Annotated in this window: 57 protein-coding genes and 1 tRNA gene (2 of these 58 cut by a window edge); 32 read left to right on the top strand and 26 right to left on the bottom strand. The window is 65.0% G+C overall.

What is annotated here, in order from left to right; translation table 11 throughout:
* The 6 genes in view from HZS63_RS02645 to HZS63_RS02620 are tightly spaced (at most 48 nt apart) and all read right to left on the bottom strand, a layout consistent with a single transcriptional unit that may run on beyond the window.
* Positions 1–1,111: the 5' portion of an AMP-dependent synthetase/ligase gene (locus HZS63_RS02645; RefSeq protein ID WP_180682455.1), read on the bottom strand. 707 nt of this gene lie to the left of the window's left edge; only the first 1,111 of its 1,818 coding nucleotides appear in the window; the start codon lies at positions 1,109–1,111; its stop codon lies off the left edge, out of view.
* 24 nt (positions 1,112–1,135) lie between these two features.
* On the bottom strand, positions 1,136–1,957 hold the full coding sequence (locus HZS63_RS02640; protein WP_180682454.1) for an ABC transporter ATP-binding protein: 822 nt from the start codon (positions 1,955–1,957) through the stop codon (positions 1,136–1,138).
* A gap of 14 nt (positions 1,958–1,971) precedes the next feature.
* Entirely contained in the window at positions 1,972–3,159 is a 1,188-nt protein-coding gene (locus HZS63_RS02635; protein WP_180682453.1) for an ABC transporter substrate-binding protein, read from the bottom strand.
* Positions 3,160–3,207: 48 nt separating this feature from the next.
* The gene (locus HZS63_RS02630; RefSeq protein ID WP_180682452.1) at positions 3,208–4,245 is read right to left on the bottom strand and encodes a branched-chain amino acid ABC transporter permease; all 1,038 of its coding nucleotides are present in this window, start codon (positions 4,243–4,245) and stop codon (positions 3,208–3,210) included.
* Positions 4,246–4,254: 9 nt separating this feature from the next.
* On the bottom strand, positions 4,255–5,133 hold the full coding sequence (locus HZS63_RS02625; protein WP_180682451.1) for a branched-chain amino acid ABC transporter permease: 879 nt from the start codon (positions 5,131–5,133) through the stop codon (positions 4,255–4,257).
* Complete coding sequence (locus tag HZS63_RS02620) at positions 5,133–5,996, bottom strand: ABC transporter ATP-binding protein (protein WP_180682450.1); 864 nt, start codon at positions 5,994–5,996, stop codon at positions 5,133–5,135. The genes HZS63_RS02625 and HZS63_RS02620 overlap by 1 nt, the downstream gene beginning before the upstream one ends.
* A gap of 237 nt (positions 5,997–6,233) precedes the next feature.
* Here HZS63_RS02620 and HZS63_RS02615 point away from each other — a divergent pair, with 237 nt between their 5' ends.
* A complete protein-coding gene (locus tag HZS63_RS02615) occupies positions 6,234–6,809 on the top strand; it encodes a TetR/AcrR family transcriptional regulator (protein WP_180682541.1) in 576 nt (191 codons plus the stop codon).
* Between the two features lie 95 nt (positions 6,810–6,904).
* Here the strand turns inward: HZS63_RS02615 and HZS63_RS02610 are convergent.
* The 5 genes from HZS63_RS02610 to HZS63_RS02590 form a co-directional block, all read right to left on the bottom strand.
* Positions 6,905–6,996: transfer RNA gene (locus HZS63_RS02610), tRNA-Ser, on the bottom strand.
* A gap of 24 nt (positions 6,997–7,020) precedes the next feature.
* Positions 7,021–8,316, bottom strand: coding sequence for a tryptophan--tRNA ligase (locus tag HZS63_RS02605; RefSeq protein ID WP_180682449.1), 1,296 nt, complete (start codon positions 8,314–8,316; stop codon positions 7,021–7,023).
* Positions 8,317–8,335: 19 nt separating this feature from the next.
* Entirely contained in the window at positions 8,336–9,004 is a 669-nt protein-coding gene (locus HZS63_RS02600; RefSeq protein ID WP_180682448.1) for a site-2 protease family protein, read from the bottom strand.
* 23 nt (positions 9,005–9,027) lie between these two features.
* Positions 9,028–9,663 (bottom strand): L-threonylcarbamoyladenylate synthase, encoded by a 636-nt coding sequence (locus HZS63_RS02595; protein ID WP_180682447.1) that lies wholly within the window; start codon positions 9,661–9,663, stop codon positions 9,028–9,030.
* Between the two features lie 155 nt (positions 9,664–9,818).
* Positions 9,819–10,916 (bottom strand): porin, encoded by a 1,098-nt coding sequence (locus tag HZS63_RS02590; protein ID WP_180682446.1) that lies wholly within the window; start codon positions 10,914–10,916, stop codon positions 9,819–9,821.
* Positions 10,917–11,228: 312 nt separating this feature from the next.
* On the opposite strand from HZS63_RS02590, the gene HZS63_RS02585 reads away from it, so the two are divergent.
* Together HZS63_RS02585 and HZS63_RS02580 are read left to right on the top strand one after the other, a co-directional pair.
* Positions 11,229–12,215 carry a porin gene (locus HZS63_RS02585; RefSeq protein WP_180682445.1) on the top strand — a complete coding sequence of 329 codons (987 nt, stop codon included), beginning with the start codon at positions 11,229–11,231 and terminating at the stop codon, positions 12,213–12,215.
* A gap of 257 nt (positions 12,216–12,472) precedes the next feature.
* A complete protein-coding gene (locus HZS63_RS02580; protein WP_180682444.1) occupies positions 12,473–13,609 on the top strand; it encodes a porin in 1,137 nt (378 codons plus the stop codon).
* A 92-nt stretch (positions 13,610–13,701) separates the two neighbouring features.
* On the opposite strand, the gene HZS63_RS02575 is transcribed toward HZS63_RS02580, so the two are convergent.
* Positions 13,702–14,553, bottom strand: coding sequence for a 3',5'-nucleoside bisphosphate phosphatase (locus HZS63_RS02575; RefSeq protein WP_180682443.1), 852 nt, complete (start codon positions 14,551–14,553; stop codon positions 13,702–13,704).
* Positions 14,554–14,633: 80 nt separating this feature from the next.
* On the opposite strand from HZS63_RS02575, the gene murJ reads away from it, so the two are divergent.
* Together murJ and HZS63_RS02565 are read left to right on the top strand one after the other, a co-directional pair.
* On the top strand, positions 14,634–16,196 hold the full coding sequence (gene murJ, locus HZS63_RS02570; protein WP_180682442.1) for a murein biosynthesis integral membrane protein MurJ: 1,563 nt from the start codon (positions 14,634–14,636) through the stop codon (positions 16,194–16,196).
* Positions 16,197–16,200: 4 nt separating this feature from the next.
* Entirely contained in the window at positions 16,201–17,052 is an 852-nt protein-coding gene (locus HZS63_RS02565; protein ID WP_180682441.1) for a SirB1 family protein, read from the top strand.
* Between the two features lie 2 nt (positions 17,053–17,054).
* On the opposite strand, the gene purM is transcribed toward HZS63_RS02565, so the two are convergent.
* Positions 17,055–18,116 carry a phosphoribosylformylglycinamidine cyclo-ligase gene (gene purM / locus HZS63_RS02560; RefSeq protein ID WP_180682440.1) on the bottom strand — a complete coding sequence of 354 codons (1,062 nt, stop codon included), beginning with the start codon at positions 18,114–18,116 and terminating at the stop codon, positions 17,055–17,057.
* 60 nt (positions 18,117–18,176) lie between these two features.
* On the opposite strand from purM, the gene HZS63_RS02555 reads away from it, so the two are divergent.
* From HZS63_RS02555 to folK, 5 genes are read left to right on the top strand one after another with little or no spacing between them, the layout of a single operon-like run.
* Positions 18,177–19,295: an AI-2E family transporter gene (locus HZS63_RS02555; RefSeq protein ID WP_180682439.1), complete on the top strand. Its 1,119-nt coding sequence runs from the start codon at positions 18,177–18,179 to the stop codon at positions 19,293–19,295.
* Positions 19,295–19,981 carry a DnaA regulatory inactivator Hda gene (gene hda, locus HZS63_RS02550; protein WP_180682438.1) on the top strand — a complete coding sequence of 229 codons (687 nt, stop codon included), beginning with the start codon at positions 19,295–19,297 and terminating at the stop codon, positions 19,979–19,981. The genes HZS63_RS02555 and hda overlap by 1 nt, the downstream gene beginning before the upstream one ends.
* Positions 19,982–20,007: 26 nt before the next feature.
* Positions 20,008–20,682, top strand: a complete 675-nt coding sequence (locus tag HZS63_RS02545) for a histidinol-phosphatase (RefSeq protein WP_180682437.1) — start codon at positions 20,008–20,010, stop codon at positions 20,680–20,682.
* Positions 20,679–22,262, top strand: coding sequence for a polynucleotide adenylyltransferase PcnB (pcnB, locus tag HZS63_RS02540; protein ID WP_180682436.1), 1,584 nt, complete (start codon positions 20,679–20,681; stop codon positions 22,260–22,262). The genes HZS63_RS02545 and pcnB overlap by 4 nt, the downstream gene beginning before the upstream one ends.
* Positions 22,259–22,732 (top strand): 2-amino-4-hydroxy-6-hydroxymethyldihydropteridine diphosphokinase, encoded by a 474-nt coding sequence (gene folK / locus HZS63_RS02535; protein WP_180682435.1) that lies wholly within the window; start codon positions 22,259–22,261, stop codon positions 22,730–22,732. Before pcnB ends, folK begins: the two co-directional genes overlap by 4 nt.
* 27 nt (positions 22,733–22,759) lie before the next feature.
* Here folK and pdxH read toward each other — a convergent pair whose 3' ends face one another.
* Both pdxH and HZS63_RS02525 read right to left on the bottom strand, forming a co-directional pair.
* Positions 22,760–23,392, bottom strand: a complete 633-nt coding sequence (pdxH, locus tag HZS63_RS02530) for a pyridoxamine 5'-phosphate oxidase (protein WP_180682434.1) — start codon at positions 23,390–23,392, stop codon at positions 22,760–22,762.
* Between the two features lie 43 nt (positions 23,393–23,435).
* Positions 23,436–24,053, bottom strand: coding sequence for a gamma-glutamylcyclotransferase (locus tag HZS63_RS02525; RefSeq protein ID WP_343039938.1), 618 nt, complete (start codon positions 24,051–24,053; stop codon positions 23,436–23,438).
* Positions 24,054–24,092: 39 nt separating this feature from the next.
* On the opposite strand from HZS63_RS02525, the gene HZS63_RS02520 reads away from it, so the two are divergent.
* From HZS63_RS02520 to nagZ, 22 genes are all read left to right on the top strand, one after another.
* Positions 24,093–24,686, top strand: a complete 594-nt coding sequence (locus HZS63_RS02520) for a YceD family protein (RefSeq protein ID WP_180682433.1) — start codon at positions 24,093–24,095, stop codon at positions 24,684–24,686.
* Between the two features lie 150 nt (positions 24,687–24,836).
* Complete coding sequence (rpmF, locus tag HZS63_RS02515) at positions 24,837–25,019, top strand: 50S ribosomal protein L32 (RefSeq protein WP_180682432.1); 183 nt, start codon at positions 24,837–24,839, stop codon at positions 25,017–25,019.
* Positions 25,020–25,143: 124 nt separating this feature from the next.
* Entirely contained in the window at positions 25,144–26,196 is a 1,053-nt protein-coding gene (gene plsX / locus HZS63_RS02510) for a phosphate acyltransferase PlsX (RefSeq protein WP_180682431.1), read from the top strand.
* A 36-nt stretch (positions 26,197–26,232) separates the two neighbouring features.
* Positions 26,233–27,252 carry a beta-ketoacyl-ACP synthase III gene (locus tag HZS63_RS02505; protein ID WP_180682430.1) on the top strand — a complete coding sequence of 340 codons (1,020 nt, stop codon included), beginning with the start codon at positions 26,233–26,235 and terminating at the stop codon, positions 27,250–27,252.
* A 32-nt stretch (positions 27,253–27,284) separates the two neighbouring features.
* Positions 27,285–28,256: an ACP S-malonyltransferase gene (gene fabD, locus HZS63_RS02500; protein ID WP_180682429.1), complete on the top strand. Its 972-nt coding sequence runs from the start codon at positions 27,285–27,287 to the stop codon at positions 28,254–28,256.
* Positions 28,249–28,998 carry a 3-oxoacyl-ACP reductase FabG gene (gene fabG, locus HZS63_RS02495; protein ID WP_180682428.1) on the top strand — a complete coding sequence of 250 codons (750 nt, stop codon included), beginning with the start codon at positions 28,249–28,251 and terminating at the stop codon, positions 28,996–28,998. The genes fabD and fabG overlap by 8 nt, the downstream gene beginning before the upstream one ends.
* Positions 28,999–29,085: 87 nt before the next feature.
* A complete protein-coding gene (gene acpP / locus HZS63_RS02490) occupies positions 29,086–29,325 on the top strand; it encodes an acyl carrier protein (RefSeq protein WP_180682427.1) in 240 nt (79 codons plus the stop codon).
* A gap of 7 nt (positions 29,326–29,332) precedes the next feature.
* Complete coding sequence (gene fabF, locus HZS63_RS02485; protein WP_180682426.1) at positions 29,333–30,577, top strand: beta-ketoacyl-ACP synthase II; 1,245 nt, start codon at positions 29,333–29,335, stop codon at positions 30,575–30,577.
* Between the two features lie 30 nt (positions 30,578–30,607).
* Positions 30,608–31,066 (top strand): hypothetical protein, encoded by a 459-nt coding sequence (locus HZS63_RS02480; RefSeq protein ID WP_180682425.1) that lies wholly within the window; start codon positions 30,608–30,610, stop codon positions 31,064–31,066.
* A 60-nt stretch (positions 31,067–31,126) separates the two neighbouring features.
* Positions 31,127–31,759 carry an RNA polymerase sigma factor RpoE gene (rpoE, locus tag HZS63_RS02475; protein ID WP_180682424.1) on the top strand — a complete coding sequence of 211 codons (633 nt, stop codon included), beginning with the start codon at positions 31,127–31,129 and terminating at the stop codon, positions 31,757–31,759.
* Between the two features lie 32 nt (positions 31,760–31,791).
* Positions 31,792–32,439, top strand: coding sequence for a sigma-E factor negative regulatory protein (locus tag HZS63_RS02470; RefSeq protein ID WP_219339051.1), 648 nt, complete (start codon positions 31,792–31,794; stop codon positions 32,437–32,439).
* A gap of 6 nt (positions 32,440–32,445) precedes the next feature.
* Positions 32,446–33,477, top strand: coding sequence for a MucB/RseB C-terminal domain-containing protein (locus tag HZS63_RS02465; protein WP_180682423.1), 1,032 nt, complete (start codon positions 32,446–32,448; stop codon positions 33,475–33,477).
* Positions 33,478–33,538: 61 nt separating this feature from the next.
* The gene (locus tag HZS63_RS02460; protein WP_180682422.1) at positions 33,539–35,077 is read left to right on the top strand and encodes a DegQ family serine endoprotease; all 1,539 of its coding nucleotides are present in this window, start codon (positions 33,539–33,541) and stop codon (positions 35,075–35,077) included.
* A gap of 116 nt (positions 35,078–35,193) precedes the next feature.
* Positions 35,194–37,005 carry a translation elongation factor 4 gene (gene lepA / locus HZS63_RS02455; RefSeq protein ID WP_180682421.1) on the top strand — a complete coding sequence of 604 codons (1,812 nt, stop codon included), beginning with the start codon at positions 35,194–35,196 and terminating at the stop codon, positions 37,003–37,005.
* 14 nt (positions 37,006–37,019) lie between these two features.
* Entirely contained in the window at positions 37,020–37,985 is a 966-nt protein-coding gene (gene lepB, locus HZS63_RS02450) for a signal peptidase I (protein WP_180682538.1), read from the top strand.
* Positions 37,986–38,042: 57 nt separating this feature from the next.
* Positions 38,043–38,387 carry a DUF4845 domain-containing protein gene (locus HZS63_RS02445; RefSeq protein WP_180682420.1) on the top strand — a complete coding sequence of 115 codons (345 nt, stop codon included), beginning with the start codon at positions 38,043–38,045 and terminating at the stop codon, positions 38,385–38,387.
* Between the two features lie 17 nt (positions 38,388–38,404).
* Entirely contained in the window at positions 38,405–39,088 is a 684-nt protein-coding gene (rnc, locus tag HZS63_RS02440; protein ID WP_180682419.1) for a ribonuclease III, read from the top strand.
* The gene (era, locus tag HZS63_RS02435; RefSeq protein ID WP_180682418.1) at positions 39,085–40,116 is read left to right on the top strand and encodes a GTPase Era; all 1,032 of its coding nucleotides are present in this window, start codon (positions 39,085–39,087) and stop codon (positions 40,114–40,116) included. Before rnc ends, era begins: the two co-directional genes overlap by 4 nt.
* A 15-nt stretch (positions 40,117–40,131) precedes the next feature.
* Positions 40,132–40,899, top strand: coding sequence for a DNA repair protein RecO (gene recO / locus HZS63_RS02430; protein ID WP_180682417.1), 768 nt, complete (start codon positions 40,132–40,134; stop codon positions 40,897–40,899).
* 38 nt (positions 40,900–40,937) lie between these two features.
* Positions 40,938–41,720, top strand: a complete 783-nt coding sequence (locus tag HZS63_RS02425) for a pyridoxine 5'-phosphate synthase (RefSeq protein ID WP_180682416.1) — start codon at positions 40,938–40,940, stop codon at positions 41,718–41,720.
* A gap of 7 nt (positions 41,721–41,727) precedes the next feature.
* Complete coding sequence (gene acpS / locus HZS63_RS02420) at positions 41,728–42,138, top strand: holo-ACP synthase (RefSeq protein ID WP_180682415.1); 411 nt, start codon at positions 41,728–41,730, stop codon at positions 42,136–42,138.
* Positions 42,135–43,220 (top strand): beta-N-acetylhexosaminidase, encoded by a 1,086-nt coding sequence (gene nagZ, locus HZS63_RS02415; protein ID WP_180682414.1) that lies wholly within the window; start codon positions 42,135–42,137, stop codon positions 43,218–43,220. The genes acpS and nagZ overlap by 4 nt, the downstream gene beginning before the upstream one ends.
* A gap of 186 nt (positions 43,221–43,406) precedes the next feature.
* Here nagZ and accD read toward each other — a convergent pair whose 3' ends face one another.
* From accD to leuC, 11 genes are all read right to left on the bottom strand, one after another.
* Positions 43,407–44,279, bottom strand: coding sequence for an acetyl-CoA carboxylase, carboxyltransferase subunit beta (accD, locus tag HZS63_RS02410; protein WP_180682413.1), 873 nt, complete (start codon positions 44,277–44,279; stop codon positions 43,407–43,409).
* Positions 44,280–44,307: 28 nt separating this feature from the next.
* Positions 44,308–45,126: a tryptophan synthase subunit alpha gene (gene trpA, locus HZS63_RS02405; RefSeq protein WP_180682412.1), complete on the bottom strand. Its 819-nt coding sequence runs from the start codon at positions 45,124–45,126 to the stop codon at positions 44,308–44,310.
* Positions 45,123–46,430 carry a tryptophan synthase subunit beta gene (trpB, locus tag HZS63_RS02400; RefSeq protein WP_180682411.1) on the bottom strand — a complete coding sequence of 436 codons (1,308 nt, stop codon included), beginning with the start codon at positions 46,428–46,430 and terminating at the stop codon, positions 45,123–45,125. The genes trpA and trpB overlap by 4 nt, the downstream gene beginning before the upstream one ends.
* Before the next feature lie 82 nt (positions 46,431–46,512).
* Entirely contained in the window at positions 46,513–47,169 is a 657-nt protein-coding gene (locus tag HZS63_RS02395) for a phosphoribosylanthranilate isomerase (protein WP_180682410.1), read from the bottom strand.
* A gap of 21 nt (positions 47,170–47,190) precedes the next feature.
* Positions 47,191–47,976, bottom strand: a complete 786-nt coding sequence (gene truA / locus HZS63_RS02390; RefSeq protein WP_180682409.1) for a tRNA pseudouridine(38-40) synthase TruA — start codon at positions 47,974–47,976, stop codon at positions 47,191–47,193.
* 26 nt (positions 47,977–48,002) lie between these two features.
* Complete coding sequence (locus HZS63_RS02385; protein WP_180682408.1) at positions 48,003–50,417, bottom strand: FimV/HubP family polar landmark protein; 2,415 nt, start codon at positions 50,415–50,417, stop codon at positions 48,003–48,005.
* A 152-nt stretch (positions 50,418–50,569) separates the two neighbouring features.
* Entirely contained in the window at positions 50,570–51,679 is a 1,110-nt protein-coding gene (gene asd, locus HZS63_RS02380; protein ID WP_180682407.1) for an aspartate-semialdehyde dehydrogenase, read from the bottom strand.
* A gap of 256 nt (positions 51,680–51,935) precedes the next feature.
* Positions 51,936–53,006, bottom strand: a complete 1,071-nt coding sequence (leuB, locus tag HZS63_RS02375; RefSeq protein ID WP_180682406.1) for a 3-isopropylmalate dehydrogenase — start codon at positions 53,004–53,006, stop codon at positions 51,936–51,938.
* A 66-nt stretch (positions 53,007–53,072) separates the two neighbouring features.
* On the bottom strand, positions 53,073–53,726 hold the full coding sequence (gene leuD / locus HZS63_RS02370; RefSeq protein ID WP_180682405.1) for a 3-isopropylmalate dehydratase small subunit: 654 nt from the start codon (positions 53,724–53,726) through the stop codon (positions 53,073–53,075).
* Between the two features lie 3 nt (positions 53,727–53,729).
* Positions 53,730–53,861, bottom strand: coding sequence for an entericidin A/B family lipoprotein (locus tag HZS63_RS02365; RefSeq protein WP_180682404.1), 132 nt, complete (start codon positions 53,859–53,861; stop codon positions 53,730–53,732).
* Between the two features lie 24 nt (positions 53,862–53,885).
* Positions 53,886–54,992, bottom strand: partial view of a 3-isopropylmalate dehydratase large subunit gene (gene leuC, locus HZS63_RS02360; protein WP_180682403.1) — the 3' portion only. The gene runs 315 nt beyond the window's last position; only the last 1,107 of its 1,422 coding nucleotides appear in the window; its start codon lies beyond the right edge, outside the window; its stop codon occupies positions 53,886–53,888.

Below are 54,992 nucleotides of genomic sequence, written 5' to 3'. Positions count from 1 at the left end.
CGATGGTCCGGAAAAACCGCACCACATCGGGGGGAATCGGGGCTGCACCGGTGAGGGCCACTTTGGCATTGCGCAAACCTATGAAATTCTGAAGGGCGCGAAAGATCAGCCAGTAACTGATGGCAAATCGCAGCCGCTCACCCACGCTCCAGCTGGAGCGGGCCTTCTCTGCCAAGGGTTGGCAGGCGGAAAAGGCCTTGCGAAAGAGGAGTCGGCGCAGAGCACCCGTTTCCTGCAGCTTGATGTTGATGGCCGCGTGCATCTTCTCCCAAATACGAGGCACGCCGAGAAACATCGAAGGCGCCACCTCACGCAGGTCTTCCTGCACGGTGCGAATGGATTCACCAAAGTTGACCTGGGAGCCGATGTACAGCGGTACGAAGGTCGTGAGCATCTGCTCGGCCACGTGACACAGCGGCAGATAGGACAGATGGCTGGTTGCGGACGTGAGCTGTAAGCGGTTGATGATGCCTGGTACCACACCGCGAATATTTCGGTATGAAATCATCGCGCCCTTGGGCTTGCCGGTGGAGCCTGACGTATAGATGATCAAGCCGATATCATCCAGCGTCTGGCGGTCAAGAGCCGACTCAACCTCGCTGATCCTGCCACTCTGAGCCCCCAATTGCTCCACTTCCTCAAAAGTGGCAATCAGTTTGCGGACATCGGGCGTGAAACTGCGCAGCCCCTTCCTTTCCGTGACCACGATCTTCTTGAGGCGCGGCAGTTGCGGCAAGGCCTCCAGCACCTTGTCCGTCTGCTCCTGGTCTTCGCAGACCATGATCTCGATGTCCGCATGCCCGACGACGTAGGCCACCTCAGAAGCCGGGCTGGTGGGGTACACCCCCACCGTGACGCCGCCCACCAGGCCTGTACCCATCTGGGCAAGCACCCATTCAATGCGGTTTTCCGCAATGACGCCCACGTGGCCACGATCGGACAGCCCCAGCGCCCGCAAGCCCAGGCCAAAGTGGCAGGCCCGTTGGTGGTACTGCGCCCAGGTGAAAGGCTTCCAGATGCCGAAGTCCTTTTGCCGGATCGCGACGCGCTGCGCATCGGAGCGCGCACGTTCGCGCAGCATCTGGGGCATGGTGAGTTCGGGAAGATTCATATCTTCTTTGGTTTATGCGCCGGCTCAGGATAACCAGCGTTTTCTGCGCTTGTAATGTTTGATGTTCTTGAAGCTCTTGGCTTCGCCGCCACCACCCATACCCAGGTAGAACTCGCGCACATCGGCATCGCTGGCCAGGCGGTCGGCCGAGCCGTCAATCACGATCTTGCCGTTTTCCATGATGTAGCCGCTGTGTGCGACGGCCAGCGCCACCGTGGCATTTTGTTCAACCAACAGCATGGAGGTGCCACGCTCGGCATTGATCCGGGCGATGATGGTGAAAATGTCTTCAACCAGCTTGGGCGACAGGCCCAGCGAGGGCTCGTCGAGCAGCATCAGGAGGGGTTGCGCGATCAGTGCCCGCCCGATGGCCAACATCTGCTGCTCACCGCCTGACAAGTAACCGGCCAATCCCTTGCGTCGCTCATACAAACGCGGAAAATAGGTGTAAACCAGATCGAAATCGGGCTTGGCATGGTGTTCCCGTCCGGTCAGCGCGTAGGTGGCAGCGATCAGATTCTCCTCGACCGTCAGGTCTTCGAACACCCGCCGCCCTTCCATCACATGGAACAGACCGCTGCGGACCAACTGCTGTGGTGCCATCGCAGCGGTATCACGACCATCGAACCAGATGCTGCCGCTCTCGACCTGGCCATCCTCCAGAGCAAGCAGGCCCGACACCGCCTTCAGGGTGGTCGATTTGCCAGCGCCGTTGCTTCCCAGCAGGGCGACGATATGGCCTTGCGGAACGACCAATGACAGGCCCCGCAGGGCCTGTACGACCTTGTTGTAAACGACCTCGATGTTGTTGACTTCGAGGACGTTGGCTCTGGCGATCTCGGTCATGCTGCGTCAACACATCAAAGGGTGATCCAGTCAGAGGCGGCGACCATCCGTTGTGCTTTCATGTCTGCTCGGTAGATGCGGCCCACGGGAATCGAATTGCCGCGGATGGTGATGGGCACGCCGATCAGCCCCCCGGTATCAAAGTCTTTGATGCTGTTGAGTGCGGCCTTCAAATTGGGGCCATTGAGCGGCTTGTTGGCGTCCAGACAGCGCTTGGCCGATTCCAGAAACAGCATGGTTGACACAAAGCCCTGGATGTACGCGGTACTCTGGTACTCAGGGCGCATCGAGCGGATTTTCTCGAGCATGGGCGCCTTTTCGGTATCGTAGTAGTAACGGAAGGGCATGACGCCCATGAACCCTTCCCCGGCTTCCCCCATGCGCATCACGGTGGAGCTGTCCATGGTCCAGAAGGTGCCCATCCACTTGCTGGTCATGCCCTGCTGTTTGCCCTGGGTGATGAACTCGGGGATCGGCGCCAGGATGTAACCATGGAAGATCGTGTAGTCGGGGGCTGCACGGCGCAGCTTGATCACTTCACCCGAAACATCCACACTGCCAGGGGGTGTCATGATCTTGATGACCACGTTGAGCCCCAGATTTTTCGCCACGGTCTCGCTTGCGTTGATGGGGTCGCGGCCGAATTCGGAATCTGAATAGACAAAAGCCACCTTGGCGCCCGGCTTTTCCTTGGCAATGTGCCGCAGCAAAATGCCGAACATCTCGGTATAGTCAGGGCCAACCATGAATTGATTGGGGTATTTCTGAGGATCGTTGAGCTCGGTCGCAAACGACGCCCCCGTCATGAGAATGTTGCCGTTGCGATCCAGTTCAGGGTTGATGGTCTTGGCGAAACCGGTGGAATCACCGTAGTACAGGTTGACCCGGTTCTGGCTGGTGATCTTTTTGAAAGCGGCCACCGAGGCATCCACTCTGTACCCGGTGTCCTCGGGCACGTAGCGTATCCGGCGGCCATGGATGCCGCCAGCGTCGTTCACGATCTTCACGTAATCCTGAATACCGGCGTTGATGCCCACACCCGCAAAGGCAAAAACCCCCGTCATGGGGATGGAGCCCCCGATCACGATTTCTTCCGCCCCCTGCGCCAACAAAGATAGCGGGTGGGACAGCGCTGCCGCACCTGTGGCGGCGGCACCCAGGATGAGGTGGCGCCGCCGGCTGGAAATGGGTTGCTCATTCATGAGTGTCTCCTTGTGTGGGTTGGGGGGAACCTGAAAAGCTGCAGCCACTCAGTTGCGGAATGGCCACAAGTGGAAAAACCGTCGAATACGTCGCCAAACTTCGGCCAGGCCATGAGGCTCGAACACCAGAAAACCGATGATCAGCAAACCGAAGATGATGGTGCGAACGGGCGAGAGGAACACCATGTAAGTCGCACTGTTGGGCAGCAGGTCAAATACCAGCTTCAGCAGCTCGGGCACCATGGTCATGAAGGCGGCACCTAGGATGCTGCCCAGAATCGTGCCCATGCCACCGACAATGATCGCGGCGAGGAAAAAGATCGACATGAGCAGCGGAAAGCTCTCGGGCGTCACCACACGGAAGAAGTAGGCCCACATGCCGCCAGCCACACCGGCGTAGAAAGACGACAAGCCGAATGACAGGAGCTTGTAGCGAAGCAGCGGTATGCCCAAGACCTCCGCCGAAATGTCGCGATCGCGTATGGCAATGAAGGCACGCCCGATGCGGGTGCGGAACAGGTTGGCCGCTCCGAGCAGCATCAGCACCGTGATGGGTACGATGATCCAGTACAGCCGGAATGAGGTATCGAGCGGTATGCCCCAAAAGTGCGCCGGGGGGATGCTCATGCCACTGGTGCCACCGGTGAACTCGAAGTTGGCGAGCAGGAAGTGGACAATGAAGGAAGCCGCGATCGTGGCAATGGCCAGGTAGAGCCCCTTGACCCGCAAGGATGGAATACCCACGATGATGCCGCCCAACATGGCCACCACACCGCCGGCCAGGAGGTTGAACAGGAACGGCGAGCCCACCTTGGCTTCCAGCACCGCCACCGTGTAAGCTCCCAAGCCCATGAAGGCTGCCTGCCCAAGGCTGACGAGGCCGGTGTACCCAGTGAGGATATTGAGTCCGGTGGCGCTGGCCACGTTGATGCTCACCAGACAGGCGAGGTAGAGCCAGTAGTCGCTGGCGACAAACGGAAAGAGCAGCAAAAGAGCGGCCCCCACAGCCAGCCACGTTTTCTGCGTGCGCGAGTCGAACAGCGCCGCGTCGGCAATGTAGGTTTCCTTGAAGGTCCCGATGCGCATGAAGTTGCCTTAAAGACGTTCGATCTCGTGCGTGCCGAACAGCCCGTAAGGCCGCAGCAGCAAGACACCAACCAGCACGATGAATGTGGCCAGCAGTTTGTATTCACCCCCCAGGTAGGCGCCTGCCAATGCCTCCACCAGGCCAATGAACAGCCCGCCAATGAGCGCGCCCAGGACGCTGTCCAGCCCACCCACGATGACCACCACCAGCACCGACAGGCCAAAGATGCCCATACTCGAAGAAATGCCCCCGATGGAGCCGACGATGATGCCGGAGATGGCCGCCAGCATCGCCGAGGCCACCCACGATAGAGAAAACACCCGAGGGACGTTGATGCCTACCGAGTACGCGGCTGCCTGATCAGACGCGGTTGCACGCAGGGCGACCCCCCCTCGCCAGAAGCGGAACACCAGCAGTACGGCGGCAATGAACACCACCGCAATCATGGCCCCCCAGAACACCTTCGGTGCCAGGAAGGCGTCACCCACCATGATGGGCTGCGTCGGCATGAACTCTGGGAGCCGGCGCTGATCGGCACTCCAGATCACCTCAACCATGCCCACCAACACGGAGGCCAGACCCACCGTGACCATGAAAATCGAGATGGGCGGCTCACCCAGCATCGGCCGGATGATGGTGCGCTCGATCACCGCGCCCAGCAGGCCCGAGCCCAACACCGCAGCCGGAATCGCCAGCCAGAGTGGCAGCGTGAACATGGCCGCAAACGTGAAAAACAGGTACGCCCCTACCATCAGCATCTCACCGATGGCGATATTCACCACCCGAGTCGCCTTGTAGACCATCACGAATGCCAGCGCCGCCAGCGCATAAAGCCCCCCGCTGGCAATGCCCGTCAGGCTGACTTCGAACAGGTAGGACCAATCCATCACTCGGCTCCTTGCATCTGGCCGACACGAGCAGAGGCATGCAGCCTGCGACGCAGATCGCCCACGTCACCCGATCCCAGGTACGCGCGATTGACTTCCGGGTCAGACTGCACCACGGCCGGTGTGCCCTGGGCGATCACCTGGCCGAAGTTCAGCACCACCACGTGATCCGAGAGGTCCATCACCATGCCCATATCGTGTTCGACCATCAGCACGGTCACGCCCCATTCGCTGCGCACATCGAGAATGAAGCGCGCCATGTCTTCCGTTTCTTCGCGGTTCATCCCGGCCACCGGTTCATCCAGCATGAGAATTTCTGGTTGCATGGCCAGAGCGCGCGCCATTTCAACCCGCTTTTGCAGGCCATAGGGCAACGCGGCGACGCTGGCATGGCGTATGTGGTCGATCTCCAGGAAATCGATGATGCGTTCCTCGATATCGCGCCGAAGCTGTGCCTCCTCGCGCCGTGCGCGACCCAGATAGAACAGGGCATCAAGCACGTTGGTCTTGAGGTGGGCATGCCGACCGAGCTTGATGTTGTCGAGTACGGTCATCCCACGAAACAGCGCAATGTTCTGAAAACTTCGTCCGAGCCCCATGCGGGCGCGCTGGGGGGCCGGAATGCGGGTGATGTCTTGGCCCTTGAAACGGATCGTGCCTTCCGACGGGCGGTAAAAGCCCGAAATCGTATTGAACAGTGAAGTCTTACCGGCTCCGTTCGGGCCGATCACAGCCGTGATGCTGCCAGCCTGAACGTCGAAGCCCACCCCCGTCAGCGCCTTGACGCCGCCGAATGCCAGTGTGACACCGTCGACCTGCAGAAGGGGGGCAGCCTTCTGGCTGCCGGAGAATGGAGTCACCATGGCGTTGGTATTCGGGTTTGTGCGGACCTGAAAATGCCTACTTTTCCGTAGACTTTCTACCCATGAGTAGATTCTGAATGCTCGAGCCTCGTCCCCGCACTGGTGGTTTCCCTAGTTCGAAAGTGTTTCGTGAATAATCCGGTCGTCAAGAAGGTTCGTAAAACCCGCTCCAGCATCGTGGTCGATTCTCCCTGGGCCATCGAGCCGGTCCGGGAGCAGCAGCGCGAAGCCAAACGCATGGCCGTGCTGCAGACAGCCGCCCAGTTGTTCAACGAACGGGGGTTCCACTCCACCTCGCTGGACGACATTGCAGCCCAGCTCCACGTCAGCAAACCGACGCTGTACTACTACGTCAAGAACAAGGACGAAATCCTGTTGCAGTGCGTCAGCAAGGGGCTTGAAATGACGCTGGAGGGCATCGAGGCCTCGCGTGCGGCCGGTGGCAATGCGGTCGAGCAACTGCGAGCGTGCATGCGGGTGTATGCCGACATCGTCATGCAACCCTTTGGCATGTGCCTGATACGCGTCGGTGACCAGGAGGTTCCTGAGCCCAGTCGCACAAAGTTGCGGCAGATGAAAGCCGAAATCGACCTCAGCTTTCGGCGCTTGGTGGAGCAAGGTGTCCAGGAAGGTCTGCTGCAGGCCAGCGACACCAAAATGGCCGCCTTCGTCATCGAGGGGGCCCTGAGCTGGATTGGTCGCTGGTACCAACCTGGCGGTGAATACACACCGCAGCAAATTGCTGATCGGTGCATCGCCATCCTGTGCGACGGGGTATTGCGGCGGCCCAAACGGCCTGCAAAATCCCAATAGAGACGGGTCTCTTGGTGCTCGCCGGGTGCGAGAGCCACGGAGGTCTGTTTGCCCGCTTCGCCGTGGCAAACGAAAAAGCCCCTGACGGGGCCTTGTGGCGGAAGAGGAGGGATTCGAACCCTCGATACGGTAGAAACCGTATACCGGATTTCGAGTCCGGCGCATTCGACCACTCTGCCACCCTTCCGCGTGTCGAAACTCGCATTCTAGCCTATTCGGCGTCGCGCAACACCTGCAAGGCGGCATCCAGGTCGGCGGGGGAGGTGCCGTCGGCCACGGCCACCTGGGCGTGAAGGTCGGCGCAGGCCGTCCAGCCCTGGGCCTTGAGGCGGGCGATGGTCTGGCCGGCGTCCTGGGGAGAGGCGTAGCCGGCGCTTTGCAGCAGCACGCGGCCCTTGGCGTCGGTCAGCTTGAAGTAGAACAGGCCATCCTGTTCGCGGTATTGCTTGAAGGCGGGCCGCGCCGCCTTGTCGGTTTTGGCCGTCTGCGATTGGCTGTTCGTCTGCAAGGGGCGCAGGCCCACGGCATGGCGCAAACGCGCGGTGAAGGGCGTGGCCACGGCGCGGGCCTTCAACGCACCTGCCTGCAGAATGGCTTCCACCTGTTCCGGGTGGGCCATCAGCTCGTCGTAGGTGGCGCGCATGGGGGCGACTTCGCGGTCGATGCGCTCGAACAGCATCTGCTTGGCATCGCCCCAGGCAATGCCGTCCGCGTAGGCCTGAGCCAGTGTCGCGGTTTCCTGCGGGGTGGCGAAGGCTTGGTAGATCTGGAACAGCGCCGAGCCTTCGGTCTGCTTGGGCTCGCCAGGGGACTTGGAGTCGGTGACGATGCCCATGATGAGCTTGCGCAATTGTTCGGGCGGGGCGAACAGCGGGATCACGTTGTCGTAGCTCTTGCTCATTTTGCGGCCGTCCAGGCCGGGCAGGGTGGCCACCTGCTCGTCGATCACCGCTTCGGGCAGGGTGAAATGCTCGCCGTAGAGGTGGTTGAAGCTGGAGGCCATGTCGCGCGCCATTTCGATGTGCTGTACCTGGTCGCGCCCCACCGGCACCTGGTGGGCGTTGAACATGAGGATGTCGGCCGCCATGAGCACCGGGTAGATGAACAGCCCGGTGCTCACGCCTTCGTCGGGCTCGGCGCGGGCGGCGGCGTTTTTGTCCAGCATGGCCTTGTAGGCGTGGGCGCGGTTGAGCAGGCCCTTGCCGCAGACGCAGGCCAGAAACCAGGTGAGTTCCGGAATTTCAGGAATGTCCGACTGGCGGTAGAACGTCACGCGCTGCGGGTCCAGGCCACAGGCGATCCAGGTCGCCGCAATCTCCAGCGTGGAGCGTTGCAGGCGGGCGGGATCCTGGGTGGAGATCATGGCGTGGTAGTCGGCCAGGAACAGAAAGCTGTCCACCCCAGGTTGGCGGCTGGCGCGCACGGTGGGGCGGATGGCCCCCACGTAGTTGCCAAGGTGGGGGGTGCCGGAAGGTTTGATGCCGGTCAGTACGCGAACGGGTGTCATGGGCAAAGCAGAAGGGAGGTCAGAACAGCACCCAGCGGATGGGGCTCAGCAGCAGCTCGATCACCCCAGCCGTGAGGTTCATCAGCGGGCGCAGCCAGTAGGTGCCGAGGATGCCGGTGAGCACCAGGGCCAGGACGATGAAGAAACCGAAGGGTTCGATGCGCGAAACCGTCATGGCCTGACGCAGGGGCAGCAAGCCGACGAGGATGCGCCCGCCGTCCAGCGGGGGCAGGGGAAACATGTTGAGGGCGAACAGCACCAGGTTCACCAGCAGACCGGCGCGCGCCATTTCCAGGAAGAAGCGCTCCTCCACGCCCAAGGCCACCAGGAAGTAGCCGAACAGCACCCAGCACACGGCCATGACCAGGTTGGCACCCGGGCCGGCGAGCGCGACCCAGATCATGTCGCGCTTGGGGTGGCGCAACTGCCCGAAGTTCACCGGCACCGGTTTGGCGTAGCCGAACAGGAAGGCCCCGCTGGTGGCGAACAGCAGCAACAGCGGCATGGCAATGGTGCCCAGCGGGTCGATGTGCTTGAGCGGGTTGAGCGTGATGCGGCCCAGCATCCAGGCCGTGTGGTCGCCGAAATGGCGCGCGGCATAGCCGTGCGCGGCCTCGTGCACGGTGATGGCGAACAGCACCGGGATGGCGTAGATCGCCACGGTTTGCATGATGGAAGCGAAGTCCATGGGCGTATTGTCTCAGGTGGCCGTCACAGGCCGAGCGCCGCCAGGGGGCCGGCTCCCTGGCGCAGCACCACGGGGGCGCCGCCGGTGCCCATGGGGGTGAGGTCCAGCACCGTGGTGGGTTCCAGCGGGCAGGCACCGGCGTCGATCACGGCGGCCAGGTCGTGCTCGAAGCGCTCGCGGATGTCGTGCGCGTCGTTGAGCGGTTCGGTGGCACCCGGCGGAATGAGCGTGGTGGCCAGCAGCGGGGCGCCGTGCAGGGCCAGCAGGTCCTGCAGCGCCTGGTGCTTGGGCACCCGCAGGCCGATGGTTTTGCGCGAGGGGTGGCTGACGCGGCGCGGCACCTCCTTGCTGGCCTCCAGGACGAAGGTGTAGGCGCCCGGGGTGCCCAGCTTGAGCAGCCGGTACTGCCGGTTGTCCACCCGGGCGTACTGGGAGAGTTCGCTCAGGTCGCGGCACAGCAGCGTCATGTGGTGCTTGTCGTCCACGCCGCGGATGCGGCGCAGCCGGTCGGCGGCGGCCTTGTCGTCCAGGTGGCAGACCAGCGCGTAGCTGGAATCGGTGGGCACGGCCAGCACGCCGCCCTGGTGGAGCAATTGCACCGCTTGCTTGAGCAGGCGCGGTTGGGGGTTGTGCGGGTGGATTTCGAAAAATTGCGACATGGGGCGATTGTCCCATTCCGCCGAGCAGCGGTGGCGTGCGCGCCGGTGCCTCCAGTTGCGCGATGGGCGTTCTGGGTGAAACAAAAAGCCCAGCGCGGCTGCGCTGGGCTTTTGCTGATGCCGGTCAGGTTGCCAAGGTGCTTGGCAGCCCAGAATCAGAAGGTGTGGGTGATACCGAAGTCCACACCAGACACTGAGCGACCAGGCTGGGCACCAGTGGTGCCGTTGGTGATCAAGTTCGCGCCGTTCTTGTTGCTCACCCGTGCATAGGTGGTGTACAGCGAGGTGCGCTTGGACATCGGGTACACGTAGCCAATGGCGTACTTGTCGGCCTTGGGGTCTGAGCCGGTCAGCGCATCGAACTTGACGTTGCCGTAGGCGGCGCGGAAGTTGCCGGGGCCAAAGGGCACGATCACACCAATCTCGTAGCCGGTCAGCTTGTCTATGGTTTTGGAAGCGAATGTGAACCCGCCGTCCTTGACGTCTTCCTGGTACCAGGAGCCCATCAGTTTCGCGACGCCAAAGTCATACGACGCGCCCAGGTTGGTGGAATTCACTTTGTTGCCTACCCTGGTAGGATCTTTGTCCTTCAGGGTGCCGTAAGCCAGGGCAACGTCCAGCGGGCCTGCCTTGTAACCCAAGCGGAAGGCAGCGGTCTCGCCCTGCACACGTGTTGGTGTTGTACTGTTTGACTTCTCGTCCACAGCGTACTGGAAGGAGCCGTACACGCCCCCCAGGTTGCTGGGCAGGATGTAGTTGATCGTATTGCTGTTCCAGACGTAGGGGTCGCTGCCAACCGTTCCACCTCTGTATCCAGCTTGACCAAACACAATGGGTCGTGTGCTGTGTGCCAGCGTCCGGCCCGAGCCGTTGGTGGCGAAGGGAGAAAAAGAAATCGGGTTCCAGAAGGTGGGGTTGTAGTCACGGCCCAGGCGGATCTCGCCCCAGGCATCGCCGGCAATCGCCACCCACGCTCCGCGGTCACCGATCTTGGTGTCGGTGGGTTCGTCAGCGTTCAGGCTGGTTTCAATCTGGAACTTGGCTTTGAGGCCGCCGCCCAGGTCTTCCGTGCCGCGGAAGCCGAGGCGGTTGGTCACGTTGCCGCTGCTCACCATTTCGTTCTTGTTGGTGCCGCCGCTGATGTTGGTGCGGGTAAAGGCCTGGTCAATCACACCATAAATGGTCACGGCTGACTGGGCCATGGCGGCGCCAGTGGCGGCCAAAGCGGCCAAGGCAATCAGGGTCTTTTTCATTCAAGCATCTCCAGTTGGTAGGGGAGGAACGGGGGGGGAGCGGTGGCAGCGGGTGCTGCCACACGATCCCTTGGCTTCTTTGCAGAAGTGTCCTGATTAAAACAGACCATCTTGTGGAGTTCATGTCCTGCCCAGGGGGTTAGGGGAAAACCCGGTCGTTTTCGTTGCGCAGATACAACGCTGCGGCTGGAAATGAGCAACGTGCGCGGGCGTGTCATGGGTCGGTCACAACGGCTTAGAACAATCGGCTCCAACTCCTCGCGTGGTGTGAGGAGGGTGACTCGATTCCAACTCAACTCTGAAAGCTCAACGATGAAAGCCAAGCTTGTTGCACTGGCCGTTCTGGCCGCTTGCGGTACCGCCTATGCGCAATCCCATGTATCGGTGTATGGCCGTCTGGATCTGGGGGTCGGTAGTGAAAAGGACAAGATAACCAATCAAAGCAAATCGGTGGTGTCCAGTGGTCTGCTCACCACCAGCCGCCTCGGTTTCCGTGGAACTGAGGATCTGGGTGGTGGTTTGAAGGCCATCTTCCAAATCGAGACGGCTCTTGCGCCTGACGAGCCAGTTGAGACGAAATTGGGTGACCGCACGGCCATTGTGGGGCTGACGGGCGGTTTCGGTACCCTCAAGCTGGGCCGTACCGACACGACTTTTGACGACATTCGCGACCTGGCCGTCAGCAGCAGCCTCTGGGATTCTGAGTTCACACCCACGAAGAACGTGTACGGCGTTGGGGTTGGCGACTATTCGAGCCGCGCCAACAACCAGATCCGTTACGAATCGCCATCTTTCAGTGGCTTTACCTTCGGCGCGAGCTTCAGCCTGGACGAGAATGCCGCACAGAAGCGTGACATCAACGCCTTCAACATTCGCTACAGAGCGGGCGCACTCGATGTCGGTCTGGGCTACCAGGAGCAGAAACACGAATCTGCACCTGCCAGCGATCGGGAGTACACCGCCCTGTCGGGTGCGTACAACTTTGGCGTGGCCCGCGTGTCGGCCGGCTACCAGCGGGCCAAAGACGGCAACAGCGCCAAAGACAACGAGTACTCCCTCGGCGTGAATGTGCCGGTGGACAAGTTCGACTTCTCATTCGGTTACGCCAACAGCAAGGCCGAGAATGCCGCAGGTGCCACCATCGGGAAAGCATCTGGCTTTGCTTTGGGTGCAACCTACTCATTGTCGAAGCGCACCCGGCTCTATGCCGGCTGGCGTGACACCAGCCGCAAAAACGCGGCTGGCGTGAAAACTTTCGACGAGCGCCTGTACGCGGCAGGCATCCGGCACGACTTCTGACACACCCATGGCTGACAGGCCGGTTACCGGTGACCGGTTGTCATGGTCATGCAAGGGGGCGCTGCCCCCTTTTGCTTTGCCCCTGAAGGGCTGAGGGTGCGGGGTGTCGTAAAAATGAAACATTTCGGTGGCCCAAGAGCGGTTTTTGGGGGTTTTCCCTAGATGAGGGCCGCCGGTGCGGTTAGGATTTGACTCGTGGGTCCGCTTCCGGGTCCTCCCCCGGTCAACCGGGTTCCATTTTTCAAGGAAGGTTACTCATGAAAAAGTCTCTGATCGCTCTGGCCGTGATGGCCGCATCGGGCGCCGCCATGGCGCAATCCAGCGTCTCCGTGTATGGCATCGCCGACATTTGGGTGGGCTCTGTCAAGCAAGAGTTCAACGGTGAAAGCGAGCGCAACAGCAAGGTTGACAGCGGTGGCGCCAACACCAGCCGCATCGGGTTCAAGGGCACCGAAGATCTGGGTGGTGGCCTGAAGGCCAACTTCCTCATCGAGACCAGCATCGGTATGGATGAGCCTGGAGGAACCAAGCTGGGCGATCGCAATGCCTACGTGGGCTTGTCTGGCGGCTTTGGTGAAGTGCAGCTTGGCCGTACATGGTCGTCTTACGACGATATTCGCTCGTCGGCCAACGACAACTTCAATGCCAACGTTGCAGCTTCCTTCCAGACTTGGGTTGGCTACAACGACAAAGTTTCCAACAGCATCAAATACATCAGCCCTGAGTTCGCGGGTTTCAGTGGTAGCCTGACCTACGGCTTCGGGGAAGACAAGGCTAATAACACCAACGGCAAGGCCAGCAGCCTGTTGTCCGTGGGCCTTCAGTACGCCAATGGCCCCCTGTTTGTGGGCTTTGCGCACCAGACTGAAAAAGCGGGCAATAAGATCAACCTAGGGGCGCTGGGTAATGGGGAAGTGCTATTCGGGTTGACGGGTATCTATTCCGGTAGTCTCACTGAACCGTTGAAGGCCTCTGCTGGTTCCAAGGCTACCTACAATCTGCTCAATGGTTCTTATGATTTTGGCGTGGCCAAGCTGGTGGCTGGCTACAACGAAGTCAAGGTCAAGAACCTCACTGTGTCTGATAGTACTACTACCCCAGCCGCGAACACTTTCTCGGTTGGGACTTTGAAGGCCCAGGAGTGGAACATCGGTGCGGAAGTGCCTCTGGCCACCGCGCTTTCGCTGGGTGTGGGCTATGCACAGTCCACCATCGAGCAAGCTGGCCAAGACATCGCCAAGTCCACCGGTTACACCGCCACGCTGCTGTACTCGCTGTCCAAGCGCACGACGGTTTACGGTGCATTGTCTCAAGCCAAGCTTAAAGACAAAGTGGGCCTTGGCAACCAAGACAAAGTCACGCTGTACGCTGTGGGCCTGAACCACAAGTTCTGATGCACAGGGGGTTTCGGCCCCTTCTGGCATCAGCCGCAACCGACCCCTGCGGGGTCGGTTTTTTTTCGCGTGCGCTGTGGCAGCGCGATTGGTTACTGGATGCGGTCGGCCAGGAGTTCCCACACGGGGGTCAGCCGGCCTTCCAGGTGGGGCAGGGCGCCCAGGTCGCAGTGGCTTTCGCCGGGGCTGTGGAAGTCGCTGCCGCGGGAAGCGGCCAACCCGAATTCGAGGGCCATGTCGGCATACTTCACATATTCGGCGGCGCTGTGGCTGCCGGTGACGACTTCCACCGCCTGGCCGCCGTGGGCTTTGAACTCGGTGAACAGGGCGTATTCCTGGGTGGGGCTGTGGGCGTAGCGCGCGGGATGGGCGATCACCGCCACGCCGCCCGCTTCACGGATCCAGCGCACCGCATCGCCCAGCGTGGCCCAGCGGTGCGGCACATAACCGGGCTTGCCTTCGGTGAGGAAGCGGCGAAAGACCTCGTTCGTGTCTTTGCAGACACCGGTCTCCACCAGGAAGCGCGCGAAATGGGTGCGGGAGATGAGTTCCGGGTTGCCCACGTATTTGAGCGCCCCTTCGTAGGCGCCGGCGATGCCGGCCTTGGCCAGCTGTTCGGCCATTTCCTGGGCGCGCTCGCCACGTCCGCCCCGCGTGCGCCGCAGGCCCTCCACGAGGGCGGGGTGGTCGGGGTCGAAGCCCAGCCCGACGATGTGCACCGTCACGTCCACGAAAGTGACCGAGATTTCCGTGCCGGTGAGATAGGGCAGGTCCAGGGACCGGGCCGCTGCGAGGGCGCGTCGTTGCCCGCCGACCTCGTCGTGATCGGTGAGCGACCACAGTTCCACCCCATTGGCCTTGGCGCGTGCCGCCAGGGCCTCGGGCTCCAGCGTGCCGTCCGAGACGGTGGAGTGGCAGTGAAGATCGGCGTTCAGTATGCTCATGTCGAAACCATTGTAGGGGTTGGGCAAGCCCCTGTTGGCGAGCGGGGTGTCTGCCGCAGGCCGACGGCTACACTCTTGCCGTGTCGCTGTTCAAATCCGCCTCCATTGTTTCGTTGCTCACGTTGGCCTCCCGCATCACGGGGCTGATGCGGGAGCTGCTCATCGCTGCGACTTTCGGGGCCAGCGCGCTCACCGACGCGTTCAACGTCGCCTTTCGCATTCCCAACCTGCTGCGGCGGCTGTTTGCCGAAGGGGCGTTCAGCCAGGCGTTCGTGCCGGTGCTGACCGCCAGCCGCGAAAAGGATGGCGAGGCCGCCACCCGCGTGCTGATCGATCAGGTGGCCACGGTGCTGGCCTGGGCCTTGACGCTCACCTGCATCCTGGGGGTGCTGGGCGCGCCCGCCCTGGTCTGGGCCATGGCAGCGGGCCTGAAACAGAACCCCGAGGGCTTCGACGCGGCGGTGGGGCTCACGCGCTGGATGTTCCCATACATCGGCTTTATGTCCATGGTGGCGCTGGCGGCCGGCGTGCTCAACACCTGGAAGCGGTTTGCCGTGCCCGCCGCCACGCCGGTGCTGCTCAACGTGGCCATGATCGGCGCCGCCTGGTGGGGGGCGCCGTGGTTCGCCACGCAGGGTTGGGAGCCCATCTACGCTCTGGCCGCTGGGGTGATGCTGGGGGGCGTGTTGCAGCTCGGCGTCCAGTTGCCTGCACTCAAACGCCTCGGCTTGCTGCCCCGCATCGGGGTGTCGGCCAGCGCGCTGAAGTCGGCCTGGCGGCACCCGGGCACCCAGCGCATACTCACGCTCATGCTGCCCGCGCTGCTGGGCGTGAGCGTGGCGCAGATTTCGCTGCTCATCAACACCCAGATCGCCTCGCATCTGGCCACCGGCAGCGTGAGCTGGCTCACCTACGCCGACCGGCTGATGGAGTTCCCCACCGCTTTGTTGGGGGTGGCGCTGGGCGTGGTGCTGCTGCCGCAGCTCTCGGCCGCCCGCGCCGCCGGTGATGGTGAGCGCTACAGCAGCCTGCTCGACTGGGGCCTGCGGCTGGTGGTGCTGCTGGCCATACCCAGTGCCGTGGCCTTGCTCACTTTTGCCCAGCCGCTGGTGGCGGTGCTGTACCACTACGGCGCCTTCACCGTTGCCGATGTGCGCCAGACCTCGCTGGCGCTCATGGGTTATGGGGTGGGCTTGCTGGGGCTGATTGCCGTCAAGGTGTTGGCCCCCGGCTTTTATGCCCAGCAAGACATTCGCACCCCGGTTCAGATCGCCATCGTGGTGTTGGTGTTCACCCAGTGCATGAACCTGCTGCTGGTGCCGCGCCTGGCCCATGCGGGGTTGGCGCTGGCCATTGGCCTGGGGGCTTTGCTCAATGCCGGCTGGTTGCTGGCGGGGCTGATGCGGCGCGGGGTCTACAGGCCCGCACCCGGTTGGGGGCGACTGGGCTTGCAAGTGCTGGCCGCGAGCGCCTTGTTGGCGGTATTCCTGTTGTGGTCCAGCGCGCAGGTGGACTGGGTGCATGCCGTGCAGGCCGGGCGCCGGGTCCTGTCGCTGGTGTTGATCGTGGCCGGCGCTGTGGTGGTGTACTTCGGTGTGCTGATGCTGGCCGGTGTTCAACTGCGCCAGTTTGTGCGAAAGTAAGCACATGGCTTTGTCGTTTCAGGTTCCGTCGCCGTTGGAGTACTTCGCCGCCCTGGTGCGGGATGACGAGGGCTTTCCGTTGCTGGAGGCCGCCGCCGCGGTGGCGATGGACGAATACCCGGACCTGGACGTGCAGACCGTGCTGGGGGACTTGGACCAGTTGCTGGCCCGCTTGCGCCGACGTCTGCCGGCCGACGCCGGCCCGCTGCAGCGCCTGCGGTTGCTGAACCAGTTCTTCTTTCACGACCTGGGTTTCGGCGGCAACGTCAACCACTACTACGACCCGGAAAACAGCTACCTCAACGTGGTGCTGCGCACCCGGCGCGGCATTCCCATCACGCTGGCCATTCTGTGGCTGGAGCTGGCCCAGGGCTTGGGGCTGCAGGCACGGGGCGTCAACTTCCCGGGGCATTTCATGGTCAAGGTCAACCTGCCACAGGGGCAGGTGGTGATCGACCCGTTCACCGGCCAGTCCCTGAGCCGGGAAGACCTGTCGGAACGGCTGGAGCCGTACAAGCGCCGCAACGGGCTGGTGGACGACTTCGACGTTCCCATGGGGCTGTACCTGCAGTCCGCGCCGCCGCGCGACATCCTGGCCCGGGTGCTGCGCAACCTCAAGGACATCCACCGCAGCCAGGAGGACTGGCCGCGGCTGATCGCCGTGCTCGACCGGCTCGTGTTGCTCCTGCCCAAAGACTGGAGCGAACGCCGTGACCGTGGGCTGGCCTGGGCAGAGCTGGGGCACCCGGAGCGTGCCGTGCCAGACCTGGAGGCCTACCTGGCGCATGCCGAAGACCCGCTGGATGCCGATGCCATCGGCCAGCGGGTGCTGGAGCTCAAGCGCGAGCTGAGCTGAGTTCAGGCCACCACGACGGCCGCATCTTCACCGCGCGGGGCAATGACGCCGATCTCATAGACCGTTTCGCCCTGGGCGCGCAGCGTGGCGGCGATGGCGCTGGCCGCTGCCGGGTCCACCACCACCACCATGCCGATGCCGTTGTTGAAGGTGCGGTTCATCTCGAGGTCGTCGATGGCTGCCGTCCGTTGCAGCCACGCGAACAGCTCGGTCTGCGGCCAGCTGCCTTTTTTCAGGTGGGCGGCCAGGCCTTCGGGCAGCACGCGGGGGATGTTTTCCAGCAGGCCGCCGCCGGTGATGTGGGCCAGTGCCTTGATGCCGCCTCGGCCGGCGGCCGCTGCCGTGTTCGGGCGTGGGGCCAGCGCAGCGAGCACGCTTTTCACATACAGGCGGGTGGGCGCCATGATGGCCTGCCTGAACGGCTGGCCGTCCAGCGTGGCGGGCAGGTGGGCGCCCGCCCGCTCGATGCACTTGCGCACCAGGGAAAAGCCGTTGGAATGCACGCCGGCCGAGGCCAGGCCCAGCACCACGTCGCCGGCCTGCACGTTCTGGCCGGTCAGGATCTGGCTTTTCTCAACCACGCCCACGGCAAAGCCTGCGAGGTCGTATTCACCGGCCGGGTACATGCCGGGCATCTCGGCGGTTTCGCCACCGATCAGGGCGCAACCGCTGAGCTCGCAGCCCTTGGCAATGCCGCCCACCACGGCGGCGGCGGTGTCCACGTCCAGCTTGCCGCAGGCGAAGTAGTCCAGGAAGAACAGCGGCTCGGCACCCTGCACCAGCACGTCGTTCACGCTCATGGCCACCAGGTCGATGCCCACGGTGTCGTGCATGTTCCACTCGAAGGCCAGCTTGAGCTTGGTGCCCACACCATCGGTGCCGCTGACCAGCACCGGCTCGGTGTAGCGCTTGGGCACTTCGAACAGCGCGCCAAAGCCGCCGATGCCGGCCAGCACGCCGTCGCGCAGGGTTTTCTTGGCCAGCGGTTTGATGCGTTCGACCAGCGCATCGCCCGCGTCGATGTCCACGCCGGCGTCTTTGTAGGAAAGGGGTGTCGTTGTCATGGGGTGGAAGGCCGATAAAATCGCCTGATTTTACGGGCCCGCCATGTCCCTGTTGATTTTATGTCGCTGACCGCCCACCAAGCCCGCATGCTGGCCTGGCTGGCGCTGGCCGTTGCCGCGTGGTGGCTGATCGATTTGTTGGCGCCGGTGTTGATGCCGTTCATCGTGGCGGCCGTCATGGCCTATGCCCTGCACCCGGCGGTGGAGCGCATGCATGCCCGCCACATCCCGCGCTGGCTCGGCGCGGCGCTGGCGATTGCCTTGCTCATGCTGGTGCTGCTGGCGGTGGCGCTGATGATCGTGCCGGTGGTCACGCGCCAGTGGCCGTTGCTGCGGGACCAGATTCCCCCCCTGCTGGAAAACCTCAACGCCTGGATGGCGCCCTGGGCCGATCGCCTGGGTATCGATGCGCAGATCGACGTCAATGCCGTGGGCGATGTCTTGCGCCGCATGGTTTCGGGACACGAGGGTGAGCTGGCGGAGCGTGTGCTGGCGTCGCTGCGCATCGGTGGCAGCGCCGTTCTCGCGGTGCTCGGCAACCTGGTGCTCATGCCCATCGTGGCCTATTTCCTGCTGCTCGACTGGGACCGTTTCGTCGCTCGCACCAAGTCGCTGGTGCCGCCGCGCTGGCAGGAGCCGACACAACGCTTTCTCGACGAAACCGATCAGGTGTTGGGGCAGTATCTGCGGGGGCAGTTGCTGGTCATGGGCATTCTGGCGGTGTTCTACACCGTCGGGTTGGCGCTGGTGGGGCTGAAGCTGGCGCTGCCCATTGGGGTGTTCACCGGGCTGGCGGTGTTCGTGCCCTACCTGGGCTTCGGTCTGGGGTTGGTGCTGGGCCTGCTCGCGGCGCTGCTGCAGTTCCAGTCGGTCACGGGCGTGCTGCTGGTCGGCCTGGTGTATTTGGTGGGGCAGTTGGTGGAGAGTTTTTACCTCACGCCCCGGTTGCTGGGAGAGCGCATCGGCCTGCACCCGATTGCGGTGATCTTTGCGCTCATGGCTTTCGGGCATGTGTTCGGTTTCGTCGGTGTGTTGATGGCGCTGCCGGCCAGCGCCGTGCTGCTGGTGGCGGTGCGCCGCATACAGGCGCTGTATGTGGGCAGTTCGCTCTACACCCACGGCGCGCCCCAAGTCCCGGCGGCGCCCGTGGAGCCGCCGGGTCAAGAGGGGCCGCGCTGATGGAGCAGCTCGTCCTCGACATGGGGCTGGCCCCCCGGCCTTCCTTCGACAATTTCCTGACCCATGGCCCACACGAAGCCCTGAACCATTTGCGCCTCTGGGCGGCCAACCCCCTGCGCTCGCCGGTACCCACCTTTTTGTGGGGTGGCAGCGGCGTTGGTAAAACCCACCTGTTGCATGCCGTGCGCCTGGCGCTGGAGGGGCAGGGCGGGCGGGTCGGCTGGCTGGATGCCGGTACGGCCTCCGTGCCCGCCTTCGATGACGGCTGGGTGGCGGTGTTGCTGGACGACTGTCAGCTCTACACCGCTGAGCAGCAGGCGGTTGCCTTCAACTGGTTCGTGAATGCCCAGACGCCGGCCCGAGGCGCGCCGCGCTGGGTGCTGGCGGCGGCCGACCGTCCGCCAGCCGACCTGTTGCTCCGCGAGGACCTGCGCACCCGGCTGGGGTGGGGGCATGTGTTCCAATTGCAGCCGCTCTCGGAAGCCGACCGGCGCCGCGTGCTGCGCCGCGCGGCCGACGAGCGCGGGGTGTTTCTGAGCGACGAGGTCATGGACTACATGCTCAACCGCTTTTCGCGCGACCTGGGCAGCCTCATGGCCCTGCTGGACCAACTCGACGGCTACGCCTTGCGCACGCAGCGTGCCATCACCATTGCGCTCATCAAGGCCATGCTCGAAGCTGGCTGAGCCGACCGGATACGAAAGACGCATCGATGAAACTGGCCCTGTTCGACCTGGACCACACCCTGCTGCCGCTGGACTCCGACTACGGCTGGGGCGAATTCACCACCCGGATCGGCTGGACCGATCCGGTCGAATTCGCCCGCCGCAACGACGAGTTCTTCGCCCAATACCAGGCCGGTGCACTGGATATTCACGCCTACGTGCGCTTCGCTACCCAGGCGTTTCGCGAACGCGGCCCCGCCGCCGCGGCCGAGGCCCATGAGCGCTTCATGCGCGAGGTGATCGAGCCGCAACTGCTGCCCGCGGCCCGAGCCCTGGTCGAAGGGCACCGGCAGGCGGGCGACGAGGTGATCATCATCACCGCGACCAACGAATTCGTCACCCGCCCCATTGCCCGGGCGCTCGGTGTCGAGCACCTGATCGCGGTGGAGCTCGCCCGTGACGACCAAGGCTGGTACACCGGCGAGATTGCCGGCACGCCCTCTTTCCGTGAAGGCAAGGTGACGCGGCTCGAACACTGGCTGGCCGAGCGCGGCCTGGGCTGGGGCGACGTGCATACCACTTTCTACTCCGATTCCACCAACGACCTGCCCCTGCTGGACAAGGTGACGGTGCCCGTGGCCACCAACCCGAGCGAGGGCCTGCGGGCCATGGCTCGTGAGCGGGGCTGGCGCATACTCGACCTGTTTGTGGAACACGCATGATCAAGACATTCATCGACAAACTGCTGGGCAAGGCCACCTCCCGGGCCAAAAGGCCCCGTTTCGGCAAACGCGAGGACGTTCCCGCCACCGTGCACGGCATCGACCCGTCGCTGGTGGATGGGCGCGCCCTGGACGTGGTGCATACCCTCAAGCGCGCTGGCTACGAGGCTTACATCGTGGGGGGTGCGGTGCGTGACCTGTTGCTGGGACTGCGCCCCAAAGACTTCGACGTGGCCACCAATGCCACCCCGGAACAGGTCAAGGCCCTGTTCCGGCGTGCCTTCATCATTGGCCGGCGCTTCCGCATCGTGCATGTGGTGTTCGGCCGCGGCCGTGAGCACGAGGTCATCGAGGTGTCCACGTTCCGCGCCTATATGGACAGCACCGCTGCCGAGCAGGTCAGTGGCAATGAGCGCACGGCCAAAGGGGAATTGGCGAGCATGAAGCATGCCGTCGATGCCAGCGGGCGCGTGCTGCGCGACAACGTCTGGGGCCCGATCGAGCAGGACGCCGCGCGCCGCGATTTCACCATCAACGCCATGTACTACGATCCCGAAACCGAGATCGTGGTCGATTTTCACCATGGCATCCGCGACGCCAAGAAGCGCGTGCTGCGCATGATCGGGGACCCGGCGGCCCGCTACCGCGAGGATCCGGTGCGCATCATCCGCGCCGTGCGCTTTGGCGCCAAACTCAACGGCCTCGGTTTCCAACTCGATGCCAAGACCCGCGCGCCGCTGGCCGCTTCCCTGCCATTGCTCGCCGACGTGCCCCAGAGCCGCCTCTTCGACGAGATGCTCAAGCTGCTGCAAACCGGCCATGCGCTGGCCAGCATCGAGCAGCTCAAGGCCACGGGGCTGGCCAAGGGCATCTACCCGTTGCTGGATCTGGTGGTGCAGCGTGCCGACGAGCCTTTCGTCAAGGCCGCCTTGCTGGACACCGACCGCCGCGTGGCCGAGGGCAAGCCCGTGGCGCCCAGCTTCTTGCTGGCCTGCGTGCTCTGGAGCGACGTGCGCGACGGCTGGCAGAAACGCCAGAACGCCAAGGTGCCGCCCTTTCCGGCGTTGCAGCAGGCCGTGGACGAGGTGTTCGAAGCCCGCATCGGCGATGTGTCCGGCCGAGGCAAGCTGGGCGCCGACATGCGCGAAATCTGGATGATGCAGCCGCGCTTCGAGAAGCGTGTCGGCCAGAGCCCATTTACCCTGGCCGAGCAGCCCCGCTTCCGGGCCGGCTTCGATTTTCTGCGCCTGCGGGCCCAGGTGGGCGAACTGGAGGAGGAGCTGTCCCACTGGTGGGAGACGTTCAGCACCGCCAGTGAAGCCGTGCGCCGCGACATGGTCGAGGCCGTGCGCCTGGAGCAGCAACGCAGCCGCGCGGCCGGCAAGGCCGCGGGGGCGCGCGGTGGCAAGGCGACAGGGCGGGTGCAGCGCGTGGCGGCCGATGAGGCGCAGGCGCCAGACGCCCCTGAGCCGTCCGCCGATGCGCCCGACGGGCCGGATGCCGCCCCCAAGAAGCGCCGTCGCCGGCGTCGCAAGCCCGCCGGTTCGGCTGGCGAGGGTGGCCCGGCCGCCGCAGCATGACACGCCGCGGGGAGGTCACGGCCTATGTCGGCCTGGGGGCCAACCTGGGCGACCCGGTGGCGGCTTTGCGGCTCGCGCTGGACCGGCTCGGCCAGGCTGCGGGCATCCAGGGCGTTCGCGCGTCGGGGTTCTACCGCAGCGCGCCCGTGGATGCCGCAGGGCCGTGGTACTGCAACGCCGTCGCCGAGGTGCGCACCACCCTGACCGCCCCTGCCTTGCTGGCGCTGCTGCAATCCCTGGAGCGGGCCGCCGGCCGGCAGCGCCCTTACCGCAACGCCCCGCGCACGCTGGACCTGGATGTGCTGCTGTACGGCAGCGCACGCATCGCATCCCCGGACCTCACGGTGCCCCATCCCCGCTGGCGGCAGCGGGCCTTTGTGCTGCGGCCCTTGCAGGAGCTGGACCCCGCACGGGTGGACGCCGCGGACCTCGCGGCGGTGGCGGACCAGGCCATCGAGCGCCTGCCCTGAGCCCGGAACCGGTGTTCTGGGGGGCTTTCAGGGCGCGAGCCGTTCCCGAACCCAGGTGCCGCCTTCCTGCCGGTAACGCAGCCGGTCGTGCAAGCGGCTCTGGCGGCCTTGCCAAAATTCCCAGCGGTCGGGGCGCAGGCGGTAGCCGCCCCAATGAGGGGGGCGGGGCGGATGGAGCAGGAACTGGGCGCCGAACTTCGCGGCGTTGGCCACCAGAACGCTGCGCCCGGCGATGACCTGGCTTTGCGGGCTGGCCCAGGCGCCGATGCGGCTGTCCAGCGGGCGGCTGTGAAAGTAGGCGTCGCTTTCCTCGGGGCTGACCTGTTCCACCCGGCCTTCGATGCGCACCACCCGCTCCAGCTCGACCCAGTGGAACTGGAGCGCGGCCCAAGGGTTGCCGGCCAGTTCCTGCCCCTTGCGGCTGTTGTAGTTGGTGTACCAGACGATGCCGCGCTCGTCATACCCCTTGATCAGCACCACACGGGTGCTGGGGCGCAGGTCGCTGGCCACGGTCGCCAGCGTCATGGCGTTGGGTTCGGGCAGCTCGCTCTTGAGGGCTTCGTTGAACCATTGGTCGAATTGCCGCAACGGGTCGGGGTGGGAGGCTTCTTCGCTGAGTTCGGCCTTTTCGTAGCTCTTGCGCAGGTCGGCGATGTTCATGCCCAAAGTATGGCACGGTCGCCTGCCCGCGTGCCGCGAGCTTTCACAGACCGCGCCCGTGGTGCAGCAGCCGCTCCAGCGCCCGGTCGCGGATGCCCAGCGCGCGCAACTGCTCCAGCGTTTGCCGGGCGTAGTCCAGAGTCGTTCCATAGCGGCCCTGCGCATGCCGGAAGATGTGCTGCAATTCTTGTGCTGGCAGTTCCCCGGTGAAGTTCGGGCTGCGCCGCGACAGCGTGAACGCCAGCGCGGTGACGGGCCCCTGCGGTGTGCGGCAACGCAACCAACGGGGGTCGTACACCGGGTTGGGCATTTCTCGCTCCCAGAGCCGGGGCAGCATCTGCGGCACATCGGCGGCGGGCACGCGCAGTGCGATACCCTGACAGCTGCCGCCAGGCAGCAGGGCGAACACCAGGCCCGGGCGTTGCGGCGTGCCTCGGTTGACGCGGCTCCACATCTTGAGGGCGCGGTGGTAGCCATGCACCGTGGCCAAGCGCCGCTCGATCACCGGGAATTCCGTTTTCCAGATCAGCGAGCCGTAGGCGAACAACCACAGGTCAGGGTGGCCCATGGCCTGCCATTGGCCCATGGCTTGGCGCAGCATGGCTTGTGAGCAGCGCATGCTTGCCTCGGCGGCGGAATGGGGGTGAGCGGTTTCGGACATTCGAATTTAGAATCAACAAGCATTATTCATACCCGACCCATGTCCACAAGTTCCCCCGTGTTGTCTGTCCAGGCGCTGGATGTGCGTCAGTTGGCGCGTTCCGGTGAGGTGTTCTCGGGTGTCATCCGTCTGGCGGATCTGCAACGCTGGCAGGCAGATGCCCCCGCATGGACGCAGCCGGCCGACGCACCGCCTCTGGCGCTGAACTGGCAGGTGCGCGGGGACGTCCGCATGCCCCTGGGCGGGGCGGAGCAGGTCTGGCTGCGTCTGTGCTTGACCGGGCGGGTGCCGCAGGTGTGCCAGCGCTGTCTGTCGGTGTATCTGGAGACGCTCGAGGTCGATCGCTGGTTCCGTTTCGTCGCCGACGAGGCCACGGCCGAGGCCGAGGACGACGAAGCCGAGGAGGATTTGCTGGTCTGGACGCCGCGCTTGAACCTGCAGGAGCTCATCGAGGACGAGCTGATCCTGGCCTTGCCGCTGGTGCCCATGCATGACGTGTGCCCGCAGGCCTTGCCCACCGAGGCGGTGGACGACGGCTTTGAGCAGAGCGTGCGTCCGAATCCGTTCGCGGCGCTGTCGGCCCTGAAGGGGAAGGGCGTGCGCGGTGGCCCCGAAGGGGAGGGGCGTTCGTGAGGGGTTTGGACGTTTGTTGCCTGACTGGGTATAATGCAGGGTTTCGCGCTGGTCTGAAGAGACAAATTCCGGCTGGTGCAGTTGAATGTCGTCCGTTTTTCTTTGGGTTTTCAGGCCGCGAGGCCCCAGCTTTTTTCACAGGAGCCGACCATGGCTGTCCAGCAAAACAAAAAGTCTCCTTCCAAGCGCGGCATGCACCGTTCGCACAACGCTCTGTCGGTGCCGGGCATCGCTGTCGAGCCGACCACTGGCGAGGTGCATCTGCGTCACCACGTCAGCCCCAACGGCTTCTACCGTGGCCGTCAGGTGCTGAAGAACAAATCCGAGGCCTGATTCCGCGTGCCGGCCTGCGCCCGCTGGGTGCGGCTGGTCATGAAGGCCCGCATGCCTCATGCGGGCCTTTTGTGTCTGGGGCTGGCGTTCCTGGCGCTGTGCATAACCGTCTGAAAGACTGTCCATGATCACCATCGCGGTGGATTGCATGGGGGGTGACCATGGACTGGCTGTCACCCTGCCTGCGTGTGCGGCCTTCCAGGCGGCCCATCCGGATGCGCGGCTGATCTTGGTGGGGCAGTCCGAAGCGCTGCTCCCTCTGCCGGCGGGGTTGGATCCGGCTCGGTGCGCGGTCGTGCCGGCCAGCGAAGTCGTGGCCATGGACGATCCGGTGGAAGTGGCCTTGCGCCGCAAGAAGGATTCGTCCATGCGGGTCGCCATCACCCAGGTCAAGGAGGGCGCGGCTCAAGTGGCCGTCTCGGCCGGCAACACCGGGGCGTTGATGGCCATTGCCCGCTATGTTCTGAAAACGCTCGAAGGCATCGACCGGCCCGCCATCGCCTCTCAGATGCCCAACGTCAAAGGGCAGGCCACCACGGTGCTCGATCTGGGTGCCAACGTGGACTGCACGGCCGAACATCTCTTGCAATTCGCGGTGATGGGGTCGGCCCTGGTGGCTGCGGGCGGCAAGAAAGCCCCCACGGTCGGGTTGCTCAACATCGGTGAAGAGGTGATCAAGGGCAACGACGTGATCAAGCAAGCCGGTCAGTTGTTGCGCCAGGCCGCCGAGCGCGGCGACCTGAACTTCCACGGCAATGTCGAAGGCAACGATCTGTTCAAGGGCACGACGGACATCGTGGTCTGCGACGGTTTTGTCGGTAATGTGGCGCTCAAGGCCAGCGAAGGGCTGGCCAGCATGATCGGTGGCTTCATTCGCGAGGAGTTTTCCCGCAGCTGGTACACCCGTTTCGCGGCCCTGGTGTCCTCCCCGGTGCTGACCTCCTTCAAGCACCGGGTGGACCACCGCCGCTACAACGGCGCGGCGTTGCTGGGTTTGCGCGGCCTGGTGTTCAAGAGCCACGGGTCGGCCGACGCTTACGCGTTCGAGCAGGCCCTGGTTCGCGCGTATGATGCGGCCCGTAACCAATTGCTGGAGCGGGTGCGTGCCCGCATCGCCCGGGCGGCTCCGCTGATGTCGACCGCCGAGGCCGATGCCGTCCCGGCTCCGAACTCCTGAATGCCGGCTGCGGTCCGGCATCTGAACACGCATTCTATGAAACGCTATTCCCGCATCACCGGCACCGGCAGCTATCTGCCGCCCAAGCGCCTGACCAATGCCGACCTGGTGGCCCTGCTCGCGGCCCGGGGCGTCGAGACCAGTGACGAATGGATCGTCGAGCGCACCGGCATTCGTGCCCGCCATTACGCGGACGACGGCGTCAACGCCAGCGACCTGGCCCTGCAGGCCTGCCTCAAGGCCCTGGAAGCCGCCGGGCGGCAGGTGGGCGACATCGATCTCATCATCGTCGCCACGTCCACGCCCGACATGGTGTTCCCCTCCACCGCTTCCATCCTGCAGCGCAAGCTGTCGGAAGTGGCGCAGGCCCAGGGGCAGGCCGACGCGGCCGGTGGTGCAGCGTTCGACGTGCAGGCGGTGTGCAGCGGCTTCATCTACGCCCTCACGGTGGCCGATGCCATGATCCAGACCGGCGCCGCACAGCGTGCGCTGGTGGTGGGCTCGGAGGTGTTTTCGCGCCTGCTCGATTTCAACGACCGCACCACCTGTGTGCTGTTCGGTGATGGCGCGGGCGCCGTGGTGCTGGAGGCCACCGAACACGACGGCTCCGGCCCGGCCGTCCTGGCCAGCGACATCCATGCCGATGGCCGTCACACCGGCATCCTGTGTGTGCCGGGCACGGTCAGCGGCGGGCAGGTGCTGGGCGATCCGCTCCTCAAAATGGACGGTCAGGCGGTATTCAAGCTGGCCGTGGGGCTTTTGGAAGATGCCGCCCGCGCTACGCTGGCCAAGGCCGGCATGGTGGACGCCGACATCGACTGGCTGATCCCGCATCAGGCGAACATCCGCATCATGCAGAGCACGGCGCGCAAGCTCAAGCTGTCCATGGACAAGGTGGTCGTCACCGTACACGACCACGGCAACACCTCGGCCGCTTCGATTCCGCTGGCGCTCGACCACGGCGTGCGCGCCGGGCAGGTGCGGCCCGGCCAGTTGCTGATGCTGGAGGGCGTGGGCGGGGGCTTTACCTGGGGGGCGGTGTTGGTTCGCCTGTGAGGGTTCCCCGGGAGCAACGAAAGGAGAAACAGATGACGTTTGCGTTCGTATTCCCCGGCCAGGGGTCGCAGTCGGTGGGCATGCTCGACGCCTGGGGTGACCACCCAGTGGTGGCCGAGACTTTGAAAGAGGCCTCCGACGCCCTGGGCGAGGATGTGGCCCGACTGATCCATGAAGGCCCGAAAGAGGTGCTGGCGTTGACCACCAACACCCAGCCGGTGATGCTGGTGGCCGGTGTGGCCGCTTGGCGCGTCTGGCGCGCGGCAGGCGGGGCACTGCCGGCGGCGATGGCCGGGCATTCGCTGGGCGAGTATTCCGCTTTGGTGGCTGCCGGTGTGCTGACGCTGGCTCAGGCCGCGCCGTTGGTGCGCTTTCGGGCGCAGGCGATGCAGGATGCGGTGCCGGTGGGCATGGGCGCGATGGCCGCCATTCTGGGCATGGACGCCGAGCGTGTCCGCGCCGGCTGTGTCGAAGCCCAAGCCTCTTTTCCCCCCGGCAGCGGCGAGGTGGTCGAAGCCGTGAACTTCAACGATCCGGCTCAGACGGTGATCGCCGGCAGCAAGGCCGCGGTCGAGAAGGCCTGCGAGGTGCTCAAGGCCAACGGTGCCAAGCGTGCGTTGCCGCTGCCGGTGTCGGCGCCGTTCCATTCCAGCCTCATGAAGCCCGCCGCCGAACGACTGAAAGAGAAGCTGGCGCTCACGACGTTCGCCGCGCCGCAGATCCCGGTGCTCAACAACATCGACGTGGCGGTGGAAACCGACCCCGACCGCATCCGCGATGCCTTGTACCGCCAGGCTTTTGGCCCGGTGCGCTGGGTCGAGTGCGTGCAGGCGCTCAAAGCGCGCGGCATCACCACGGTGGTGGAGTGTGGTCCCGGTAAAGTGCTCGCCGGCCTGGTCAAGCGCATCGACGCCGAACTGGCCAGTGCCGCCCTGTACGATCCGGCCACCCTCGCCGAAGTCCAGGCCCTGTTGGGCTGCATCGAAGGAGGAGCGCATGTCTGAAACCGTTTTTGCGGGCCAGGTGGCCCTGGTCACGGGGGCTTCGCGTGGCATTGGCGCGGCCATCGCGCTGGAACTGGCCAGACAAGGCCTCAAGGTCATCGGCACCGCCACCAGCGACGAAGGGGCGGCCAAGATTTCCCAGGCCTTGTCGGCCCATGAGGGCTGCCGCGGCGCCAGGCTGGACGTGAACCAGCTCACCGAGGTCGAAGCGCTGGTCGATGCCATCGTCAAGGAGCACGGGGCGCTGCATGTGCTGGTCAACAATGCCGGCATCACCCGCGACATGCTCGCCATGCGTCTGAAGGACGAGGACTGGGACGCCGTGCTGGACACCAACCTCAAGGCCGTCTTTCGCCTGAGCCGCGCCGTGATCAAACCCATGATGAAACAGCGCTATGGCCGCATCATCAGCATCACCAGCGTGGTGGGGGCATCGGGCAATCCCGGGCAGGCCAACTACGCCGCCGCCAAGGCCGGTGTGGCCGGCATGACCCGAGCGCTGGCGCGCGAACTGGGCAGCCGAAACATCACCGTCAACTGCGTGGCGCCGGGCTTCATCGAGACCGACATGACCGCCGCCCTGCCGCAAGCCCAGCAGCAGGCGTTGTTGAATCAGATCCCGTTGGGGCACCTCGGCAAACCGGCCGACATTGCCCATGCCGTGGCCTATCTGGCCAGTCCGCAGGCCGCTTACGTGACGGGGCAGGAACTGCACGTCAACGGCGGCATGTTCATGGCCTGATAACATTCGCCCCCAGCCGTTTTGCAGGGGTCTTGTAGGCCCCGGCTAAAATGGCATGACTGTTTTTAACCACCCTCAGAGGGAACTATGAGCGATATCGAAGCACGTGTGAAGAAAATCATTGCCGAGCAACTCGGCGTGGAAGAGTCCCAGGTGACCAATGAAAAGGCTTTCGTGGCCGATCTGGGCGCCGACTCGCTCGACACCGTGGAACTGGTGATGGCCCTCGAAGACGAGTTCGGCATCGAAATTCCCGACGAAGACGCCGAGAAGATCACCACCGTGCAAAACGCCATCGACTACGCGCTGGCCCACCAGAAGGGCTGATCCGCCGATGAGCCGTCGCCGTGTCGTCGTGACCGGTCTGGGCTGCATTTCCCCCGTGGGCAACACGGTGGAGCAGGCTTGGGCCAACCTGATCGCCGGGCAGTCCGGCATCGACCTCATCACCAAGTTCGACGCCTCCAACTTTGCCTGCAAGATTGCGGGCGAGGTCAAGGGTTTCGACCTGGAGTCCTACATCAGCGCCAAAGAGGCGCGGACCATGGACACCTTCATCCATTACGGCATCGCCGCCGCCGTGCAGGCCGTGCAGGATGCTGGCCTGCCCACGGGCGAGGCACTGGGGGAAGAGGAGGCGTGCCGCATCGCGTGCATCATCGGCTCCGGCATCGGTGGGCTGCCCCTGATCGAGGAAACCCACGCCGAACTGACGAACCGTGGCCCGCGCCGCATCTCGCCCTTCTTCGTGCCGGCCTCGATCATCAACATGATTTCCGGGCACGTGTCCATGCGGTTTGGCTTTAAGGGGCCGAACCTGGCGGTGGTCACGGCCTGCACCACGGGCCTGCACTGCATTGGCGAGGCGGCCCGCAAGATCGAGTACGGCGACGCCGACGTGGTGATCGCCGGGGGGGCGGAGTCGACCGTGTCGCCGCTGGGCATCGGTGGCTTTGCAGCCATGCGCGCCCTGTCCACCCGCAACGACGACCCGAAAACCGCCTCCCGCCCGTGGGACAAGGACCGCGACGGCTTCGTGCTGGGCGAAGGCGCTGGCGTGATGGTCCTCGAAGAGTACGAGCGCGCCAAGGCTCGCGGCGCCAAGATCTATGCCGAGCTCGCCGGTTACGGCATGAGCGCCGACGCCGGGCACATGACCGCGCCCAACATGGACGGCCCGCGCCGCTCCATGCTGAACGCCCTGCGCAACGCCGGCGTGAACGCCGATGAGGTCGATTACCTCAACGCCCATGGGACTTCCACCCCGCTGGGCGACATCAATGAAACTCAGGCGATCAAGGCCGCGCTGGGAGATCATGCCCGCAAGGTGGTGGTGAATTCCACCAAGTCCATGACCGGGCACCTGCTCGGTGGTGCGGGTGGCATCGAGAGCGTGTTCACCGTGCTGGCGGTGCATCACCAGAAAAGCCCGCCCACCACCAACATCTTCACCCAGGATCCGGAGTGCGACCTGGACTATTGCGCCAACACCGCGCGGGACCTGAAGATCGACGTGGCCATGAAGAACAATTTCGGCTTCGGCGGCACCAACGGCACCCTGGTGTTCAAGCGGGTCTGACGCTGCGGGCCTGCCCACCCGCCTCAGCCGATGACGGGGCCACCCGATGCGAGCCATCCCTTCGGGGCGTCGTCGCCCGGTATCTGGGTGCTGGCCGCTCTGGGCGGGTTCTGGGCCATCGGTCTGGCCGTCTGGGCCTGGGCTTGGACAGGCGCCGGTTTGCCAGGCGCATGGTGGCTGTCGGCCACCGCCGGCTCGTTGTGCTTGCTCTGGTGCGGTTGGGGCCTGCGTTCCCGCAGGCAGGGAAACCTGGTCTGGACGGCCGGTGCGCCGGGTCGCCATCCTGGTGGCTGGTCTCTGCTCGTGCGCCATGGCGGCCGGGCGGTTCCTGTCACCCGCATCGAGTGCGTGCTCGATCTGCAGCAGGCGCTGCTGCTTCGCGTGCACCCCCGCAGCGGCCCACCGGCCTGGATCTGGTTGCTGCGGCGTGACGATCCGCAGGGCTGGGCCATGATGCGCCGAGCCGTGTTCGCCACCGGCGGTCGTTGATTTCGATGCGCCGGGCCGTCGTGGGCAGGCGATCGGTTATATTTGCCGGCCAGATTCCGCATGACCGACCCCAACGCCTCCCCTCCCGACGCCGACTTTCTGCTGGTGCAGCGCACCCTGGCAGGGGATCAGCGCGCCTTTGAAATGCTGGTGATGAAATACCAGCGCCGGGTCGAACGGCTGGTGGGGCGGATGGTCCGCGACGGCGATCTGGTGCAGGACATTGCGCAGGAGACGTTCATCCGCGCCTACCGGGCGCTGGGGCAGTTCCGGGGCGAGGCACAGTTTTATACCTGGCTCTACCGGATCGCGGTCAATACCGCGAAAAAACAGCTCATGGAGCTCAAACGCGATCCGGTGGTGCTCATGAGTGCGCTCAAGTCGTCGGAAGACGATGAAACTTCCGGCGTCGAACACGAACTAAATGCCCAAGTAGCCGATGCCGAGACGCCGGAGGCGGTGCTGGCGAGCAAAGAGATTGCCGAAGCCGTCAATGCCGCCATGGAGGCCCTGCCCAAGGAATTGGGTCAGGCCATCACCTTGCGCGAGATCGAGGGGCTGAGCTACGAGGAAATTGCACAGGCGCTGGACTGCCCGATCGGGACCGTGCGCTCGCGCATTTTCCGGGCCCGGGAAGCCATTTCGGCACGGATCAAACCGCTGCTGGAGCGGCAGACCGGCAAGCGCTGGTGACCCCAGCCCAGGTTTTTTGGAAGTGTAAGACCATGCAGACAACGCACACCCCCACAGCCTCTGCGGCCGCGCAGGGATCGTTCCGCTCGTCAGTCGTGGATGAGGGGGTGTCGCTGCCTGAGCGGCTGTCGGCGCTGGTCGATGGTGAATGCGGTCTGGATACGGCCCGAATGGTCGCCTCGGCCATGGCAGGGTCGGCTGAGCTGCACCAGGCCTGGACCGGTTTTCACTGCGTGGGTCAGGCCCTGCGGGGAGAGCCGGAAATGCCGGCCGATCCCGCTTTCGTCGCGGGGGTGATGGCCCGCATCGCCCGTGAGGAGGTCCAGCCTCGAGGGGCGGCCGAACGGCGTCTGCCAGCGGCGGCAGCGGCAACAGAGGCGGCCAATGACGCGGTGTTTCGCTGGAAAATGGTGGCCGGTGTCGCCTCTTTGGTGGCGGTGGCGGCGGTGGCTTGGCAGATCGTTGCCACCCCGTTGAGTGCGGCCGGGCCGCAGCTGGCCCAGGCGCCGGCTGCCGGGCAGGCCCCGTTGCAGGCGGTCATCACGCCGCAAGGCGTGATGCTGCGCGACCCGCAGTTGGAGGAGTTTCTCGCCGCCCACCGCCAGTTGGGCGGTATGTCCGCACTGCAGATGCCTGCGGGTTTTCTGCGCAATGCCACGTATGAAGCCCCGCAACGTTGACCACTCATGAGCAAGCGCATCGTGCTGTCGTCCTGGGGCGTGGCCCTGTTCGCTGTGTCGGCGTTGCTCGGCTCCGGCGTGCAGGCCCAAGCCTTGCCCTCGTCGTCATCCGGGGCGCATCCCCAGGCTGCGATGGCAGTGACCGACATGGGGATACGCGACTGGCTGGAGCGGTTGCATGAGGCCTCCCGCCGTCGTGCCTACGTGGGGACCTTCGTGGTGTCCAGCGGGGCCGACATGGCGGTGTCCAAAATCTGGCATGTGTGCGACGGCGTGCAGCAGTTGGAGCGTATCGAAACACTGACCGGAGCGCCCCGCACCACGCTGCGCCGCAACGACGAGGTGATGACCTTCGTCCCGGAGCAAAAGGTCGTGCTCAAGGAGCGGCGTGAAGCCTTGCGCTTGTTCCCCGACCTGTTGCGCGCCCCGGGGCAGCAGATCGAAGCTTTCTACGCGGCCCGTGTCGTGGGCAGCGAGCGGGTGGCAGGTCATGATGCGGTGGTGGTCGATTTCGTGCCCAAGGACGGTCTGCGGCATGGCTACCGCATCTGGTCTGAAAAAGCCACCGGACTGGTGATCAAAATGCAGACTCGCAGCGCCGAAGGTCGGGTGCTGGAGCAGGTGGCCTTTACCGAGCTGCAGCTCGATGCCCCGGTGCGCATGGACGCGCTGGTGCGCCAGATGGAGAACACGGCTGGCTACAAGGTGGTGCAGCCCGAGTGGCGCAAGACCACGCCGGAAGCGCAAGGTTGGCGGCTGAAGGCCGAAGTACCCGGTTTTCAGCCCATGAATTGCTACGTCCGTGCCGAGCCTGCAGCGTCCAGCACGGTCCAGTGGGTGTTCTCTGACGGCCTGGCTTCGGTCTCGCTGTTTCTGGAAACCTTTGACGCCAAACGGCACACCAAGGAAAAAACCGCAGCCGACGGTGCCATCCACTCGGTTTCGCGTCGCGTGGGCGATCATTGGGTGACGGCGCTGGGTGAGGTCCCCGCCGAGACGCTGGATATGTTCGTTCAGGCGCTGGAGCGCACGCGCTGATCCAGGTCTGCCCGAGAGGTGGCGTTGCCCGGCGGGGCCCGCTTTCAAGTACGGAGATGAGATGCCTTCTACGTCTGTGAATCAACCATGGAAACGCTACGGTGTGGCCGGTGCCGCCGCCCTGGGGCTGGTGGCGGTGTTGTGGGCGGTGAACCACGGCGTCGTGGGCGCGCAGCCCGCCGCAGTGGCCAATCCCGTGCCGCCCGTGACGACGCTGCAGCCTGCGCCAGTGGAGGTGCGTGGCCTGCCCGACTTCACCTCACTTGTCGAGGCGGTGGGGCCTGCCGTGGTCAACATCCGTACCATCGAGCGGGTGCGACGGGGCGCGGGGCCCGCCAGCCCCGAAGAGCAGATGCTCGAATTTTTCCGCCGTTTCGGTATCCCGGTGCCGCCGGGCATGGTGCCGCGCGGCCCCCAGCCCCGCCAGGAACAGGGGCCGGAAATCGAGCGTCCTCGTGGGGTGGGTTCTGGCTTCATCCTCAGTGCTGATGGCTACATCATGACGAATGCCCATGTGGTCGAGGGCGCTGACCAGGTGATCGTGACGTTGCCAGACAAGCGCGAGTTCACCGCCCAGGTGGTCGGCGCCGACCGGCGCACCGATGTGGCGGTGGTCAAAATCGAGGCCGAAGGGCTGCCGGCGGTGCGTATCGGCGATGTGAGCCGCCTGCGCGTCGGGGAATGGGTGATCGCCATCGGCTCACCCTTTGGCCTGGAGAACACGGTGACGGCCGGCATCGTCAGTGCCAAGCAGCGCGACACCGGCGACTATCTGCCGTTCATCCAGACCGATGTGGCGATCAACCCCGGCAACTCCGGTGGTCCGTTGATCAACATGCGCGGCGAGGTGGTGGGCATCAACAGCCAGATCTATTCGCGCTCCGGCGGGTTCCAGGGGATTTCCTTTGCCATCCCCATCGATGAGGCGGTGCGGGTGTCCGATCAGCTGCGTGCCACCGGGCGGGTCACGCGCGGGCGCATCGGCGTGGCCATCGACGGCGTGAGCCGCGAACTCGCCGATTCGCTGGGCTTGCCGCGGGCAGAAGGAGCGCTGATTCGGGGCGTGGAGAACAACTCGCCTGCCGCCCTGGCCGGCATCGAGCCCGGTGACGTGATCCTGAGCTTCGACGGCAAAGCGGTGGAGAAATCGTCCGACCTGCCGCGTATCGTGGGCAATACCGCGCCGGGGTCGAAAGTCCAGGTCAAGGTCTGGCGCCGGGGGGCCGAGCGCACGCTGACCGTGACCGTCGGGGCGTTCGAGGACGAGCAGGTGGCCCGGGCAGGCTCTTCCCCTGCCGAAGCGCCCAAGGCCACGAAGGCTTCCGAGTTGCTCGGCCTGACGGTGCGCGAACTCAGCGCCGCCGAGAAGCGCGAGCTCAAGGTCGATGGCGGCGTGCTCATCGTCGGTGTGCAAGGGCCTGCCGCCCGAGCGGGCCTGCGCGAGGAGGACGTGATCGTCGGCGTGGGCAACCGCCAAATCGCGAACATGGCCGATTTCGAGGCCGCGGTGGCGGGTCTGCCCCAGGATCGACCGGTCAACATGCTGATCAGACGCGGGGACTGGGCGCAGTATGCGCTGATCCGCCCCGACGCGCGCTGAAAGCGACGGTTTCCGCCTTAGCCCTTACAATGAAGGGTTGACCGCCGGCGGCACATCATCGCTGGCCACGGGTGCGTCCGCAGCCGACGCGCCCGTTTTGTTTTGAAACCTCAGCGATGAACCACATCCGCAATTTTTCCATCATTGCCCACATCGACCACGGCAAATCCACCCTGGCCGACCGCCTCATTTCGCGCTGTGGCGGGCTGAGCGATCGCGAGATGAGCGAGCAGGTGCTCGATTCCATGGATCTGGAAAAAGAGCGGGGCATCACCATCAAGGCCCAGACGGCCGCCCTGCAGTACAAGGCTCGGGACGGCAAGACGTACAACCTCAACCTGATCGACACCCCCGGCCATGTGGACTTTTCCTACGAGGTGAGCCGGTCGTTGAGCGCCTGCGAGGGCGCGCTGCTGGTGGTGGACGCCAGCCAAGGCGTGGAAGCGCAGACGGTGGCCAACTGCTACACCGCGCTGGACCTGGGCGTCGAGGTGCTGCCGGTGCTCAACAAGATGGACCTGCCGCAGGCCGATCCCGAGCGAGCCAAGCAGGAGATCGAGGACGTCATCGGCATCGACGCCTCCGAAGCGATCCCCTGTTCAGCCAAGACCGGTATGGGCATCGATGACATTCTGGAGCTGGTGGTGGCCAAGGTGCCGCCGCCGCGCGGCAACCCCGATGGGCCCCTGCGGGCCATGATCATCGACAGCTGGTTCGACAACTACGTGGGCGTGGTCATGCTGGTGCGTGTGGTCGATGGCCGCTTGAACAAGGGCGACAAGATCAAGCTCATGGCCACCGAGGCCCTGTACAGCGCGGAAAAGCTGGGCGTGTTCACCCCGCACAACGAACCGCGCGATACCCTCAACGCGGGTGAGGTGGGCTACGTGATCGCGGGCATCAAGGAGCTCAAGGCCGCCAAGGTGGGCGACACCATCACCGCCGTCAAGACCAGCAGCGGTGCCCACCTGACCGCCGCCACCGAACCTTTGCCTGGCTTCAAGGAGGTGCAGCCGCAGGTGTTCGCCGGCCTCTACCCGACCGAAGCCAGCGAATACGACCAGTTGCGCGACGCGCTGGAGAAGTTGCAACTCAACGATGCGGCGTTGCGCTTCGAGCCCGAGGTGTCGCAGGCTCTGGGTTTTGGTTTCCGCTGCGGTTTCCTGGGCCTGTTGCACATGGAAATCGTGCAGGAGCGGCTGGAGCGCGAGTTCAACCAGGACCTCATCACCACCGCGCCCAGTGTGGTGTACCAAGTGGTCAAGGGTGACGGCGAGGTGGTGATGGTGGAGAACCCCTCCAAGATGCCAGAGCAGGGGCGTATCCAGGAAATTCGCGAGCCCATCGTCACCGTGCACCTGTACATGCCGCAAGAGTATGTGGGTCCGGTGATGACGCTGTGCAATCAGAAACGCGGCGTGCAAATCAACATGGCCTACCACGGCAAACAGGTCATGCTGACCTACGATTTGCCGCTGGGCGAGATCGTGCTGGATTTCTTCGACAAACTCAAGTCGGTCAGCCGCGGCTATGCGTCCATGGACTACGAGTTCAAGGAGTACCGCCCGTCCGACGTGGTGAAGGTGGACATCCTGCTCAACGGCGACAAGGTCGATGCCCTGTCCATCATCGTGCACCGCAGCCAAGCGCAGCACCGTGCCCGCGCGGTGGTGACCAAGATGCGCGAGATCATCAGCCGTCAGCAGTTCGACGTCGCCATCCAGGCCGCCATCGGGGCCAACATCATTGCCCGTGAGACCGTCAAGGCCCTGCGCAAGAACGTGCTGGCCAAGTGCTACGGGGGTGACATCACCCGCAAGCGCAAGCTGCTGGAAAAGCAGAAGGCGGGCAAGAAACGCATGAAACAGATCGGCTCGGTGGAGGTGCCGCAGGAGGCATTCCTGGCCATCCTGCAAGTGGAGGAATGATGAACGACCAGAACATGGGCACGATCACCGGCGTGGTGCTGGCCGCCTTCGTCGGCTACGGCGTGGCGTGGTACCTGGGGGCGATCGAGGGTAACTTTTCCCTGCTGCTGCTGCTGGCCGTGGTGGTGACCGGGATTTACTGGTTTGCCGAGCGGCTTTACTTCCTGCCCCGGCGCCGGGCCGCAGCCGAGCGGCTCGCGGCGGAGCACCGCCAGCGCGAGGCGGAACTGGCCCGCATGGGCGTGAAGGCCGAGGCTGTCAACATCGAAGAAGCGCAGCAGAAACTGCTGATGCAGCCGTGGTGGTTGGACTGGACCGCCGGGCTGTTCCCGGTGATTCTGGTGGTGTTCATCCTGCGCTCTTTTCTGTTCGAGCCATTCAAGATTCCTTCCGGCTCCATGATCCCGACCTTGCATGTGGGGGACCTGATCCTGGTCAATAAATTCCACTACGGCGTGCGGCTGCCGGTCATTCACACCAAGATCATTGCCAATCACGACCCCCAACGCGGGGACGTGATGGTGTTCCGCTACCCGCCCCAGCCCACGCTCGACTACATCAAGCGGGTGGTGGGGTTGCCGGGCGACGAGGTGGCCTACCTGAACAAGCAGTTGTTCATCAATGGGGAGCCGGTCGTCAAAACGCCGCGCCCCGAGTTTTACGACAGCAGCAGCATGCGCTACTCGCTGCAGTTTGCCGAAACACTGGGAGGCAAAACCTACCTCACCCTGAACGATGCGGATCGCCCCGCCTTCATACCCGGCACGGTGGATTTCCCACACAAGGACCAGTGCCGCTACAGCGTCGAAGGGGTGGTGTGTACCGTGCCTGAAGGGCACTATTTCCTCATGGGCGACAACCGCGACAACTCCCTGGACTCCCGTTACTGGGGCTTCGTGCCTGAAGCCAACATCGTGGGCAAAGCCTTTTTCGTCTGGATGAATTTTGGTGATTTCAGCCGGATCGGCCGGTTCGAGTGATGAAGACGTCTGGTCATTGATTAAGATGTGCCGAGAAGACGACAACGGAGCAAGGGCATGAGGCAGTATCAGCGCGGAATCACGTTCATCGGCATCGTTTTGATCGGCATAGTGGTTGCGGTCGCTGGCGTCGTCGCCGCGCAAGTGGTCCCGACCTATCTGGAGTACCAGGCCATTTTGAAGGCGGCGCAGCGTGCGGCCGAGTCTGGCAACACCGTGGGCGAGATTCGCGCGGCGTTCGATCGCGCCAGAGCGGCCGACTATTTCGAGGCCATCAGCGGCCGTGACCTGGAAATCAGCAAGGTCAATGACCGGGTGGTGGTCGAGTTTGCCTACGAGAAGGAAATCCATTTGGTGGGCCCCGCCTATTTGGTGATGAAGTACCAGGGGCGCACCCGTTGAGTGGAGTCGAACCCGACTTGAACCCGGATCTCGCGGCGCTGCAGGCGCGCATCGGTCACCGTTTCCTCAACGTCGGCCTGCTGGAGCGGGCGTTGACGCATCGCAGCTATTCGGCCGACCATTACGAGCGGCTGGAGTTTTTGGGCGACTCGGTGTTGAATCTGGCCGTCTCCGGCCTGCTGTACGAGCGGCTGAGCCGTCAGTCGGAAGGCGATTTGTCCCGCATCCGCGCCAATCTGGTCAAGCAAGACACCTTGCACGAGTTGGCGCAGCGGCTCGATCTGCCCCGGTTGCTGCGCCTGGGGGAAGGCGAGGTTCGCTCTGGCGGTCGGCAGCGCCCCTCGATTCTGGCCGACGCCCTCGAAGCGGTGATCGGTGCCGTCTATCTGGACGCGGGATTCGATGCCGCCAATGCGATGGTGCGCCGCCTCTATGCCGAGGTGGATCTGAGCCCTGGTCAGAGCGCACAGGGCAAGGATGCCAAGACCGCCTTGCAGGAGTGGCTGCAGGGGCGCAAAATGAAGCTGCCCATCTACCATGTGGTGGCCACCCACGGTGAGGCCCATCGCCAGACTTTCGATGTGGTCTGCGAGGTGAGCGAATGGGGCTGTACCGCGCGTGGCCAGGGTGCTTCGCGCCGTGCCGCCGAACAGGTTGCCGCGGCGGCCATGCTCGATTTGTTGAAACGACGCGCGTCATGAACCCCTCTGCCCCCCCTTCTCCCGAGCAGGACGATCTGGAAGCCATGCTGGCGCGTGCCCTGCACAAACCGGTGCCGCCGCCTGGCGTGGCAGCCGAAAAAGGGTCGGAGGCGATCCCTGCCGGCGCAGAATCCGGGGCCGCTGCCGGCCCGAAGCGGTGTGGATTCGTCGCCATCGTGGGCAAGCCCAATGTCGGCAAGTCCACGTTGCTCAATGCCTTGGTGGGCCAGAAGGTGAGCATCACCTCCCGCAAAGCGCAGACCACGCGGCATCGCATCACCGGCCTGCGCACGATGGGGGCGACCCAGTTCGTGTTCGTGGACACGCCCGGTTTTCAGACGCGGCACGGCAACGCCCTGAACCGCTCGCTCAACAAGACCGTGCTGGGCGCGGTGGCGGATGTGGACGTGATCGTTTTCGTCGTGGAGGCAGGCCGCTTCAACCTGGCGGATGCCAAGGTGCTGGCCCTGTTGCCGCCCCATCTGCCGGTGATCCTGGTGGCCAACAAGCTCGACATGGTGCATCGCCGGGGGGAGTTGGCGCCCTGGCTGCGCAGCATGCAGGAGCGCCACCCCTTTGCCGAATTCGTGCCCATGTCGGCCAAGAACGCGAAGGACGTCCAGCGCTTCTACGCCATCGTGGAAAAGTACCTGCCCGAGCAGGACTGGATGTACGACCCCGAGGAACTCACCGATCGCAGCGAGCGCTTCATGGCGGCCGAGATGGTGCGCGAAAAGCTGTTCCGTCTCACCGGCGACGAATTGCCCTACACCTCGACGGTGGTGATCGACAAGTTCGAGGAAGAAGGCAAGCTGCGCCGGATTGCCGCCACGATCGTGGTCGAGCGGGACGGCCACAAGGCCATGGTCATCGGCGACAAGGGCGAGAAGATCAAGCGCATCGGTACCGAGGCGCGGCTGGAGCTGGAGCGGCTGTGGGGCGGCAAGGTGTTCCTGGAGTTGTGGGTCAAGGTGCGTTCCGGCTGGGCCGACGACGAGGCCCGCGTGCGCGCTTTCGGCTACGAGTAACTCTTCCCCCGATCCATGGCCCAGGCATCGGCCCGTCAGCCGCGCGTACACGACGAGCCCGCCTTCGTGCTGCACCGGCACGACTGGAGCGAGTCCAGCCTGATCCTGGACGTGTTCAGCCGTCAGCACGGCCGCGTGGTTCTGGTGGCCAAGGGTGTGAAGCGGCCCACCTCGCAGTTTCGTGCGGTGTTGCTGCCGTTGCAGCCCTTGCGGCTGGGCTGGGGCGGTGATGCCGAGGTGCGCACGCTCAAGGCGGCGCACTGGCAAGGCGGGCAGCTCATGCCACAAGGCGACGCATTGCTGGCAGGCTACTACCTGAACGAGCTGCTGCTCAAACTGCTGGCGCGCGACGATCCCCACCCCCGCCTGTTCGATCACTATGCACAGGCCGTGGCCGCGCTGGCGCAAGGGGTGTCCCAGCCGGCGGTGCTGCGCGCCTTTGAACTGCTGCTGCTGAGGGATACCGGGTTGTTGCCCGCGCTGGACCAAGAAGGTGGCACGCTGGCCCCGCTGGTGCCCCAGCGGGGCTACCTGCTGCGTTCCGAACAAGGGTTGCTGCCCCAGACGCATGCCCAGCAGCCCGCCTGCACCGGCGCGCAGTGGTCGGCGCTGGAAGCGGCACTGCAGGCCGAGCAGCCGTTTCTGGCCCTGTGTCCGCTGGTGCAGGACGACCGCTCCGGTGCCCTGCGGCGCCAATTGCGCGAGGTGCTGCACTACCATAGCGGGGTGCGGGTCTTCCAGACGCGCCAACTGCTGGCCGACGTGCAACGCCTTGTGGGGTGATGCCGCCATGGCCTGACCACCCGCTGGAGCTCTATCGCATGTCCCCCACCGGTTCCGTTCGCACGGCCTTGTCCGTCAACGTCAACAAGGTCGCGCTGGTGCGCAACACCCGCCATCTGGGCATACCCAGTGTCACCCGCGCCGCGTCCCTGTGCCTGCAGGCCGGTGCGCACGGCATCACGGTGCATCCCCGGCCGGATGAGCGACACATACGCCGGCACGATGTGTTCGATCTGGCCGAACTGCTGCAGGCTTGGCCCGATCGCGAATACAACATCGAAGGCAACCCGTTCCACAACCTCATGGACGTGGCGCGCGAAGTGAAGGCGCGCGGCCTGCCGCTACACCAGCTCACCTTCGTGCCTGACAGCGTGGGCCAGTTCACCAGCGACCACGGCTGGCGCTTCCCGGACGATGCCGATCGGCTGCGACCGCTCATCGCCGAGGCGCAGGCGCTCGGTGTGCGGGTGAGTCTGTTCATGGATGCCGAGCCCGAGCAGATGGCGGCCGCCCAGGCGGTGGGGGCCGACCGGGTGGAGCTTTATACCGAACCCTATGCCGCCGCCCACACCCAGGGGGGCGAGGCGTTGCCACAGCAACTGGAGCGCTTTGCCGCCGCCGCGCAGGCGGCGCTGGATGCGGGGCTTGCGGTCAATGCGGGGCACGATCTGAACCGGGACAACCTCACCCCATTCCTGCGCACGGTGCCCGGCGTCAGTGAGGTGTCCATCGGTCACGCCCTGATCGCCGACGCGCTGGAGCTGGGCTATGCCGCGACCGTGCGGGCGTATCTGGCCTGTATCGCGGCGGCACAGCGCTGAAAAGTTGATGATTTACGGCATCGGCAACGACATCTGTGACCTGCGCCGTATCCGTGCCAGCCTGGAGCGGCACGGGGATCGCTTGGCGGCCAAGCTGCTGGGCGACCAGGAGCTGGTCATCTGGCGCCAGCGCCGCGAGCGCTGGCCCGAGCGTGGCCTGCGCTACCTGGCCACGCGATTTTCGGCCAAGGAAGCCTTCAGCAAGGCCATTGGGCTGGGCATGCGCATGCCCATGACCTGGCGCCATTGCGAAATCCTCAACCTGCCCAGTGGTCAGCCCGCCGTGGTGCTTCACGGCAGCCTCAAGGAGTGGTTCGATGCCCGCGGTCTGCGCGCGCATGTGACCCTGTCCGATGAATCCGACTACGCCGCCAGCTTCGTGGTGGTGGAACAGCACAACCCTCGATACACACCATGATCCAGCACGCTCCCCTCATCATCGACGTGGCGGGCACCCGCCTGAGCAAGGCCGACAAGCGCCGTCTGTCCCATCCCTTGGTGGGTGGCGTCATCCTGTTTGCCCGAAACTGGGACAACCGCGAGCAGCTCACCAAGCTGTGCAAGCAGATCAAGAAGGTGCGGGCCGATCTGCTCATCTGTGTGGACCACGAAGGCGGTCGCGTCCAGCGCTTCCGCACCGACGGTTTCACCCACCTGCCGCCGATGCGGGTCTTGGGCGAGCTGTGGTTCGCAGGCCAGCCGGGTCAGGAAAGCGAGGCGGCGCTGGCAGCCTGCAACACAGCCACGGCGGCCGGTTACGTGCTGGGTGCCGAGCTGCGCGCCTGTGGGGTGGACTTCAGCTTCACCCCGGTGCTGGACCTGGACCATGGCGGCAGCAGCGTCATCGGCGACCGGGCCTTCGCCCGCGACGCCCGCGTGACCACCCTGTTGGCCCAAGCCCTGATGCATGGACTGATGCAGGCCGGCATGCGCAACTGTGGCAAACACTTCCCCGGCCACGGTTACGTCAAGGCCGATTCCCATGTGGACATCCCCGTGGACGATCGCCCCCTGCAAGCCATCCTGGCCGACGATGCGGCGCCCTATGGCTGGCTCAACGCCAGCTTGAGCAGCGTCATGCCGGCCCATGTGATCTACCCCCAGGTGGACAGCCGCCCGGCGGGGTTTTCGTCGCGCTGGCTCAACGACATTCTGCGTGGCCAGCTGGGCTTCACCGGCGCCGTCTTCAGCGACGACCTGAGCATGGCCGGCGCCCGGCAGATCGACGGCCGCGAAGTGAGCTACACCGAGGCGGCCATCACCGCCCTGCAAGCCGGCTGCGACCTGGTGCTGCTGTGCAACCAGTGCATCGAAAACGATGGTGAACCCATCGACGACCTCATCGACGGTTTGAGCCAGGCGCAACTCGAGGGCCGTTGGTGGCCCAACGAGGTGAGCGAACAACGCCGGCAGGAGCTGTTGCCCCAGGGTTACCCGCTGCCTTGGGACGAGTTGATGATCGAGGCGCGGTACATGCATGCGCTCAGTCTGCTGCCGTGAGGGCTCTGCCAGAGTTCAGTGGGCGATGCCCAGTGGCTCCAACGCATCCCCCACCCGTTCCAGCCGCAGCAACGGGCTGACCAGCGTCAGCAGGCGTTGCTTGAAGTCCGGCGACCGCCCGGCAACAGGACGGTGCCCAGCGGGAAGAGCGGCAGCTTCGTCACGCCGGGCTCCGGGGGGCAGCCGTCAGGCCACCGCGTCGGCGCTCTGGCGCTGCAGCATGGCCAGTATGTTGGCGACGGTGCTGCGCAGTTGGCGCCGGTCGCAGATGAAGTCCACGGCCCCCTTGGTCTGCAGGAATTCGGCGCGCTGGAAGCCTTCGGGCAGCTTCACGCGCACGGTGTTCTCGATCACACGCGGGCCGGCAAACCCGATCAGCGCCTTGGGTTCGGCGATCACCACATCGCCCATGAAGGCAAAGCCCGCGCTCACGCCGCCCATGGTGGGGTCGGTCAGCACGCTGATATAGGGCAGGCCTTTCTGGGCCAAGCGGGTCAGTGCCGCGTTGGTTTTGGCCATCTGCATCAGGCTCAGCAGCCCTTCTTGCATACGCGCGCCGCCCGTGGCGGTGAAGCACAAGAAGGGCACTTTTTGTTCGATCGCGGTTTCCACGCCACGCACGAAACGCTCACCGACCACCGAGCCCATGGAGCCGCCCATGAAGTCGAACTCGAAGCACGCGGCCACCAGCTCGATGCTCATGACCGAGCCGCCCATGACGATGAGTGCATCCGTCTCGCCCGTGGCTTCCAGGGCTTCTTTCAGGCGCTCGGGGTATTTGCGGCTGTCTTTGAATTTCAGCGGATCGACTGGGATGACCTCCTGGCCGATTTCATAGCGGCCCTCGGCGTCCAGAAAGGCGTCTAGCCGTGCACGGGCACCGATGCGGTGGTGGTGTGCGCAATGCGGGCAAACGTTCTGGTTCTTTTCCAGATCGTTTTTGTAGAGCACGGCATCGCAGCTGGGGCATTTCACCCACAGGCCCTCTGGAATGGAGCGGCGGCTGCCAGGCTCCGACGGGGTGATTTTGGGGGGGAGCAGCTTCTCAAGCCAGGACATGGTCTTCTCCTTGCTGGTGTGGGCGTGATTATGCGCTCAAGCCGTCCAGCGCTTGGCGAATCCCGCGCAGGAAGTCGGCGGCGGTTCGTGCCACCTCGTCGCGGGGCGCGTGTTCGATCAGCCGCAGCAGCTGGGTGCCAATGACCACGGCGTCCGCCGTGCGGCCCACTGCGCAGGCTGTGGCCGCATCGCGGATGCCGAAACCCACGCCCACCGGGGTGTTCACATACCGGCGGATGCGCGGCAGCATCGCTTCCACGGCGGCGGTGTCCAGATGGCCCGCTCCGGTCACGCCCTTGAGCGACACATAATAGACATAACCGCTGGCGATGCGACCGACCTGCGCCATGCGCTCGTCGGTGCTGGTGGGGGCCAGCAGAAAAATCAGATCCAGCCCGCGGGCTTTGAGGGTGGCGGCAAAGGCTTCGCATTCCTCTGGCGGGTAGTCCACGATCAGCACGCCGTCCACACCCGCCGCAGCGGCGTCGCGGGCAAAGCTGTCAGGGCCGTGTTTGAGCTCGTAGCGCTCCACCGGGTTGGCGTAGCCCATCAGCACCACGGGCGTGGTGGCGTCGGTCTGGCGGAAGGCGCGTACCATGTCCAGTACCTGGGCCATGCCGATGCCCAAGCTGAGGGCCTTCTCGCCCGCTTTCTGGATCACCGGGCCGTCGGCCATGGGATCGGAAAACGGCACGCCGAGTTCGATGATGTCGGCGCCAGCCTGTACCATGGCGTGCATGAGTTCGGGGGTCACGTCCGCGTAGGGGAAGCCGGCGGTGACGTAGGGGATCAGCGCCTTGCGGCCCTGGGCCTTGAGCTGGTTGAGGGTGGTTGCAATGCGGCTCATGAACGCACCCCCACGCTGGCCACTGCGTGCTCCACGCCGCCCTTGACGGACTGGCCGCGGCAGCTGGGGCGGCAGTAGAAGTCGGCCTGCGACAGGTCGGCCACGGTGCCGATGTCCTTGTCGCCCCGGCCCGAGAGGTTGACCAGAATGGACTGGTCGGGCCGCATCGTCTGGGCCAGCTTCATGGCGTAGGCCAGGGCATGGCTGGACTCCAGCGCGGGGATGATGCCTTCGGTGCGGCACAGGTGATGGAAGGCTTCGAGCGCCTCCTGGTCGGTGATACCCACGTATTCGGCACGGCCGATGTCCTTGAGCCAGGCGTGCTCGGGACCCACGCCGGGGTAGTCCAGGCCCGCGCTGATGCTGTGCGTCTCGGTGATCTGGCCGTTGTCGTCCTGCAGGATGTAGGTGCGGTTGCCGTGCAGCACGCCGGGTTGACCCATTTGCAGCGATGCCGAGTGCTTGCCGCTGTCCAAGCCCTCGCCGGCCGCTTCCACGCCGATCAGGCGCGTGGCCTCGTGAGCGATGTAGGGGTAGAAGATGCCCATGGCATTGCTGCCGCCGCCCACGCAGGCCACCACCGCGTCGGGTTGCCGCTCGCTGCCGTTGCCGGGTAAACCGAGGTCGGCCAGCATCTCGGGCATCTGCTTCAGGCATTCCTCGCCGATCACGCTCTGGAAGTCGCGCACCATCATGGGGTAGGGGTGCGGGCCGGCCACCGTGCCGATGATGTAGAAGGTGTTTTCCACGTTCGTCACCCAGTCGCGCATGGCCTCGTTGAGCGCATCTTTCAGCGTCTTGCTGCCGGACTCCACCGGCACCACGGTGGCACCGAGCAGCTTCATGCGGTAGACGTTGGGGCTCTGGCGCTTCACGTCCTCGGCGCCCATGTAGACGATGCATTCCAGTCCGTAGCGCGCGCAGATGGTGGCGGTGGCCACGCCGTGCTGGCCCGCACCGGTTTCGGCGATGATGCGCGGCTTGCCCATGCGTTTGGCGAGCATGGCTTGGCCGATCACGTTGTTGATCTTGTGCGCGCCGGTGTGGTTGAGGTCCTCGCGCTTGAGGAAGATCTGCGCTCCGCCCAGTTCGCGGCTGGTGCGCGCGGCGTGGTAGATGGGCGAGGGGCGGCCCACGAAGTGCGCCAGCTCATAGCGGAATTCGCGCTGGAATTCGGGGTCGTGCTGGTACTTGGCGTAGGCCTGGCGCAGTTCGTTGATGGCGTGGGTGAGGGTTTCGCTGATGAAGCTGCCGCCGTAGGGGCCGAAGTGGCCGCGGGCGTCGGGTTGGTGGTATGCGTACATGGCTCGTGATGCGTTGGGTGCCCAGTGGATCGGCTGCAAGTTTCGGCTCGTGGGCCAGCAGACCGTGTTCGTGCAGGGGAGGTCAGGCGGCATCGGCCAGCCGCACCGCCTCGATGAAGCGATCGATCAACTCCGGGCTTTTGAGGCCTTTGGCGATTTCCACGCCGGAGCTGACGTCAACGCCCCAAGGACGCACGAGACGGATGCCGTCGGCCACATTTGCAGGTGTGAGTCCACCAGACAAGACGAGGCGAACGCCGGCGTTGAGTTGCGGGTGTGACCAAGGGAAGGCTGTCCAGTCGAAGGAAACACCGCCGCCACCGTAGCCCGGCACGTGGGCATCCAGCAAAATGGCCTGCGCGGCGGCATGTTGCTCGGCGTATTTTAGGAGATCGAAGCCCGCCGCGCCATCGCCCGTGGGTACGCGGGCAGCGCGGATGTAGGGGCGGCCATGGGCGAGGCACTCGGCGGGTGTCTCGTCGCCGTGGAACTGCAGCAAGGCATGGGGGACGGCGGCCACCCCGGCCCGCACCTCATCGGCCGTGGCGTTGACGAACAGCAACACGGGCGTGACGAAAGGCGGCAGCCAGCGGGCCAGTTCACCCGCGCGTTCCGGTGAGACGGCGCGCGGGCTGGGCGGGTAGAGCACGAAGCCGATGGCATCGGCCCCCGCATGCACGGCGTGTCGCACGTCTTCCTCGCGCGTGAGGCCACAGATCTTGATTCGGGTGCGCTGCATGACGCCATTATGGCGGCCCGTTCAGGGCAGCCAATCGAAGCCCGGCACCGTATCGGGCAAACCCCAATGGGCTTCATACACCGGGCCGAGAAAGTACAGGCCATCGGGTGCGAAAGTGGGGGCGGCCACTTCGCGGCTGCGGGCATCGCGCACCTGGGCCATCCATTCGGGAGGGCGCAGCCCTTGGCCGACGGCCACGAGGCAGCCCATGATGTTCCGAATCATGTGGTGGAGAAAGGCATTGGCCTCGAAATCGAAGCGCCAGTAAGCGCCACGGCGCTGGATGTCGATGCGCTGCAGGTGCTTGACAGGCGACAATGCCTGGCATTGGGCCGCCCGAAACGAGCTGAAATCGTGTTCGCCCATGAGGTGGGCGGCAGCGGTTTGCATGGCTGCGAGGTCCAGTGGGCGAAACACCCAACCCACGCGGCCGGTCTCGACGCTGGGGCGTACCGGTGATTCGAGCAGCACATAGGCGTAGCGCCGGGTGATGGCGCTGGCGCGGGCATGGAAGGTGTCGGGGACTTCACGGGCCCACTGCACGGCGATGTCCGCAGGCAAATAGCGGTTGGTTCCGCGTACCCAGGAGTTCATGGGCCGGTGCACGTCGGTGTCGAAGTGCACCACCTGGCCCAGGCCGTGGACGCCGGCGTCGGTCCGGCCAGCACACAGGGTGCCGATGGCCGGTACATCGGCGAACCGGGCCAAAGCCTGCTCCAGGCGGTCCTGTACCGTTTGGCCGCTCGGCTGGCTTTGCCAGCCCTGGTAGGCACTGCCTTGGTAGCTGATGCCGAGCGCGATCCGCACAGCAAGCCTGTGGGTGGAGCGAGCGCTCAGGAGAGCTCGGACAGGAAGGCCCGGGCACGCTCCCGGAGCTCACCACTGGCTTCGGCTTCGACTTCCTCGGCCAGCGAGCGTGCCCCCTCGGTGTCGCCAATGGCCTGAAACTCCCGGGCCAGCGAAAGCTTGGTTTCCAGCGGGTCGTTGTCGCCCAGCGTTTCGTCGAGTTCGAAGCCGGCCATGGGGTCTTCCTCCCGGGGAGGGAGGCCGCCGTCCGTGGCTGCCGGGGGTGGTGCGGTCGGTGTGTCCAGATCCAGGTCGAGATCCAGCGACAGATCCTTGACCTCGGCGGGCAGATCGGTGGCCTGATCGGCGGGTGGGGGGGCGGGGCTCGCTTCAGGCGCTTCGAGTTCGCTGAAGTCGAGATCGAAGGCAGAGGACGTCTCTGAGGCCAGATCGGTCTTCTTGGCGTTGTCGGCTTGGCGCGGCGCTTCGAGGCCGTCATCGGCGCCGCTTTCGGGCCGGTCGGTACTCGGCGTGCCCTCGGGCGTGGCGGGTGACTCGGGGGCGTCGAAGTTCAGGTCGATGTCCGGCGGCTCGCTCAGAGGCGCGTCATCCGGCCTCTCGGCCGGGGCTGCGCCCTTGAGGTAGAGCGGGTTGTCTGGATCCACCTTCAGGCCCGCCTCGCGGGCTTGCTGCCATTGCGGACCGGTGCCGCCGGTCAGGTCATGGACCTCGGCGGCGGCGGCGTTGAAGGCGTTGACATCGTTGCGCTGGGCGTAAATCTCCAGCAGTTTGAGCCGGGCTGGCAGGCGCTCCGGATGCAGCCGGATGGCTTCTTGCAGAATTTCCTCCGCTTGGCGGTCACGCCCGTAGGCCAGATACACGTCGGCCTCGGCCACCGGGTCCACGTCCCCGCCGGCGTCGAGTTGGCTGGGTGAATACATCATCGACGAAACCGGAGCTTCCTCGCTGGTGTCCACCGTCTGGCCTTCGGCCGCCCTGTATTCCGAAGGAGCGGGCTCGTCCTGTTCGGCCAGGGCCGTTTCCTGACGCTGACGACGCCAGCGCAGCAGGCCCAGCAAGGCCAGCAGCGCCACCAGGCCGCCGCCAGCGGGCAGGGCATAAGGATGCGCGGTGAGGCTTTGCATCCAGGAGCCCACTGCAGGAGCGGGGGCTGCGGCCGGTGCGGTCGGGGGCGGAGGGGGAACGGGGGCCTCGATGGCGGGACCCGGGAGCGGTGGCTCGGCAGCCGGCGCGGTGGCTGGAGGCGGAGCGTCAGCGGGGGGAACCGTCACCGTTTGGGCGGCTTCCTGCAAACGTTGCAGCTCTTGCAGGTTGCGGTCGAGTTCGCGGGTGCGGGCCTGATCGGCCTCCTGTTGGCGGGCTTGGGCGATCTGCTCGGTCTGTGGGTCAGGCTCCGTGCCTTTGGCGAGGGTGAGCCGGTCCTGCGCGGTGGCGCTGGGCTGCTGGTCGGTGACCTCTGCCTGTACGGTGCCCGCGGCGGACCGGGTGGGTGCAGGGGTGGCCTGGGCGGGTGCCATGCCGGCGAGTCGGCGCCGGTATTCGTTGAAATCCCGGCTCTGGGCCACCACCAACTGGCGGGCTTCGGCCGGGTTGATGGCAGCCGCCTCCTGTGCGTCGGGCAGGTTGAGGACGACGCCTGCCATGAGGCGGTTGACGTTGTTGCCCATGAACGCGTGCGGGTTGGCCCGCAGCATGGCGATCAGCATCTGGTCGAGGGAAACGCCGGCGGGCAGATGGGCCTGTGCGATGCGCCCCGCCGTGTCCCCCCATTGGACGGCCACTTCGGTGGCTGCCGGGGCGGCGGGGGCCGGCGCGGGAGGGCGGGGCGCGGTCACGGGGGCTGGGGCAGCCGAGGGTGTGGCTGGGGGCGGCACCGGGGTAGCGGGACGTACCTCGGTGATCACCGGTGCCGCGGGGGCCGCGGGCAGCAGGGGAGACGGCGCAGGGCGCAGATTGGGCGGGTCGAACAGCAGGGTGTAGCCGCGCAGCAACTGGCCGTTGTTCCAGGTGGCCTGGACCACCACGTCGAGGAAGGGATCGGTGACCACGCGCTCACTGCTGAGGCGGATCATGGTGCGCCCGTCGGGGCGCTGCACCAGCTCCAGCTTCACGTCCTGCAGCAGGGCATTGAAGTCCATGTTGGCTGCCCGGAAGCGTTCGGGTGTGGCAATCCCGATCTGCAAGGAGGAGCGCTCTTCGGCTGTGATGCTGGGAACGTCGATTTCGGCGCGCAACGGTTCACCGAGCAGGGACTGGACCTGGATGCGGCCCAGGGCCAGCGCCCAAGCCTGGTCGGCCACCACGGCCGATGCCAGCACCACCGCAGCAGCGACGGCCCGCCAGCCATGGCGCGTGGCAGAAACCTGCGGTTGGGGGCCGGGGGCCGACGGGCCTGACCTCAGGCGATTGCTCGTAGTTTGCTGCACAGAAACCTCTACCATTTCTTGCGAGAAATCACCTTAGCATCAAGCGTTTACGGTGACAAGCTCAGAAGCCGCTTGAGTCGCGGCATGGCCGGTGTGAAGTATGACATGGGCCGGGAATGTTGCAACACCGCCACATTCCCGGTCAACCGGAGCTGCAAACTATAACCTCAGGACTCCAGCAGAATCCGCAGCATGCGGCGCAGCGGCTCGGCCGCACCCCACAGCAGCTGGTCGCCGATCACGAAGGCAGAGACGTACTCGGGGCCCATGTTGAGCTTGCGCACGCGCCCCACCCCCACCTCCAGGCCGCCGGTGATCGCGGCCGGTGTCAGTTCCTTCACGGTGAGGGCGCGGTCGTTCGGCACCCACTTCACCCATGGGTTGCCACTCTTGATGATGGACTCGATCTGCTCCAGCGGCAGGTCTTTCTTGAGCTTGAGCGTCAGCGCCAGGCTGTGGCAGCGCATGGCGCCGATCCGCACGCACAGGCCATCCACAGGAATGGTCTGTTCGGTGCCCAGGATTTTGTTGACCTCGGCTTGTCCCTTCCACTCTTCTTTCGACTGGCCGTTGGGCAGTTGGGCGTCGATCCAGGGAATCAGGCCTCCGGCCAAGGGGGCGCCGAAGTATTCGGTCGGCACGTCCTCCCGAATGGCTTGGGCCACCTTGCGGTCGATCTCCAGGATGGCGGAGGCGGGGGTGGCCAGTTCGTCGGCCACGGCACCATACACCACCCCCATGCCCTTGAGCAGTTCACGCATGTGGTTCGCGCCGCCGCCCGATGCGGCTTGGTAGGTCATGGAGCTGACCCATTCGACCAACCCCTCCCGGAACAAGCCGCCCAAGCCCATCAACAGGATGGAGTTGGTGCAGTTGCCACCGATCCAGTTCTTGCCGCCCGCCGCCAGACGCTTGCGGATCAGGCCTTCGTTGACCGGGTCCAGGACGATGACCGCATCGGACTCCATGCGCAGGGCCGAGGCGGCATCGATCCAGTGGCCTTGCCAGCCGCTGGCGCGCAGTTTGGGGAAGACCTCTTTGGTGTAGTCCCCCCCTTGGCAGGTGATGACGATGTCACAGGCGGCCAGTGCCGCGATGTCGTTCGCGTCCCGCAGCGTCTTGTGCGCCTTGGCCATGGCCGGGGCCACGCCACCGCTGTTGGATGTGGAGAAGAAAACGGGTTCGATGTGCTCGAAGTCGCCTTCTGCGACCATACGGTCCATCAGTACCGAGCCGACCATGCCGCGCCAGCCAACCAGACCTACCAATTTGCTCATGTGAAACGCCCTTTCTAGTGAAACAAAAACAGCCCAGACCAGACCTGTTTGCCCCGGCTCGTCAAGGCCGGGAAGGGCGCACGACGATACCGGAGCCGATCAGCTCTCAATGGTCGTGGTTTTGGTGGTGATTGCACGCACGTCCACGCCTGCCAGGTCGGCAGAAGCGGTGTTCATGGAGAACAGGCGAGCGGCAAACATGGTTACATTGTAAAGCATGCGGATTTGCCTGAGGCTGACAAGCCCGCCGCACGGATCACATCAGGGCGGCGACCACCGCATCGCCCATCTGCGCGGTGCCCACCTTGGTGGTGCCTTCGCTGTAGATGTCGGGGGTGCGCAGCCCTTGTGCCAGCACCTTCTGCACCGCCGCTTCGATGCGGTCGGCCGCCTCCGGCTGGTTCAGGCTGAAGCGCAGCATCATGGCCGCGCTCAGGATGGTGGCCAGCGGGTTGGCCACGCCCTTGCCAGCGATGTCGGGGGCGCTGCCGTGGCTGGGTTCGTACAGACCCTGGCCCTTGGCGTTCAGGCTGGCCGACGGCAGCATGCCGATGGAGCCGGTCAGCATGGACGCTTCGTCGGAGAGGATGTCGCCAAACATGTTGCCCGTGACGATCACGTCAAACGCCTTCGGGGCCTTCACCAGCTGCATCGCCGCGTTGTCCACGTACATGTGCTGAAGTTCCACATCGGGGTAGTCTTTGTGCACCTTGGTGACCACGTCCTTCCAGAACTGGAAGGTTTCCAGCACGTTGGCTTTGTCCACGCTGGTGACTTTCTGGCGGCGTTTGCGCGCGGCCTGGAAAGCGACATGGGCGATGCGCTCGATTTCCGGCTTGGAGTAGCGCATCGTGTCGAACGCTTCCTCGGCACCGGGGAAGTGGCCGTCGACAGCGGTGCGGCGGCCGCGCGGCTGGCCGAAATAGATGTCGCCGGTCAGTTCACGGATGATGAGAATGTCCAGGCCCGCGATCAGCTCGGGTTTCAGGCTGGAGGCGCCCACCAGTTGCTCGTAGCAAATCGCGGGGCGGAAGTTGGCGAACAGGCCCATGTGCTTGCGCAGACCGAGAATGGCCTGTTCCGGGCGCAGCGGGCGGTCCAGGGTGTCGTATTTCCAGTCGCCCACGGCGCCGAACAGCACGGCATCGGCGTCCATGGCCAGTTTGAGCGTGGACTCGGGCAACGGATGCCCATGGAGCTCGTAGGCTGCCCCGCCCACGGGCGCTTGCTCCATGGAGAGGTCGAGGTCCAGGGCGCGCAGGACCTTGACGGCCTCGTTCACGATTTCGGTACCGATGCCGTCGCCCGGCAACACTGCGATCTTCATAAGGAATGCGCGCACGAAAGCGCGGTGTCGAGGGTGGAGAGACTGGCTGTGAGCGCAGCAGCGGCTTCAGCCGGCGAAGGTGCGCGCCAGCCAGGGCTTGGTGGCCAGACGGTGCGCTTCAAAGGCCTGGATTTTGTCCTTGTGGCGCAGCGTCAACCCGATGTCGTCCAGGCCGTTGAGCAGGCAGTATTTCCGGAAGGGTTGTACGTCGAAGGGGATTTCCTCGCCTTGCGGCTTGACGATCACCTGGCGTTCCAGGTCGATGGTGAGCTGGTAGCCTGGGAAGGCATACACCTCGTCGAACAGCTGGTTGACCGTGGCTTCGGGCAGCACGATGGGCAGCAGGCCGTTTTTGAAGCAGTTGTTGAAGAAGATGTCGGCGAAGCTGGGCGCGATCAGGGCACGAAAGCCATACTGCTCGATCGCCCAGGGGGCGTGTTCGCGGCTGGAGCCGCAGCCGAAATTCTTGCGCGCCAACAGAATGGAGGCGCCCCGGTAGCGGGGCTGGTTGAGCACGAAATCCGGGTTGGGCTTGCGCGCGCTCTCCGGCACACCGGGTTGCCCGGGCTGGTCCAGGTAGCGCCACTCGTCGAACAGGTTGGGGCCGAAGCCCGTCTTGCGGATCGACTTCAGGAATTGCTTCGGGATGATGGCGTCGGTATCGACGTTCTCGCGGTCCATGGGGGCCACGAGACCCTGGTGCACGGTGAATTTCTGCATGGCTTACTTCTTCTTGGCGGCGTCTTCGAGCACCTGACCGCCGCGTTGCACATCCTTGCCGATGCCGGCCACGGTGTTGCAGCCTGTGAGCAGCAGGCTGAGGCTGGTCAGAATCAGGGCGATCGTGGTTTTCATGGCTAGACTCCTTTGAAGGCAACGTCAGGCGAATGAGCGGATATCGACGAAATGGCCGTGGATGGCGGCGGCCGCGGCCATGGCCGGGGAGACCAGATGGGTTCGGCCGCCGGCACCCTGACGGCCTTCGAAGTTGCGGTTGCTGGTCGAGGCGCAGCGCTCACCCGGCTCCAGCCGGTCGGCGTTCATGGCCAGGCACATCGAGCAGCCGGGCTCGCGCCATTCGAAACCGGCGGCGCGGAAAATCTCGTGCAGGCCTTCGCGCTCGGCCTGTGCTTTGACCAGGCCGGAACCCGGGACCACCATGGCGAGCTTGACATTTTTGGCCACCTTCTGCCCCAGCTTTTTCACCACGGCCGCCGCTTCACGCATGTCCTCGATGCGGCTGTTGGTGCAGGAGCCGATGAACACCTTGTCCACCACGATGTCTGTCAGGGGTTTGCCGGGCCGCAGATCCATGTAGGTCAGTGCCCGTTCGATGGCGTTGCGCTTGTTCGGGTCCTGCTCCTGTTCCGGATCGGGGACGGTGGCGGTCACGGGGAGCACCATCTCGGGCGAGGTGCCCCAGGTCACCTGGGGCAGGATTTCGGTGGCGTCCAGCTCCACCACGGTGTCGAACACGGCGTCGGCGTCGGAGTGCAGCGTTTTCCAGTAGGCCACGGCCTGATCCCACTCCACGCCCGTGGGGGCCATGGGCCGGCCCCGGACGTACTCGATGGTCTTGTCGTCCACCGCCACCAGACCGGCGCGCGCGCCGGCTTCGATGGCCATGTTGCACACCGTCATGCGGCCTTCCATGCTCAGGGCGCGGATGGCGCTGCCCGCGAATTCGATGGTGTAGCCGGTGCCGCCGGCGGTGCCGATGCGGCCGATGATCGCGAGCACGATGTCCTTGGCGGTCACGCCGCGCGGGACTTGGCCCTCGACGCGGATCAGCATGTTCTTGGCTTTCTTGGCCAGCAGCGTTTGCGTGGCCAGCACATGCTCGACTTCGGAGGTGCCGATGCCGTGCGCCAGCGCGCCGAAGGCGCCATGGGTGGAGGTGTGGCTGTCGCCGCAGACCACCGTCATGCCGGGCAGCGTGGCGCCGTTCTCCGGGCCGATGACGTGGACAATGCCCTGACGCTGGCT

The organism is Tepidicella baoligensis, from assembly GCF_013432195.1.
GTDB classification, from domain to species: Bacteria; Pseudomonadota; Gammaproteobacteria; order Burkholderiales; family Burkholderiaceae_C; genus Tepidicella; species Tepidicella baoligensis.
Note: the sequence above shows the minus strand (reverse complement) of the source record. Positions and strands in the feature narration are given on the sequence as shown.

Bases quoted from the DNA above. Each gene is read 5' to 3' on its own strand.
- recO (WP_180682417.1), top strand. From the start codon at position 40,132: ATGGCCCAGGCATCGGCCCGTCAGCCGCGCGTACACGACGAGCCCGCC.
- folK (WP_180682435.1), top strand. From the start codon at position 22,259: ATGACACGCCGCGGGGAGGTCACGGCCTATGTCGGCCTGGGGGCCAAC.
- pdxH (WP_180682434.1), bottom strand. From the start codon at position 23,392: ATGAACATCGCCGACCTGCGCAAGAGCTACGAAAAGGCCGAACTCAGC.
- HZS63_RS02545 (WP_180682437.1), top strand. From the start codon at position 20,008: ATGAAACTGGCCCTGTTCGACCTGGACCACACCCTGCTGCCGCTGGAC.
- leuD (WP_180682405.1), bottom strand. From the start codon at position 53,726: ATGCAGAAATTCACCGTGCACCAGGGTCTCGTGGCCCCCATGGACCGC.
- HZS63_RS02520 (WP_180682433.1), top strand. From the start codon at position 24,093: ATGTCCACAAGTTCCCCCGTGTTGTCTGTCCAGGCGCTGGATGTGCGT.
- HZS63_RS02395 (WP_180682410.1), bottom strand. From the start codon at position 47,169: ATGCAGCGCACCCGAATCAAGATCTGTGGCCTCACGCGCGAGGAAGAC.
- asd (WP_180682407.1), bottom strand. From the start codon at position 51,679: ATGAGCAAATTGGTAGGTCTGGTTGGCTGGCGCGGCATGGTCGGCTCG.
- HZS63_RS02640 (WP_180682454.1), bottom strand. From the start codon at position 1,957: ATGACCGAGATCGCCAGAGCCAACGTCCTCGAAGTCAACAACATCGAG.
- fabF (WP_180682426.1), top strand. From the start codon at position 29,333: ATGAGCCGTCGCCGTGTCGTCGTGACCGGTCTGGGCTGCATTTCCCCC.
- rpoE (WP_180682424.1), top strand. From the start codon at position 31,127: ATGACCGACCCCAACGCCTCCCCTCCCGACGCCGACTTTCTGCTGGTG.
- lepA (WP_180682421.1), top strand. From the start codon at position 35,194: ATGAACCACATCCGCAATTTTTCCATCATTGCCCACATCGACCACGGC.
- HZS63_RS02565 (WP_180682441.1), top strand. From the start codon at position 16,201: ATGGCTTTGTCGTTTCAGGTTCCGTCGCCGTTGGAGTACTTCGCCGCC.
- fabD (WP_180682429.1), top strand. From the start codon at position 27,285: ATGACGTTTGCGTTCGTATTCCCCGGCCAGGGGTCGCAGTCGGTGGGC.
- lepB (WP_180682538.1), top strand. From the start codon at position 37,020: ATGGGCACGATCACCGGCGTGGTGCTGGCCGCCTTCGTCGGCTACGGC.
- HZS63_RS02555 (WP_180682439.1), top strand. From the start codon at position 18,177: ATGTCGCTGACCGCCCACCAAGCCCGCATGCTGGCCTGGCTGGCGCTG.
- HZS63_RS02480 (WP_180682425.1), top strand. From the start codon at position 30,608: ATGACGGGGCCACCCGATGCGAGCCATCCCTTCGGGGCGTCGTCGCCC.
- HZS63_RS02465 (WP_180682423.1), top strand. From the start codon at position 32,446: ATGAGCAAGCGCATCGTGCTGTCGTCCTGGGGCGTGGCCCTGTTCGCT.
- HZS63_RS02625 (WP_180682451.1), bottom strand. From the start codon at position 5,133: ATGGATTGGTCCTACCTGTTCGAAGTCAGCCTGACGGGCATTGCCAGC.
- rpmF (WP_180682432.1), top strand. From the start codon at position 24,837: ATGGCTGTCCAGCAAAACAAAAAGTCTCCTTCCAAGCGCGGCATGCAC.
- HZS63_RS02630 (WP_180682452.1), bottom strand. From the start codon at position 4,245: ATGCGCATCGGGACCTTCAAGGAAACCTACATTGCCGACGCGGCGCTG.
- purM (WP_180682440.1), bottom strand. From the start codon at position 18,116: ATGACAACGACACCCCTTTCCTACAAAGACGCCGGCGTGGACATCGAC.
- HZS63_RS02590 (WP_180682446.1), bottom strand. From the start codon at position 10,916: ATGAAAAAGACCCTGATTGCCTTGGCCGCTTTGGCCGCCACTGGCGCC.
- HZS63_RS02385 (WP_180682408.1), bottom strand. From the start codon at position 50,417: ATGGTAGAGGTTTCTGTGCAGCAAACTACGAGCAATCGCCTGAGGTCA.
- trpA (WP_180682412.1), bottom strand. From the start codon at position 45,126: ATGAGCCGCATTGCAACCACCCTCAACCAGCTCAAGGCCCAGGGCCGC.
- HZS63_RS02575 (WP_180682443.1), bottom strand. From the start codon at position 14,553: ATGAGCATACTGAACGCCGATCTTCACTGCCACTCCACCGTCTCGGAC.
- HZS63_RS02600 (WP_180682448.1), bottom strand. From the start codon at position 9,004: ATGGACTTCGCTTCCATCATGCAAACCGTGGCGATCTACGCCATCCCG.
- trpB (WP_180682411.1), bottom strand. From the start codon at position 46,430: ATGTACGCATACCACCAACCCGACGCCCGCGGCCACTTCGGCCCCTAC.
- HZS63_RS02620 (WP_180682450.1), bottom strand. From the start codon at position 5,996: ATGGTGACTCCATTCTCCGGCAGCCAGAAGGCTGCCCCCCTTCTGCAG.
- HZS63_RS02635 (WP_180682453.1), bottom strand. From the start codon at position 3,159: ATGAATGAGCAACCCATTTCCAGCCGGCGGCGCCACCTCATCCTGGGT.
- plsX (WP_180682431.1), top strand. From the start codon at position 25,144: ATGATCACCATCGCGGTGGATTGCATGGGGGGTGACCATGGACTGGCT.
- HZS63_RS02365 (WP_180682404.1), bottom strand. From the start codon at position 53,861: ATGAAAACCACGATCGCCCTGATTCTGACCAGCCTCAGCCTGCTGCTC.
- era (WP_180682418.1), top strand. From the start codon at position 39,085: ATGAACCCCTCTGCCCCCCCTTCTCCCGAGCAGGACGATCTGGAAGCC.
- hda (WP_180682438.1), top strand. From the start codon at position 19,295: ATGGAGCAGCTCGTCCTCGACATGGGGCTGGCCCCCCGGCCTTCCTTC.
- HZS63_RS02445 (WP_180682420.1), top strand. From the start codon at position 38,043: ATGAGGCAGTATCAGCGCGGAATCACGTTCATCGGCATCGTTTTGATC.
- acpS (WP_180682415.1), top strand. From the start codon at position 41,728: ATGATTTACGGCATCGGCAACGACATCTGTGACCTGCGCCGTATCCGT.
- HZS63_RS02425 (WP_180682416.1), top strand. From the start codon at position 40,938: ATGTCCCCCACCGGTTCCGTTCGCACGGCCTTGTCCGTCAACGTCAAC.
- HZS63_RS02525 (WP_343039938.1), bottom strand. From the start codon at position 24,053: ATGTCCGAAACCGCTCACCCCCATTCCGCCGCCGAGGCAAGCATGCGC.
- accD (WP_180682413.1), bottom strand. From the start codon at position 44,279: ATGTCCTGGCTTGAGAAGCTGCTCCCCCCCAAAATCACCCCGTCGGAG.
- fabG (WP_180682428.1), top strand. From the start codon at position 28,249: ATGTCTGAAACCGTTTTTGCGGGCCAGGTGGCCCTGGTCACGGGGGCT.
- HZS63_RS02505 (WP_180682430.1), top strand. From the start codon at position 26,233: ATGAAACGCTATTCCCGCATCACCGGCACCGGCAGCTATCTGCCGCCC.
- HZS63_RS02460 (WP_180682422.1), top strand. From the start codon at position 33,539: ATGCCTTCTACGTCTGTGAATCAACCATGGAAACGCTACGGTGTGGCC.
- nagZ (WP_180682414.1), top strand. From the start codon at position 42,135: ATGATCCAGCACGCTCCCCTCATCATCGACGTGGCGGGCACCCGCCTG.
- HZS63_RS02605 (WP_180682449.1), bottom strand. From the start codon at position 8,316: ATGACACCCGTTCGCGTACTGACCGGCATCAAACCTTCCGGCACCCCC.
- pcnB (WP_180682436.1), top strand. From the start codon at position 20,679: ATGATCAAGACATTCATCGACAAACTGCTGGGCAAGGCCACCTCCCGG.
- leuB (WP_180682406.1), bottom strand. From the start codon at position 53,006: ATGAAGATCGCAGTGTTGCCGGGCGACGGCATCGGTACCGAAATCGTG.
- acpP (WP_180682427.1), top strand. From the start codon at position 29,086: ATGAGCGATATCGAAGCACGTGTGAAGAAAATCATTGCCGAGCAACTC.
- HZS63_RS02585 (WP_180682445.1), top strand. From the start codon at position 11,229: ATGAAAGCCAAGCTTGTTGCACTGGCCGTTCTGGCCGCTTGCGGTACC.
- HZS63_RS02470 (WP_219339051.1), top strand. From the start codon at position 31,792: ATGCAGACAACGCACACCCCCACAGCCTCTGCGGCCGCGCAGGGATCG.
- HZS63_RS02580 (WP_180682444.1), top strand. From the start codon at position 12,473: ATGAAAAAGTCTCTGATCGCTCTGGCCGTGATGGCCGCATCGGGCGCC.
- HZS63_RS02595 (WP_180682447.1), bottom strand. From the start codon at position 9,663: ATGTCGCAATTTTTCGAAATCCACCCGCACAACCCCCAACCGCGCCTG.
- HZS63_RS02615 (WP_180682541.1), top strand. From the start codon at position 6,234: ATGGCCGTGCTGCAGACAGCCGCCCAGTTGTTCAACGAACGGGGGTTC.